The sequence below is a fragment of the Streptomyces sp. NPDC040432 genome, assembly GCF_055595445.1.
In genome coordinates this window covers 57,672-113,874 of the sequence record NZ_JBVIVP010000006.1, presented here as the reverse complement: position 1 = coordinate 113,874, position 56,203 = coordinate 57,672, and the positions used below count along the sequence as shown (strand labels likewise).

Sequence of the window (56,203 nt, the reverse complement as noted above, 5' to 3'; positions counted from 1 at the left end):
CGTCGTAGGCCTCCGCCGCGTGCAGCGGGGCCGGGCCGCCGTGCCGGGCCCGGTAGGCGTTGTCGAAGGCCCGGGCCGCGGGAGCCGAGGCGGGATCCACCGCGGTGGAGACGACCAGCCAGCCCTCCGCGCTCCCGGCCGCCTCCGCGAGGAACAGCGGGTCGTGCACCGCCCGGGTGCCGATGACCCTGCCCCGGTGGCCGGTTGCGGCCAGGGCGCGGGCGAGGCGGGCAGCGCCGACGGGTCCGCCCCCGTAGAGGACCGCCCCGGCCCCGGCGGCGTCGCGGGCGACTGCCGTGTGGTCCGCGTCCGCCGCCACCGTCGCCGGGGTCACGGGGCGCTTGCCCGCGCGCAGGGCCTCGCTGAGGGCGCGGGTGGTCTGCCAGCCGTACGGGGTGCCGTCGTCCACGATCATCGTCGTGCCGCGGTCGCGCGCGGTCAGGTACTCCACGACGGGTCTCATCTGGTAGGCGTCGTTGGGGCGCAGGCAGGTGAAGACGCGGTTGATGCGTGTGGTGTCCCCGTCGGAGGCGCTGAGGAGGGGCAGGCCCGCCCGGTCGTACCGGGTGAGCGCGGCGGCGACGGCCGGGCCCGCGGTGGCCGCGAGCACGGCCACCACCGAGGTGTCGGCGGCGAAGCGCTCGGCCGCCGCGGCGGCGGGACCGGCGGCGCCCTGGTCGTCGGCCTCGGACAGCCGGTAGGCGAAGGGGAGTTCGGTACGGGCGGTGAGTTCCTCCACCGCCAGCCGGGCGCCGTCCCGCTGGGCCTCGCCGACGGCCCGGCCCGGGCCGGTCAGGTCCGCCTGGAGCCCGATGGTGAGGGTGGGCCGCTCGGGGCGGGGCTCGGGCTCCTGGGGCGGATCCGGTCGCCGTGCGAACCAGGCGGCCGTGCCCCCGCCGCCCGTCAGGGTCAGGGCGGCCGCGGCGAGGACGGTCCGGCGGCGCGGGGAGGGGCCCGCCGTGGCGGCTCCGGTCGGGGCCGCGTCGACGGGTGCCGCCGTCGGTGCGTCCGCAAGGGCGCCGGTGCCGGGCACCGGCGTCGTCCGCCGGGTCGGTTCGATGTCGGGGAGTTGCAGCATCCGCGCCGAGCGTTCCGCGATCAGCTGGAGCAGCGGCGCGGGCAGCCAGGGGCCGGGCGCGTCCCCGGTCATGGCCAGGCGCAGTTCCTCGGCCGTCGGGCGGTCGGCCGGGGCCTTGGCGAGGCAGGCCGCGATGAGGGGCAGCAGGTCGTGGGGGATCCCGGTGGTGTCGGCGGTGTCGTGGACGGTGCGGAAGAGCATGGCCTCGACGGGGCCCGATCCGAACGGTCGGCGCCCGGTGGCCGCGTACGCCAACACGCAGCCCAGCGCGAAGATGTCGCTCGGCGGACCGATGTGGCCTCCCTGGGCCTGCTCCGGGGACAGGAAGCCCGGGGAGCCGATGACCACGTCGGTGGCGGTCAGCACGGTGTCGTCCAGGGCCCGGGCGATGCCGAAGTCGATGAGGCGGGGTCCGTCGGTGGCGAGCAGGACGTTCGCCGGCTTGACGTCGCGGTGCACCAGGCCGGCGCCGTGCACGGCGCCGAGGGCCTCCGCCAGCCGTGCCCCGAGGAGGCGCACGCTGTCGGGCGGCAGTCCACCGGCCCGGGCGACGGCGTCGCTGAGCGGCGGTCCGGGCACGAACTCCGTGGCGAGCCACGGCGCGGGGGCCTCCGTGTCGGCGTCGACGACCGGCACGGCCCAAGGGCTGCGCACCCGGCGGGCGATGGCCACCTCCCGGCGGAAGCGCACCCGGAAGGCGGGGTCGTCGGCGTACTCGGCGCGGACGAGTTTGACGGCGGCGAGGGCTCCGCCCGCGGAGCGGCCGAGCAGGACGACGCCCATGCCGCCCGCGCCCAGACGACCGAGGATGCGGTAGCCGCCGATCCGGGCGGGATCGGTGGCGTGCAGGGGCTGCATCAGCGGTCGCTCCCGACCCGTGCGTCGGCTCGGAGGGTCACTTCAGCTCCAGTTCGATCCGGTACAGGGCCTTCGCCCCGCCCTCGGCGGCCAGCATCAGCAGGTCGCGGGTCTCGTACCCCTGCGCCCCCTTGACGGAGAGGGCCATCACGACGCTCCCGATCCGGGACTTGGTCCACACGTAGCCCTGGGGTGCGCCGGGGCCGCCCGCTTCGGCCGAGAGGTACTTCCCGGACTCGAACATCGAGGCGTCGGCGTTCAGGACCGACTCCTTCGGCTGGTGCATGGACATCAGGCCGCGCAGGAACTGCCCGCCGCCCAGGTCCTGGTCGGGGCAGCGGAAGCTCTGCTGCACCGTGTCCTGCATGTCGCGGTCGGCGGCGGCCACGTCGCTGTGCACGGTGAGCGTCACCGAGCCGAGTACCCGGCCCTTGCCGTCCTTGGCCGGCATGTCGATCCGCCGGGTGTAGCTGTCGAGCACGTCGGCGGGCATCGGTCCGCGCGACCAGGCGCAGTCGGCCGACAGGACCGGCCGGTCCCCGCCGCCCTCGTACGGATCGTGCCGGACCAGGCCGGCCGACCAGGAGTCCGGGTCCAGCGCGGCGGCCCGGGTGAACCGGCGCGCCTCCTCGGCGGTGCGCGGGACGCGCGCCGGGTCGGGCGTGAAGGTGTAGGCCGTCGGTAGCGTCCCGGGGGCCGTGGACCCCGAGGGGACCGGCACGGGCGTCCCGGCGGGAGGACCGCCCGCGGTCGTCGCGGAGGGCGTGGCCGGGGCGGCCGTCCCGGAGGGTCCGGGCCCCGGTTCCGTCCCGCCGGCTCCCTTGCCGCACCCCGTCAGGAGCAGGGACGCCACGAGCGCCCCGCCCAGCACCCCTGTTCCCGACAACGTCCTCGCTCGACGCATGACCCGCCCCCTGAACTCCCGTCGGTTCCCCCGCTGCGCACACCGTAGCCGGCGCGGGCGGTCGGCCGCCTGAGTACGTGAGCCCAATCACCTGAGTAGGAGGCGCGGTTGTCGCCGCCGGGAACGACGGTCCAGGCTGCGGGCGGGGCCGGAGGGCGCCGGATCCGCCCCCCGACCCCCGAACTCGGTCGCATATTGGGCATATCGGGCTAAAGGGCGGTGCGTCGGCCGGGTCCGGCGGCGTCACCTCGCCATAGTCGTCCCTGGCAGCCGCCTGGTTGCCGCCCCGCGCCGCGCGACGCGGCCGGGCGGAAGTCTTCGTAGAGGAGCGGCTCATGCTGAAGCCCACCAGGACCATCCTCGCTCTCGCCACCGGAAGCCTGGTGCTCGGTCTGGTCGGTGCGGGCCTCGCCGTCGCCGACGACGGTCCGTCCTTCGACCAGCCCTCGCAGGGGGACATGTACGACGACGTCCAGACCGGCGGCCCGGTCGTCTACCCCAAGCCGCGCAACGCCCTGGGCAAGGTCGTCTCCCGCGGCGCGCTGAAGGTCCGCAGCAAGCCGAGCACGCGCGGGTACGAGCTGGGCAAGGTGTACCCGAACCAGAAGCTGGCGATCGAGTGCAAGCAGCGCGGTGAGCGCGTCGACGGCAACGACCTCTGGTACCGCCTCGACCGCAAGGACCGCGAGGAGGACATGAACGGCAACGAGCCGGTCGCCCGCGAGGACTCCGACGGCGGGCGCGGCGACGAGCGCCGCATGGACCACAAGGACCGCAGGGAGGCCTGGGTCTCCGCCCGTTACGTCGACAACATCACGCCCGTGAAGTGGTGCCGCTGACCGTCCCGGTCACTCCTGCGGGCGTACGCTGCGGGGGCCCCGGCACTCGGCTCCGTACGCCCGCACCCGCTCGCGCAGTTCCCGGTCCGCCGTGACCACGACGCAGCCGCGGCCCGCGCGGGCCGCGGCCAGTTCGACGATCCGGTCGTCGCCGCTCCCCGGCGCCTCGTCGACCCGAACGCCGGGCACGGACGCGACGCCCCGGGCGGCGCCCTCGACGACGAGGATGATCTCCTCCCCGGCGTCCCGCAGCGCGAGCCGGTCGCGCAGCCGCTCGGCGGCCGCGCGCCGGTCCCGCCACCAGCCGTCGGGGACGGACCCCACCACGTTCGCGGCGTCCACGATGAGGACCGTCACGGCGTCACCCCTCAGAAGTCGCCGTAGTTGACCTGCCAGGTCGGCAGGCCCATCCGCCGCCAGACCGCGACCACGCGGTCCCGGTCGTCGAGCGAGACGCGCACGGCGAAGCGGTCGCGCACGTGCGCGTCGAAGAGCTCCGCCTTGACCACGTCGTCACGGCGCGTGTCCCCGGCGGCCCGCATCCACAGCTCGTCGTAGGGCACCCGGTGGGCCCTCAGCCAGGACTCCGTCTGCGGACGGTGTTCCTCACCGCGCCCCGACAGCAGCACGATGGTGTCGCCGTCGGCACGCCGGAAGGCGTCGAGCGCGTGCCGCACGGACTCGTTGAGCAGGTCGAGCTCACAGCGCGAGAAGTCGTACGGTCCCCGGTTTCCGATCAGGGCCAGGGTCCCGTCGATGTCGCACATGACGGCCGGGGGCAGTGCCGGGTCGGGGACGTACGGCCGCACCGCCGGCAGGGCCGCGCCGCCGGATCCGCCGTTCATCCATTCCGCCGTGAGCCGCCAGCCGCCCTTGCGGGCCTTCTGGTGCTTGTCCGCGAGGATCCGGATGATCTCCTCGCCGACCTGGCGCTCCCGGGCCGCGTCGCGGCGCAGGCACTCCTCCAGGGGCACGTCGGTGAAGTCGTGCACGACGAAGGTGGCGAGGCCGCCGACCGCCGCCTTGAGCCGCTTCGGGATGTTCTTCGTCAGGTGGGTGTTGTCGACGACCACGTCGAACCCGCCGTCGACGGCGGCGCGGACGGCCGCGTCCTGCACCTCCAGGACGGTCTGCTCGTGCGCGAAGGACCGGCCCCGCTCGGGGTCCGGCAGGTCGAGCATGGCCCGCAGGTCGTCCAGGTTGACGCGGCGCATCCGCCCGCCCGACCGCGCCTGCAGGGCGCGGGCGGCGGTCGTCTTGCCGGAGGCGGGCAGACCCGTCATGACGTGCACGACGGGCAGCACGGCGTCACCGTCCGCCGGGGCGTCCGCCGCTTCCCGCGGAGCGGCCCCGCGCGGAGCGGAGTTCCGCACGACGGGGGCCGCCCGTCGGGCCGCGGCCGGCGCGTCGGCACGGGAGGGGTCCCCGGGCACGGGGCGGGGCGTCCGCGCGGGCCCCTCCGCGTCCTCCTCGTCGGTGGTGTGGGCGTCGGCCACGTCGGGCCGTACGTGGCGCCAACTGGTGAGTTCGGTGGAGCGGCCGTCGAGCCGCGTGAACATCGCCGGTCGGACGTCCCGGTTCGGCAGTTCCTTGACGGCGCGGGCGAAGGCTCCCCGGTCTGCGGTGAGGTGCGCGAGGCTCGCGTAGGCCTCGTCGATGGCCCGCTCGTGGTCCGCGGCCTGCTGCTCCAGGCGGACGATCACCTCGCGGACCCACGCGTCGAACTCGTCGGGCACCTGCTCCAGCAGGGCGTCCAGCGGCTTGCCGCCCGAGGCCTCGATGTCGGCGACGGTGCAGTTGAGGCCTTGCGCGAGCAGCTTGACGGGAACCCCGGCGAACCGCTGGATGCCGTGGCCGCGCCAGATGTCGCGTTCGTTGACACCGGTGAGGACGTGGTGGAGGCGCACGTACTCGGAGAGCTTGGCCTTGGCGCGCACGCCGGACGCGAAGCGCAGGACGAAGCCCTCCGCGTCGGTGCCGGTGGCGGGCGCGCCGCCGGGCATGGTGTTGGACTCCGTCAGCGCCATCAGTTCGGCGAGGGGCATGGCGGGCCACACCTTGACGACGGAGCCGACGCTCTCCCAGTCGGCGGCGGCCTCGGTGAGCGGGACCTCGGTGCCGTCCGGGCCGAAGGCGGCGAGGAGGACGAGGTCCCGGCGGTCCCCGTAGTTCACGACGATGCGGTTCTGCGGGTACAGGATCTCGGCGAGGTAGGTGACGCCGGGGCGCAGCGCGGTGGTGTCCTTGTCGTCGAGGCGCCGCTGGGCCCAGGTGGCCTGGGCACTGACGAAGGACCCCTTGGAGGCGACCCGCCAGCGGCCCGCGTAGTGGAAGACCACGGCGAGGCTGCCGTCGACCTTGTCGTACACCTCGAACGGCTCGTCCGGGAGGGCGGGCGCGTACGGCATGCCCGCCTCGTGCTCGCCGACGTTGAAGAACTTCGGCAGCGGCAGGGCGACGACCGCGCCGGTGCTGTCGTCCGCCACGAGTCCGCGGCAGCGCGTGGTGACCTGGTTCCAGACGCCTTCGTACTGGGCCGACCTGGTGTAGGTGTAGATCGACAGCGGCAGCTCGGGATGCGGCTTGCGGGTGACGTACCCGGCGGCGATCGACTCGGCCAGTGCCTGCGCGGGCACCAGGTCATGCAGAGTCAGGTGGTCCTGGCTCATGGGTTCCTCCCGGTTCGAGATGGCTCATTCTCGCCTGCGGGAGGGAGTGCCCGGTAGTCAATTATGCCTGGTGGGGGCGGCGCCCAGGCGGTTGATGTCACGGGGGCGCAGGATGCGGCCGGGGGCCTCGGCACCGGCCGCGACGGCGATCATGGCACGGCCGAGGTCGTCGGTGGTGGTGACGAGGTCCGGCGCGATCCGCCGGAGCACCACGATGAGTGGTGCGGTGACCGCGTAGAGGGTCCGGTGGAGCCGGGTCTTCGAGGGCACCCCGCGCACGGGTTGGACGATCCCGGGGCGGAACACGCGGGCGCGGAAGGGGAGTTCCAGGAGGTCGTTCTCGGTCCGGCCCTTGACCCGGGCCAACATGGAACGCCCCCGGCCGGTGCTGTCGGTGCCCTCCCCCGAGACGTGGACGAAGGTGAGCCGGGGGTTGGCGGCGGCGAGCGGCCGGGCCACGGCGAGCGTGAGGTCGTGGGTAACGCGGCGGTAGGCCTCATCCTCCATGCCGACGGAGGAGACGCCAAGGCAGAAGAAGCAGGCGTCGTAACCGGGGAGCTCGGCGGCGAGGTCCGACAGGTCGGACGGGTCGGGCCGGACGACCTCACGCAGCTTGGGTGGCTCACGCCGAGCGGGGTTCGCCCGATGGCCAGGACGCGGGTGACGGCGTCGTCGCGCAGGCATGCGCGCAGCACGCCCGCCCGATCGTTCCGGTTCAACCGAGGAGGATGACGTTCACGCGGGGAGCCTACGGCCCGTCAGTAGGTGATGCAGAGTTCGTTGCCCTCCGGATCGGCGAGGGTGGTCCAGCGGAAGGGGCCCTGGTTGCCCTCGTGGAGGTGGGTCGCGCCCATGGCGAGGAGTCGCTCGACGACGCCCTTCGGGTCGTCCTCCCCGATGCGGACGTCTAGGTGGACGCGGTTCTTCACGGTCTTGGGCTCCGGTACCCGCTGGAACAGGACGCGCGGCGCGTGTTCGGGTCCCTCGGGGTGGCGGATCGCGGCTCCGACCTTCCAGACCAGCGTGCCGCGGTGGGTCGTCGTGTCCTCGTCGGTCGCGTGTCCGGCCGCGATCACGCCGCGGATGAACTGTTCGTCGCTGGGCTCCACTTCCCAGCCGAGGGCCTCGGCCCACCAGTCGGCGAGCGGGTGGGGGTCCGTGGAGTCGATCGTCACCTGGAACGTGTACGCCATGCCGGGACCCTAACCGAGCGTGTCCGCGGCCCGCCACCGGAAGCGGGCCCTGCCCGGCCCGCCCGGCGACGCCCGGGCCCCCGGACGTCGGGCCCACCCACCGCGGCGCCCGCCGCGGTCACGGGCCCGGTACGGCGGGACCCGGACCGGAGGGGGTTCGGCCGCCCCGCCGGGACAGGAGGAAGGCGGTGCAGGTGAGGACGCAGGCTCCGACAGCGATCCAGAGCAATGCCTCTCCCAGCGGTCGCAGCCAACCGGGGCCGGTCGCGGCCGCGGTGGACAGGCAGGCCGTGGCGGTCATGCCGAGGGGGAAGACGGTCGACCAGCGGCGGATGTCGTAGCGCGGGCGGGGGCTGCGCACTTCGGCGGCGAGGAGGACGGCGTACCAGGCGAGCGAGACGGCGAGGCAGACCAGGGTGAGCGTGCGCAGGGCGGTGTGCGCGGCGCCGGTCCAGAGGGGGGAGGCGGTGAGCTTCGCGCCCGCCAGGGCCGTGATGGACAGGGCCCCGCCGGCCACCCAGTGGTCGCCCGCGCCGCCGGTGACCTCCCGGAGGTCGAAGCGCGGCAGGGCCAGTGCGTAGAGCAGCAGCCCGAGGCAGAAGCAGGCCAGTGCCGCCCGGGCGAGCCAGTCGACGCGCCGGCCGTCGGCCAGGGTGGCGGCGAGCACGGCGAGCCCCTGGGTGGCGACGCAGGCGAGGAAGGCGGCGCCGGGCATCCGTCGGTGCCAGTGGCGGACGACGGCGCCGAGGAGTCCTGGCCACAGGACGGCGGCGAGCACGAGGAGGGCGGTGGCCGTGGTCTGCGCCGCCGGCCGGTCGAGCTGCGCGACGCGGGTGCCGAGCACGGTGGTGGCGGCCACGGCGGTGAGGGCGGAGGGGGTGTGGGTCTCGGCCCTGAACCGGCCGCGGTCGGCGACGAGCAGGCCGACGAAGTCGGCGGCCAGCACGAGCCACAGCGCGGCGGCGACGGCGAGCGCGCCGAGGGAGATCCAGGTGCGGCCGACGAGGTCCAGGCCGACCGAGAGGATCCCGGTGGCCATGACGACGCCCCCGGCGGCGGGCGTGAGCGCGGCCCACCGGCCCCCGAGGCGTTCGACGCTCATGTTCACCGGCTTTCGGTCGTCCACCGGCTTCCGACGCGATCCGGCTCGGCTCGCGAGGGGTGCGGAAGGCCCGGTCGGGCGCGCCCCCATGACACCTCAACGGGGCGGCGGGCGCCGAGTCGGCGCGCCGTGTCCTCACATGACGCCGCGGGTACGGAACTGGACGCTGATCCGGGGTCCGACGGCGCGTGACGTCTTGGGGACGGCGTGCTCCATGGTCCGCTGGCAGGAGCCGCCCATGACGACGAGGTCACCGTGGCCCAGGGGCAGCCGGAGCAGGGTGGCGCCCCCTTCGCGGGGGCGCAGCACGAGGTCGCGGGGGTCGCCGACGGAGAGGATCGCGACCATGGTGTCCTCCGTCGCGGAGCGGCCGGTGCGGTCCCCGTGCCAGGCGACGCTGTCGCGGCCGTCGCGGTAGAGGCACAGTCCGGCGGTGACGAAGGGTTCGTGCAGTTCGGTGGCGTAGTGCCGGTCGAGTGCCGTGCGGGCGTCGGTCAGGGCGGGGTGGGGCAGTTCCGCGCCGGCCCCGTAGAAGGCGAGCAGCCGGGGCACGGCCACCTCGCGGTCGTACATCTGCCGGCGTTCGGCGCGCCACGGGACCTCGGCGGCGAGGGTCTCGAAGAGGGTGTCGGCCCCGGTCAGCCAACCGGGGAGGTGGTCCACCCAGGCCCCGGCGCCGAGGTGGGTGCGCCGTACCGCGGTGAGCGGGCCGAGCCGGATCTCGTCGGTCTGGTCGAAGAGGGAGCCCTGGAGCGCGTGCATGGGTTCCACGATACCCCCGGATCCGAACACCTGCTCGAATACGGGTCGGCCCTCGAAGCCGGCCGGAGTGCCGACGCCATGGCCCTGTGCCACGCTGATTCGGGGGATCACCCGTCCAGGCTGCTCGTCCGGCTCTGCCATCCGAGGAGACCCACATGGCCAGTGACGCCACCCGACCCCAAGCGGGGAGCGCGTACCCGAGCCCCACGCACGCGCACACGTCCGGGACCACCGTCCTCGCCGCCGCCCTGATGATCTTCGGCGGGGCCATGGCGATCTTCGAGGGGATCGCCGCCATCGCGCGCGACGGCCTGTTCCTGATGACCCGCCATTACGTGTTCCAGTTCAGCCTCGCGGGCTGGGGCTGGATCCACCTGATCCTCGGCGTCATTCTCATCCTCGCCGGCTGCGCGGTGCTCAGCGGTGCCCTGTGGGCGCGCTATTTCGGCGTGGCCATCGCGGGTCTGGGCGCCATCGCCAACTTCATCTGGCTGCCGTACTACCCCCTGTGGGCGCTGGTGCTGATCGCCGTCAACCTCTTCATCATCTGGGCCCTGTGCACGGGCATGCACCGCGAGGCGGATGCCCACCCGGTGCGCTGAACGCGACGGACGAAGCCGTGCGGCGCCCCACCCGGGCACACCCCGTGCGTCGAAATCCGGGTGCGGCGCCGCACGGGGACCCGCTACCGTCGGACCCATGAACGTCACCGGCCGAAACACCACCGCGACCGCGCGAGCGACCAGCTCGCCGGCCGCCGCCTGACGTTCCCCTCCCCGGCGACCGGACACGGTCCGCCGGTGGTTCCCGCGACGCCCCGCCGTCCGCGATCCCGCGACTTCCCGGTTCCCGTCGTCCGGTGCCTCCACGCCCCACGCGAAGGAGCCACCCCATGCAGACCGAGCACGTCGTCCGCACGTTCGTCGAATACTTCCAGGAGCGCGGCCACCGCCGCATCACGGGCTCGACGCTGCTGCCGCCGCCCGGCGATCCGGTGCTGTTCACCACCTCGGGCATGCATCCGCTCACCCCCCACCTGGAAGGACGCCCCCACCCCCTGGGCAGGCGGCTGGTGAACACCCAACGCTGCCTGCGCACCACGGACCTGGACGAGGTCGGCGACACCACCCACCTGACGGTCTTCGAAATGCTCGGCACCTGGTCGCTGGGCGACTACGAGGGCCCGCAGAGCCTCGATTGGGGATACGGGCTGCTCACCGAGGGGCTGGGCGTCGATCCGGGGCGGTTGCACGCCACGGTCTTCGGCGGCGACGACCGGACCGGCGTGGACCTCTCCTCCCTGGAGCTGTGGCAGGGCCTCGGGGTCCCGGTGGAACTCACCGTCGAGGACAACTGGTGGTCGAACGGGCCGACCGGCCCGTGCGGACCCGACTCGGAGATCTTCCTGTGGACGGGCGACGACCCGCCCCGCTCCACCCCCACCCGGGACGACCGCTGGGTGGAGGTGTGGAACCACGTGATGATGCGCCATCGCCGGCTCGACGACGGTTCGCTCGTGCCGTTGCCGCAGCGGAACGTCGACACCGGGCTCGGCCTGGAGCGGCTGGCCGCCCTGCTCCGGGGCCGCACCTCGGTGTTCGACTGCGACGTGTTCGAACCCTGGCGTCGCCTCGTACCGGCCCTGTGGCACCTGGACGAACCCTCGCTGCGGGTGGTGAACGACCACCTGCGCTCGGCCGTGGCCGTCATCGGCGACGGGATCCGCCCGGCCAACACCGGGCAGGGCTACGTGCTGCGCCGGCTCGTACGGCGCGTCCTGACCCTGCTGTGGCGCGACGAACGCTCCCGCGGTCTCGGTGACCTGCCGGACGAACTGCTGCGGCACACCCTGGACCGGTTCCGGCAGGACGTGGACCCGGGCGAGGTCCGCCGGATCCTGCTGGAGGAGGAGCGCCGTTTCGCCCGGCTCCTGGAGCGCGGCCGCCGGGTGCTGTCCCGTCCCCGGTTCCGGGGCCCGCTGGTGGAGGACGACTTCCACCACCTCCACGACACCCACGGTCTCCCGCGCGACCTGGTGCTGAGCCTGCGCCCCGAGTGACGGGACCGCCCCCGGCCGCCCGCCCCGCCGAGGGGCGGGGCGGGCGGGGTCAGGCGATCCCGTACCGCGCCTCGATGCCCGCGATCAACAGCCGCAGGCTCTCCTCGAAGCCCGCCCCGTAGTCCTGGAAGAGTTCGGCGCCCGCAGCGGCGGCGAGGGGGAAGTCGGCCAGGCGCGCCGCGCGTTCGTCGATGTCGTAGCCCTCCCTGCGTTCGCCCGGGGTCGGCTCGACGCCCTGCTCCTCCGTGACGAAGCCGAGGGTGAAGAAGTAGGCCGTGGACGTGGCCCGTACGGCCTGCGAGAGGCTGAACCCGGCGTCGACGAAGGCCCTGAGGTTCTCCTCCATGCGCACGGCGTGCTCGGTGCCGGTGAACCGCGAGCCGCTGTAGACCTTCGCGCCGTCCCGGTAGCCGAGCAGGGCCTCGCGCAGGCCCGCACTCGTCGCCGTGAGCCGTTGCTGCCACGTGGCGTCCGGCGCGAGCGGCTCGGCCGCGGCCATCCGGCGGTACATCTCCGTGGCCATCCCGTCGAGCAGTTCCTGCTTGTTCTTGAAGTGCCAGTAGAGGGCGGGCGCTTGGACGTCCAGCTCCTTCGCGATCGCGCGCAGGGTCAGTCCGTCGAGGCCGACCTCGTTCAACAGCCGCAGCGCCGTGTCGACGGCCTGCTTCTTGTCCAGCTTGGGGGTTCTCCTGGTTGCCACGCTTGACAGCTTAACACCGTTAAGTGCAAGCTGCGGGGGCAGCCACTTAACAGCGTTAAGGAGATTCCCGTGCACCAGGACACCGATGTGCTCGTCGTCGGCGCCGGCCCAACCGGCCTCACCCTCGCCGTCGAACTCGCCCGGCGCGGGGTCCGCGCCCTCGTCGTGGAACGGGCCGATCGCCTGTTCCCCGGCTCGCGGGGCAAGGGCCTCCAGCCCCGCACCCTGGAAGTGCTCGACGACCTGGGACTGCACGACGAGATCCGGGCCGCAGGCGCCCCGTACCCGGTCGGCATGATCTGGCAGGACGGGGCCCGACAGGGCGAGTACGTGATGTTCGACGCGGCCGAACCGGACGAGGGCTCGCCGTACGCCACGCCCTGGATGGTGCCGCAGTGGCGGACGCAGGAGATCCTGCACGCCCGCCTGCGCGAGCTGGACGGCACCGTCTCGTTCGGCCGGGACCTGGTGGGCCTCGCCCAGGACGCGGACGGGGTGACGGCCGCCTTCGCCTGCGGCGGGACGGTCCGCGCCCGGTACGTCGTCGCCGCGGACGGCGGCCGGTCCACGGTGCGGCGTTCCCTGGGCATCGGCATGACCGGGGAGACCGTCGAACCCGGGGCGATGCTGGTGGCGGACGCCCGCATCAGCGGCCTGGACCGCGACAACTGGCACGTCTTCCCGCCCACCCCCGACGGCGGGTACCTCTCCATCTGCCCGCTGGCCGGCACGGAGGACTTCCAGGTCGTGGCGAAGTTCCCCGAGGGCGAGCCCGATCTCTCCCTCGAAGGCATCCGCACGATCGTCGCCGCCCGTTCGCACCTCTCGCCCGCCGACGTGACGGAGGTGCGGTGGGCCTCCGACTTCAGGCCGCGGGCCGCCGTGGCCGACCGGTTCCGCTCCGGCCGCGTCTTCCTCGCCGGCGACGCCGCCCACGTCCACTCCCCCGCGGGCGGCCAGGGTCTCAACACCAGCGTCCAGGACGCGTACAACCTCGGCTGGAAACTGGCCGCCGTCCTGCGGGACGGCGCCCCCGAGACCCTGCTCGACACCTACGAGGAGGAACGCCTGCCCGTCGCCGCCGACATGCTCGGCCTGTCGACCCGGGTCCACCGCGGCGAGACCCGGCGCGGCAAGGCCACCACCCAACTCGGCCTCGGCTACCGGGATTCGTCACTCGCGGTCGAGACGCGCACCGACCCGCCCGGGGACGCCCTGCGCGCGGGCGACCGCGCGCCGGACGGCCGGCGCGCCGGCGTGCACCTGTTCACCGAATTCCGGGGCACGCACTGGACCCTGCTGAGCGTCGGCCCGGACACCGTCGGCGCCGGAACCGACCTCGGGACGTCCTGCGACGTCCACACCGTGCGGATCCCCTCGTACGACGCCTACGGGGACGGGGTCTTCCTGATCCGTCCCGACGGCTACGTCGGCTGGGCCGGCGACACCGGGGCGGGCGCGGCGGCGTACGCCGCCCGGTTCGGTCTGTAGGGACGGGCGCGGCAGGGGGGGTTGGCCCGGGGCCCCCGGGAGAGGATCATGAGCGCGCCGGGCCCCGGGGCCCCGTGCACACCCGTCAGCCCGCCGCCGCCCCCGCGCGGTGGCGGCGAGTCCAGGAGGTACGTGTGTCCGTCGCTTCGAGTTGTGCGTCCGGCAGCGTGGAGGTCCCCCTGCTGGACGAGACGATCGGGGACGACCTCGACCGAACGGTGAGCAGGTTCCCCGACCGCGACGCCCTCGTCGACGTCGCCGCCGGCCGCACGTGGACGTACGCGGAACTGGCGGCCGACGTGGACGCCCTCGCCCTCGGGCTGCTCGACCTGGGCATCGTCAAGGGCGACCGCGTCGGGATCTGGTCCCCCAACCGTGCCGAGTGGACGCTGACGCAGTACGCCACCGCGAAGATCGGGGCGATCCTCGTCACCGTCAACCCCGCCTATCGGGCGCACGAGTTGGAGTACGTGGTGGACCGGTCCGGGATGCGGCTCCTGGTCGCGGCGGACCGTTTCAAGTCCTCCGACTACGCGGCGATGATCGAGGAGGTCCGGCCGCGCTGCGCCGGGCTGGAGTTCGTCGCCCTGCTGGACGGCCCCTTGTGGGCCTCGCTGTTCGCCCGGGGACGGGCGGCCGACCGGGCCGCACTGGTCCGGGCTCAGCGCGCCCTCGCCCCGGACGAGCCGATCAACATCCAGTACACCTCGGGGACCACCGGCTTCCCGAAGGGCGCCACCCTCTCGCACCGCAACATCCTCAACAACGGCTTCTTCGTCGGGGAATCCTGCGGTTACACCGAGCACGACCGGGTGTGCGTCCCGGTCCCCTTCTACCACTGCTTCGGCATGGTCATGGGCAACCTCGCCTGCACCAGCCACGGGGCGGCGATGGTGATCCCCGCGCCCGCCTTCGACCCGGTGGCGACCCTGGCGGCCGTCGAGGCGCAGCGGTGCACCTCCCTCTACGGGGTGCCGACCATGTTCATCGCCGAACTGGCCGCCCCGGGCTTCGAGGAGTACGACCTGTCGAGCCTGCGGACCGGGATCATGGCCGGTTCGCCCTGCCCGGTCGAGGTGATGAACGAGGTCATCGAACGGATGGGCATGACCGAGGTGTCGATCTGCTACGGAATGACGGAGACCTCCCCGGTCTCCACGCAGACCCGCGCGGACGATCCGGTGGAACGCCGGGTCTCCACCGTGGGCCGGGTCGGCCCGCACCTGGAGGTCAAGGTGATCGATCCGGACACCGGCCGGATCGTGCCGCGCGGTACCCCGGGCGAGCTGTGCACGCGGGGCTACTCGGTCATGCTCGGGTACTGGGGGGAGCCGGAGAAGACCGCCGAGGCCGTCGACGCGGAGGGCTGGATGCACACGGGTGACCTGGCGGTCATGGACGGGGACGGGTACCTCGCCATCACCGGCCGGATCAAGGACATGGTGATCCGGGGCGGCGAGAACCTGTACCCGCGCGAGATCGAGGAGTTCCTCCACTCGCACCCGGACGTACTGGACGTCCAGGTGATCGGCGTGCCCGACGCGAAGTACGGGGAGGAGCTGATGGCGTGGGTGCGGATGCGCGAGGGCGCCGAGCCGCTGACCGCGGAGGCCGTCCGCGCGTACTGCCACGGACGGCTCGCCCACTTCAAGATCCCGCGCTACGTGCACGTCGTGGACGAGTTCCCGATGACCGTCACCGGGAAGATCCGCAAGGTCGAGATGCGCGCGGTGGCGGCCCGGCTGCTCGACGAGCGGTAGGGGCGGGAACCACGGCCCGTCGACCGTCGCCCCGCGGCCGGTCGTGGAGGCCGGCCCCCCACGGGCCCGCGGGAACGGTCATGACAGGCTGGGGCCATGCAGTTGCGCGATGTGATCGAGTCCCGGCTCCTCCGGCTCGTCGACGACGGCCGGGACGGCCGCACGGGACTCGATCGGCCCGTGCACCGCACGGTGACCATCGACCTGCCGGACCCGCGCAGGTTCGTCTCCCCCGGCGACCTCGTGCTGACCGGATTGACGTGGCTGCGCCGGGATCCGCAGCGGCCCGACGCCTTCGTGCGGATCCTCGTGGAGGCCGGGGCGGCGGCGCTCGGCGCGGGTGAGGCCGAGTTCGGGCACGTGCCCGTCGCGTTGGAGGAGGCCTGTACCCGGCACGGCCTGCCGTTGCTCGCGATCGGCGTGGACGTCTCCTTCACCTCGGTCGCCGAGTTCGTCGCACGCCGTCAGGCCGGGGCGCGGGTCGGGAACCTGGCGGCGCTGGTGGATCGACACCGGCGGCTGACCGCGACGGGACGCACGGGCGGCGGGGCCGAAGCCCTCCTGGAGTTGCTGCTGTCCGAACTCGACCTGCGCGCGCACGTCCTGTCGCCCACCGGCCGGCTGGTCGCCGGCACCCGCCCGGCCCTGACCGAGGAGACCGCGACGGCCCTCGCCGGCCGGTTCCTGGCCGCCGAGCGGGCCGGACGGCGGGCGCCCCACCGCACGAAGGTCCGTACCGTGCCCTACTCGCTGTTCCCCGTGCGGTCGGGTCCGTCGGCCGCGGCCGCGCCGACCGACTGGCTGGTGGCCGTGGAGGCCGACAGCGGCGACTGGCCCGGCGAGCACATCGACCTCGTGGAGCGGCTGGCGGCCCTGATGGCGGTGGAACGCGCCGGCCGGCACGCCGACCGCGCCCCCGGGCAGCGGGCCGCGGGCCGCCTCCTCGGCCCGCTGGAGTCCGCCGAGGGCGGCGCGGCGGCGACGGAGGCCGCGGCCCGCCTGGCCGCGACCCTGACCGGGGCCAACGGCTCCGTCGAGGGGCCCCGTTGGCAACCGGTGGCGGCGCGGTTGGACACCCCGGCGGGCGCGGCGCCCGTGCGGGATCTGCTGGAGGAGGTGCTGTTGCACCCGCGCTGCCTCGGCCCCGACGCCGCGTGCCGGATCGCGGTGACCGGCGCCGGGGACTCCTGCGAGGCGGTGGCGTTCGTCCTCCTGGCACGGGGCGAGGAACTGACCTCCGCAGCCGTGCGGCAGGTGGCGGGCGGGGCGTTGCCGCTCGGCCTGCGGGACGGGGAGAGGCTGAGCATCGGGCTCGGTGACCCGGTGCGGGACCCTGCCGACCTGCGACACGCCCTGGCGGAGGCCCGCCACGCGCGCCGGGTGGCGGCCGCGCCGGACGCGGCGGGGACGGAGCCGGTGTCATCCGTCGGCGTGTGCGGCCCCGCCGACATGGCCTCCCACGTGATGTCCCTGCTACCGCTGATCCCGGCGGAGGCGCGGCGGGCGTTCAGCCGCCGGCTGCTGTCCCCGCTGTACGAGTACGACCGCCGCCACCACAGCGACCTGGTCCCCACGCTCCGGGCCTTCCTCGACCACGACGGGTCCTGGGCCCGCTGCGGGGAGGCGCTGCACCTGCACGTGAACTCGTTGCGCTACCGGATCAGCCGGATCGAGTCGCTGACGGGACGCAACCTGACCCGGCTGGAGGACAAGATGGACTTCGTCGCGGCGCTGCGCATGCACTGAGTCCGGCGGCCCCGGGGGCGGTGCCCCGGGGCCGCGGGCTCAGGCGCGCCCGGCCGGGTCCTGGTCCTGGACCGGCCGCCGGTCCGGCACCGTTTCCGGGGACTTCGCGAGGGAGGGCGCCACGGACGGCGGGGGCTGGGCCGGCGGCGTGCGCAGGCCGGTGATCCAGATGCCCAGGGGCTGGGTGTAGCGGGCGGTGAGCGGCCCGATGACCACGAGGATCAGGACGTAGGCGGTGGCGAGCGGTCCCAGCGCGGGTTCGATCCCCGCGGTGACGGCGAGTCCCGCGATGACGATGGAGAACTCGCCGCGGGCGACGAGCGTGCCCCCGGCCCGCCACCGCCCGTTGACTCCGACCCCGGCCCTCTTGGCGGCCCAGTAGCCGGTGGCGATCTTCGTGAGGGCGGTCACCACGGCGAGCGCGAGCGCCGGCAGCAGCACGGGCGGGATGCTGGCGGGATCGGTGTGCAGGCCGAAGAAGACGAAGAACACGGCGGCGAAGAGGTCGCGGAGCGGGCTGAGCAGGGTGTGCGTGCCCTCGGCCACCTCACCGGAGAGGGCGATGCCGACGAGGAAGGCACCGACGGCGGCGGAGACCTGGAGCTGCTGGGCGACGCCCGCGACCAGCAGGGTCAGGCCGAGGACGACGAGCAGGAGCTTCTCCGGGTCGTCGCTGGAGACGAAGCGGGAGATGACCCGGCCGTAGCGGACCGCGACGAACAGGACGGCTCCCGCGACGCCGAGGGCGATCGCCAGGGTGAGGCTTCCGGCGGCGAGGCCGACGCCCGCGAGGAGGGCGGTGACGATCGGCAGGTAGACCGCCATCGCCAGGTCCTCCAGGACCAGGATGCTGAGGATGACCGGCGTCTCGCGGTTGCCGAGTCGGCCCAGGTCCCCCATCACCTTGGCGATGACCCCGGAGGACGAGATCCAGGTGACCCCCGCCAGCACGACGGCGGCGACCGGTCCCCACCCCATCAGGAGCGCGGCCACGGCGCCGGGGACGGCGTTGAGGGTGAAGTCGACGAGGCCCGCGGGGTACTGGGTCTTGAGGTTCGACACCAGATCGCTGGCGGTGTACTCAAGGCCGAGCATGAGCAGGAGCAGGATGACGCCGATCTCGGCGCCGATGGCGACGAACTCCTCGCTCGCGCCGAGGGGCAGGAGTCCACCGGTCCCGAAGGCGAGGCCCGCGAGCAGGTAGAGGGGTATCGGGGAGAAGTGGAAGCGGCCCGCGAGCCTGCCGAGCAGGCCCAGGCCGAGGATGATCGCACCGAATTCGATCAGGAAGACTGCGGAATGCACGTGCGGATCACTCCCGTCCGAGTATCGAGGCGGCCGCGTCGACGCCCTCGCGGGTGCCGATCACGATGAGGGTGTCGCCGCCGGCGAGGCGGAAGTCGGGCGCGGGCGAGGGTCGGGCCTCGGCGCGGCGCAGGACGGCCACCACGGACACGCCCGTCTCGGTGCGCATCCGGGTCTCGCCGAGCACGCGGCCGTTCCAGTGCGAGTGCGCCGACAGTTCGATGCGTTCGGCGACCAGGCCCAGGTCGGTGGTGTGCAGCAGGTTGGGGCTGTGGTGCGCCGGCATCAGCGCGTCGATGAGGGACGTGGTCTCCGCCCCCGTCAGGTGCAGGGACTGCGCGCACGCGTCGGGGTCGTCGGCCCGGTACACGTTGACCGTCCGGGTTCCGTCCCGGTGCGCGATCACCGACAGGTGTCGGTGTTCCCGGGTGGTGAGGTCGTACTGCACGCCGATGCCGGGCAGCGGTGTCGTGCTCATCCGTGGAGCAGGCACAGCCCGTCCCCCTCAATCTCGTTCTTTGCGATGGTGGTGCGGCGCACGGCGTGTTCAGGCAGGTGATCCGGCGCGGCAAGACCATATGTTGCCACCTGCGAACGAGCCGGGGATATGGGTGTCATGACGGATGGACACGGGCCCCCGTGGCGGGAAGGATGGGACGGGGGCCTGTGGCACGAAGGGAGCCGTCGTGACGCGCTGGACCGTCGCCCATGACGCGGGCAGGCCCGAGGGTCGCGCGTGCGGACACCTGGACACCGCGGGCGAGGGCGAACCGCCCGCGCTGGGCGCGGGGTGCGCGCGGTGCCGGGAGGCCGGACTGCCGTGGGTGCACCTGCGGCTGTGCCTGACCTGTGGTCACGTCGGCTGCTGCGACAGCTCCTCCGGGAAGCACGCCGCTTCCCACGCCGCCGCGTCCGGTCATCCGCTGGCCCGTTCGGCCGAGGAGGGCGAGGCGTGGGCCTGGTGCTACGAGGACGAGCTGTTCCTCGTCCCGGCGGCCGGGGACGAACCGGCCTGAGACGACTCAGGCGCGCACGGCCCCCAGGACCTCGCGGGCGGCGCGGGCGCCCGAGGCCAGCGCGCCCTGGAGCGAGCCGGTCGCCCGGTGGTCCCCGCACAGGTGGAGGCCGTCGGCGACGCGGGTGGGCCGGCTGAGGGGCCACGGCGGGAGCATGACGGGCAGTGCTCCCGCCACCGTGACGGCGGCGACCGGCTCCCACGCGTCGGCGTCCGTCCCGTAGGCCTCGCTCAGCGCGGCCCGCAGCTCCGCCGGGGCCTCGGTCCCGCCGCTGCCGAGGACCGACGTGGACACCAGGGCGCGGCCGTCGCTCGCGTAGGACGGGGCCACCTCGGTCAGCACGCAGCTGTTCAGGAACCTCCGCCGGGCGTCGAGCAGCAGGGTCGGTTCCCTCAGCGGGGACGTGGCGCAGGCGTGGTAGTACGTGGTGACCGTGCGGGTCCCGGCGACCGGGAACCCGGGGATCAGGCCGGCCGCCGTGGCCGGCTCGGTGGCGACGACGACGGTGTCGGCCTCGCGGGAGGAGCCGTCGGCGAGGACCACTCCCCCTTCGGAGACGGTGGCGACGGGGGTGCCGAGCTCCAGACGGCCGGCCGGGACGGCCTCGGCGAGCTGCCGCAGAACCGCACCGATGCCTTCGGCGGGCAGGGCCTGGGTGCCGCGCAGGAAGCTGCGCCAGGTCATCCGGAACACCCGGCTGGAGGTTTCCAGTCGGTCTTCGAGGAACACGCCGGCCAGGAAGGGCCCGAGCACCTCGTCGACCAGGGAGCCGGGCACACCCGAGGAGCGCAGGGCGTCCCGCGTGTCGGTCTCCGGCAGCCGCTTGAGGACCCTGGCCGGCATCAGCAGGCCGGTCGCGCCCAGTGCGCCCGCGGCGGCGGCGCCCGCCGGGGACAGCCCGGCGTCGCGCAGCATGCCGAGGGCCTCGCCGGGGCGCCGGGTGGGATCCGTGAAGCGGACGGGACCCCGGTCGGTGTGGACCAGCACGCCGGGGGTGAACGGGCGCAGCCGCAGCGCACGGAGGTCGAGGCGGCGCTTCACCTGGGGGTAGGAGGTGTTGAACACCTGGAAGCCGCGGTCCAACCGGAATCCGCCCCGAACGTCGGTCCGCATGCGGCCGCCCACCTGGTCGGAGGCCTCCAGCAGGGTCACCTCGACCCCGGCGCGGGCGAGGTCCGCCGCGCAGGCGAGTCCCGCCGCTCCGGCGCCGACCACGATGACGGAGTGCTTTCCTCCACGGGTGCCGCGCATGGGCCGCCGTCCTTTCCGGTACCTACGGATCCTGTCCCCACGGATCCTGCCGTCATCGCTTGCTTCGGTACGGGACCGACGGGCGGATGCACGCGTCGGACGCCCGCCCGGCGGGCACCGGACGCGGGGCCTCAGCGGGCGGTGGCGGGCATGGGTCCCAGTCCCAGGAACGCGAGGGCCGCGGCGGTGGCGGTCCGGTGCCAGGTGCGGGCGTCGCGGAGCATGGCGTGGTTCCCGTGGGGCATGGCGATGCCGCCGGCCCGTATGCCGCAGGCGCGGGCGCGGCGCAGGAACTCCCAGGAGTCCTCGGCGCGGGTGACCCGGTCCTGTTCGTCGTGGAGCAGGACGATCGGGGTGTCCTGGAGGTGGACCACCGGTTCGCCGGGCGGGCACCAGGGCGCCAGCCCGACGACGCCCCGGACGTGGGGTTCGTCGGCGACCCGGAGCGCGGCCCGGGCCCCCATGGAGTGCCCGATCAGCACGACGGGTACGGGCCCGGCGGCTCGGCGCAGTTCCCGCAGGGCCCGCCGGGCGTCCCGGACGGGGTCGGCGCGGTCACCGTTCCAGCCCCGGTGGAGGTAGCGGACGTCGGCCACCAGGACCCGGTCCGCGGGGGTGGCGCGCAGCACGGCGGCGGCGAACGGGCGCATCCGCAGCCGGGGCAGGCCGGCTCTCGGGGGCGGCGCCAGCCCTTCCGCCCGGCCGCCGTGGAGCAGCAGGACGGCGCAGGCGGGCCGCGCCGGTGCCCGTCGGACGCGCAGGGAGCCCGGGATTCCGGCGGGGCGACGACGCGCGGCGTCGGCGGGGGCGCCGGTCTCCCGGGACGGCCCGGCGGGGTGGCCGCTCACCGGGCTCACCGATCCCCTTCGACGAGGAGCAGCTGGCGGACGTCCAGGTAGCGGGAGCGGAACCCGGCCTCGGAGTAGGCGAGGTACAGCTCCCACATGCGGCGGAAGGTGACGTCGAACCCGAGGTCGGCGACCTCGTCGGCACGGGAGGTGAACCGTTCCCGCCACAGGCGCAGCGTCTCCGCGTAGTGGTCGCCGTAGCCCTCGTCGGAGACGATGCCGAGGCCCGCGCGGGCGGCGTGTTCCTCGATGGCGCGCCGGGAGGGGATCAGTCCACCGGGGAAGACGTACTTGCTGATCCACGTGTGGGTGCGGTCCGTGAGGAGCATTCGGGAGTGCGGCATGGTGATGGACTGGAGGGCGATCCGGCCGCCCGGGGCGAGCGCGTCGCGCAGGGAGCGGAAGTAGACCGGCCAGTAGTCGGCGCCCACGGCCTCGATCATCTCCACGCTGACGACGGAGTCGTAGGTGCCCCGCGCCTCGCGGTAGTCCTGCAACCGCACGCTGACCCGGTCCGACATGCCGGCCTCGGCGATCCGCCGGACGGCCAGGTCCCGTTGCTCGGCGGAGAGGGTGAGCGTCACGACCTCGGCGCCGCGGGCGGCGGCGCGCAGCGAGAGTTCGCCCCAGCCCGTGCCGATCTCCAGGACCCGTCGGTCCGGGCCGACGCCGGCCAGGTCGAGAAGCCGGTCGATCTTCCGGTGCTGCGCGGCCTCCAGGGTCTCGGGGCGGGCGGGGAAGGCGGTGAAGACGGCCGAGGAATAGGTCATCGACGGGTCGAGGAAGAGCTCGAAGAGCTCGTTCGACAGGTCGTAGTGGTGCTGGATGTTCTCCCGGGCGCCTTCCGGGGTGCCCCGCTGCGCGTCCGGCCTGCGCTGCACCCACGCGGCACGCAACCGGCGCAGCGGGGCGGGGACGAGTTCGTCCACGTGGGCGGCGAGGACGGTCAGGACGCCGGGCAGGTCGTCGGCGTCCCACTCTCCGGCCATGTACGACTCGCCGAAGCCGATGAGGCCGTCGGCGGCGATCCGACGGAAGAACGCGTCGGGGTCGTGGACGGTGAGCTCGGGCCCGTGGCCCGCCGGCGCCTGCTCGCCGAGGCGCACGCGCAGCGGGAGGCGGGCGAAGGCGCGCCGCAGGAGGCCGCGCGCGATGGTGGTGTGACCGGTGGGGGGTTCCGGGGAGCGCACCACGTCGGGCCAGGACCGGGGGTCGGCCGGTATCCGCCGGTGGGGAACGGACTGGTCCTCACGCGTGGCACGGGGCGTCGAGAGGGTCACGGGTGAAGCCTTCCGGTCGCTGTGTTCCGCGACCGGGCCGCGCTGTGTCGTGCCGCCCGGCAGCGGCCTGTCTCCCTGTGCTTCGCCGCCGGCGCCGATTCGGATGGGTCGGGTTTCACACGAAGGGGCGTCCTTCGGCCGGCCGGCGACGCGGGTTGTGGCTGTACGGCCGTTTCGCACCCTTCCCGCACCTCGCGCCGGAACTCGCCGGAAGCTCTTCCCGCTCGGCCGAAATGCCCTCGGACCTGGGATGACTCCCTCGACCGCGACTCCGGACGGCGGGTCGTCGCGCGAAGCCGCGGGCCGCGTGTCGAAATGGGGGGCACGGCTCCGACGTCCCCCGTGAGAGGCCACCGCGGAGGCGGCCCGCGATCAGGAGGAGTGACACCCCATGAAGTACATGCTGATGGTCCTCGGCAACCAGGCCGACTACGACGCCATGGGCGGCAAGGGCAGCGCCGGCAATCCGGCCTGGTCGGAGGCGGACGTCAAGGCGATGTTCGACCACATGAACGCGCTCAACGACGACCTCGCCGAGTCGGGCGAGTGGGTCGACGGCCAGGGACTCACCGAGCCCCGCAGGACCCGGCTGGTGAGCGCCGGCGCGGACGGTTCACCGGTCGTGTCGGACGGTCCGTACGGGGAGACGAAGGAGGTGCTCGCCGGCTACTGGATCGTCGACGTCGCCGATTTCGCGCGGGCCGCCGAGATCGCCGCGCGCGCCTACGCCTGCCCCGTTCCCGAGGGCGCGCCGAACTACCCGGTCGTCGTCCGGCCGGTCGACGAGGGCGCCGGGACCGAGATGTGAGGACGGACCCCGTTCCCGAGGATCTGTTGCGCCGACTGGCGCCGCAGGTCCTCGGGGCGCTCGTGCGCCGCTACGGCCACTTCGACCTCGCCGAGGACGCCGTGCAGGAGGCCCTGTTGGCCGCCGCCCGGCAGTGGCCGGAGGAAGGGCCGCCAGACAATCCGCGCGGCTGGCTGATCAGGGTCGGCTCCCGCCGCCTGACGGACCTGCTGCGGGGCGAGGAGGCGCGCAGGCGCCGGGAGGAGTCGGCCGCCGCGCTGACGCCGCGCGACGAGTTCGTCGCCCCTCCGCCGGGCGAGGGCCGGGCCCCGGCCGAGGACGACACGCTGAAGCTGTTGTTCCTGTGCTGCCGCGCCGACCTGGGTCCGGCGGCCCGGATCGCGCTGACGCTGCGCGCCGTGGGCGGTCTGACCACCGCCGAGATCGGGCGGGCCCTCCTGGTCCCGGAAGCCACGGTCGGGCAGCGGATCAGCCGGGCGAAGCGGCGGATCCGGTCGTCGGGGGCCCCCTTCGGCATGCCGGACGAGAACGACCGCGCCGAACGGCTCGGGGACGTCCTCCAGGTGCTCTACCTGATCTTCAACGAGGGCTACACCGCCACCTCCGGCCGCGAGCTGCGCCGCGCCGGGCTCGCCGCCGAGGCGATCCGTCTCACCCGGGCCGTCCACGCCCTGCTGCCCGACGACGGGGAGGTGGCCGGGCTGCTCGCCCTGATGCTCCTCACCGACGCCCGCCGGGACGCCCGTACGACGCCCGACGGCAGCCTCGTCCCGCTCGCCGAGCAGGACCGCGGCCGGTGGGACGCCTCGGCCATCGCCGAGGGAGTCGCCCTGGTCGGCGAGGCCCTGACCCGTGCGCCGCTGGGTCCGTACCAGCTGCGCGCCGCCATCGCGGCCGTGCACGACGAGGCCCGTGGCGACGAGGACACCGACTGGACGGACATCCTCGGTCTGTACGAGGTCCTGATCCGTCTGGTTCCCGGCCCGGCGGAGCGGCTGGGCCACGTGGTCGCCGTGTCCATGGTGCACGGACCGGAGCGTGCCCTCGCCCTGCTCGCCGACCTGGAACGGGACGAGCACCTCGTGGGCCACCACCGGCCGGAAGCCGTGCGGGCCCACCTGTTGGAGCGGGCGGGCGACCCGGTCGCGGCCCGCGCCGCCTACGCGAGGGCCGCCGGGCTGACCCTGAGCCTCCCCGAGCGGCGCTACCTGCGCTCGCGGGCGGCCCGGCTCGGCGAGCGGCCCGGCGGGGACGGCACCGACCGGACGGGGCCGTCCGCATGACGGACGCGGGCGTCGATTGTCGGACCTCCCCCCTACTCTTGATCACATGAGCCCGACCCCTGACCCCACGACACCCGGTCGTCCCCTCTCCGCCATCAACGCGGACATCCGTTGCCTGTTCGCCCGTGCCGAGGGGCGTCTTCGTGACGACGAGCGGGTGCGCCACGCGGCGCTGCTGGAGGAGTGGGCCTCGGCGATACGGGCGTCGGTGGTCGCGGCGGCCTGAGCCGGGGCCGCCGGGCGGTGGGCGGCAGGCGGCCGATCGGGTGAAGATGCGGAACCTGCCGCAGGTCCGGGCGTTGATCAGAGCGCTCACCACCGTGCACTCGTGCAACAGAAGGACCATGATGATCAAGAAGATGATGGCCACCGCCGCCGCCACCGCATCCATCGTCGGCGCGGGCGCCGCCCTTGCCGCTCCGGCCATGGCCATCGGCAACGACAACGGGATCAACACCGTCAACGGCAACGGTGCCTCCCAGGTCTACGGCAACCAGAAGACCCACGGCGACATGAGCCCGCAGCTCGGCCTGGTCCAGGGCACGCTGAACAAGCCCTGCATCGGCCTGCCGGCCAAGATCAACGCGCAGTCGCTCGTCGCCGCGCTGAACATCGGCGTCCAGGACATCAACGTCCTGTCCAACCCGCAGAACCAGCAGTGCACCGAGAACTCCACCCAGGCCAAGGGCGACGAGCCGCTCTCCCACATCCTGGACAACATCCCGGTCCTCTCGGGCAACGTGTCCGCCAACAGCTGACCCGGTCCCCTCTTCGAGCCGGGGCCTCCGACGCCTGCGCGAGTGCCCACGGGGCCCCGGCTTGCACCACCCCCGGATCCACGGATCCGGACCCCTCACGTGGGCACCACCCTTCACGTTCAAGAGCCTCCCGCCCCGTTGGGCGGGAGGCTCTTGAACGTTTCCGGGGCCCGGAGCCCCACGGGCGCGCCGGCGCACGGCCGACGCTATCCGCCGTCCGCCCGGGATCCCTCCCCGCGGAACCCGTCGCCGGGCCTCCCGTCCGTGTCGGGCGGGTACCGGTGGGGAACCGTCCGACCCGACGCGAGCTGATCCACCACCTCGGCGAGTTCCAGGCACGCCTGCTCGATCCGCAGGCGGATGGTGTTCTGCTCGGTGACGAGCGCCGACAGCAGCAGCGAGGTGAGGGCCGCGCTCCCGTTGAGCGCCTGGAGGTTGACCATGCCCTCGACGAAGGTGTGGTCGGCGAACGGGCCGACGCGGGCGATGGCCGCGGCGTTGGCCATGACCGACACGAGCAGCGTCACGGGCGCGCTCCCGGCGAGCTGGAAACGAAGGGCCGCCCAGATGAGCAGCGGGAAGACGAGGAACAGCAGGGCCAGGCTGCTCCTGGTCGCGAGGACCGTGATGGCGACGGCCCCGATCGCCAGGGCCGCGGCCTCGGCCCACCGGTAGGGGTCCTGCGACACGTGGACCCTGTGCACGACCAACAGCAGCGGCGTCAGGACGAGCACGCCCATCGCGTCGCCGGCCCACCAGGTCCACCAGACCGTCCAGAACCCGCTGTCCGGCAGGCTGTGGGTGAAGACCAGCAGCCAGGCGCCGACGGTGGCGCTGATCAGCATCGGCGCCAACCCCCCGAGGAAGACCAGGGCCACCCCGTCGCGGAGCCGGTCGAGGTCCCTGCGGAATCCGACCCGGCGGAGCATCAGGGCCGCGCACACGGGGGCGAGGGTGTTGCCCGCGACGATCACGAGTCCGGTCGGGTCCTCCGAGCCGAGCGACCGGATGACGATGAACGCGCCGAGCGCGATGCCGGGCCAGACCCGGAGCCCCAGCCAGAGCAGGCAGGCGAGGGCGATGCCGGTGGGCGGCCACAGCGGGGTGACGACCGCTCCCTCGATCACCACTTGCTGGAGCAGTCCGATCCGTGCGCCCGCGAAATAGGCGGCGGCGACGGCGAGGGCCCGGACCACGGCCAGGAACGGACGTCGGAAGCCCTCGGTGCGCATCACTGCATCAGACAACAGTCCGGCCCCGGCGGCGGGGCGTGACACGCGTCAGGGGTCGCGGCTGTCACCCGGTCCGGCGCCGGAGGCGTCGTGACGCAGGACCAGGACGGCGGCGTCGTCCTCGTGGCCCGTCGAATCGGCGACCTTCATCACCTCGGCGGCCAACTCACCCGGTTCCGCGCCGGCGGCGGCCCGCGCGGCGGCGGCCACCCGTGCCAGGCCCGCCTCCATCGGGAACGACGGTCCTTCCACGACCCCGTCGGTGACCAGGACGTACGAGCCAGCCGTGGTCAGCCGGCGCCGGGTCACGGGGTACTCGGCGCCGGGCAGCATGCCGAGCGGGGTGCCGCCGGCGTCCTCCACGACTCCGGACAGGCCGTCGACGGTGGCCCACACTCCGGGGACGTGGCCGGCGCGGGCCGTCTGGATCTCCCAGGTGACGGGGTCGAACCGGAGGAAGGTACAGGTCGCGAAGAGGTCGCAGTCCACCGAGAGCAGCAGGTCATTGGCCCGGCTGAGCACCTCGCCCGGATCGGCGGCGGCCGCGGCCACCGCGCGGACGGCGATGCGGACCTGCCCCATGAAGGCGGCCGCCTCCACGTCGTGGCCCTCCACGTCGCCGATGGAGAAGCCGAGGGCTCCCCCGGGGAGCGCGAAGCCGTCGTACCAGTCACCGCCGATGCTCAGGCCGTGGCGGGCGGGCGTGTACCGGGCGGCTGTGCGCAGTCCGGGGACGGTCGGGAGGGAAGCGGGGAGGATCTCCCGCTGGAGGGCCTCGGCCAGTTCCACCCGGGCCTGCTGGAGCTCGGCGCCTTCCCGGGCCTGGGCCGTCAGCCTTCCGAGCCTCGTCAGCAAATCGTCGGCGGTCGCCGACCGCGGGGACCGATGGGAGGCCATGGACCCTCCGGGGTACGTCCGCCTTCAGGGTTCTGACGCGAGACAGCCCTCATCATATTTCGGCCACCCGCTGATCACATCCGCGCCCGTCCGGTGCCGGCGTTTGCGGTTCGGGATCCGGGCCACACGAGGGGTACGTGTTCCCGTCCGACCCGAGGGAGTGATCAGCTGTGCCGGAGAACGAGAAGCACCGGGCCAAGGCCGAGCAGGCCGTGGGCAGGCTCAAGGAGGCGGCGGGTCGCGCGGTGGGCGACGACCGGATGGCCGCCGAGGGCCGCGGCGAGCGGACGAAGGGTGACGTCCGTCAGGCGAAGGAGAAGATGAAGGACATCTTCCGGCACCGAAAGCACTGACCCGTTCCGTGATCATCGGACCCCCGGGGTGGGGCCGGGCACCGGCCCGGCCCCACCCCGGGGGTCCTCCGGTGTGCCGAGCCGGTGTGCGGCCCGCCGCTCGTGGGCCAGTACGTAGCCCAGGGCGATGCCGACGGTGACGACGACGAAGAACCCGATCAGCCAGGACAGCACGACGAAGACGAGGCCCAGCCCGCCGAACTGCTCCAGGCTTCGGTCGACGGCGCGCGGCATGTAGTACCGCGACCCGAGCGTGACGGCCTGCGCCCCCGCGGCGACGAGGACCGCGCCGGGCAGCAGCGGCAACCACGGCACCCGGGCGCCGAGCAGCAGGTGCTGGGTCCACCACCACAGCAGCGTGCCGCTGATCAGGGAGACGAACGCGCCGACGACCCGGCCGGCGCCGAACGCGTCCTGGACCGGTCCTTGGAAGAGCAGTGCGGTCATCCACACGCCCAGCCAGGCGACCCATCGCCAGGCGGCGAGCCGTGCTCCGGCCTTCGGCAGGTGCCAGGACCGTTCGCAGGTCGTCTGGAGGGCGCGGCTGCAGGCGGTGGCGGACAACAGGGTCACGAACACGCCCATGGCGCCGCTGCCGGCGACGACTGCCGTGTCGCCGGCGGCGTACACCGCGCGGACCTGGTCGAGGGCCGCGTCGGTCATGCCCAGGGTGGTGCTGATCGTCCTGATGAGCTCCTGGCGCATCCACTCGGGGGCGAGCGCGCCGACCACGAAGAGCGCGGGGATCGCCCCGAGGAAGGCCTGTGCGGCCAAACGGGTGGCGCAGTCGAGTACGTGGATCCGTGCGAGCTGTTCCAGGACCCGGCCGAGGAACGGCACGTACGTGCGCATCCAGCCCGGCACGGCGAAGCGACGCGGCGAGAGGCGCGTTCCGGGCACGGTGACGGCTCCTTCCGGGGGAACGCGCGCCCTTGGCCTGCGGTCGCGCGCCCACGAGCAGGATGCGGGATCGGGCACGGCGCGGCATTTCGTGGCCGCGTTTTCCCGCGGGGAAGCGGCGCCGGAGGGCCCTCGAAGGCCGGCCACCACCAGACATATCACCATATGTTCGCGAATCCGTTACAGAACCGATACATCTGTACCCATGTCCGGACCTGAATTTCGGGCGGCTTCGGAGAAAACTGTCCGCCGTTGCGACCCGGGAATCACATCCGAGAAAGCAGGACCTTCACAGGTATCCGACCGACCTCAAGTCCACCCGAATGCGGAGGTATCACGATGTCCGTCTGCAGGAATGACTCCCATAAAGCCCGAGAGGCTCTCCGAGTTATCCGTCGCACCGCCGGATTCCGTCCCCCTCGCCTTTTTCTGCTTCTCTGCCTGCTGACCGCGGGCACGCTGGCCGGCCCGGTATCACCGGCGGAAGCGGCCACGCCGTACGGCGCCAAAGCAGTGGCCGTGGCGGCCTCGAAGGAAGGTTCCCCTTATGCGCGCGGCGCCATGGGACCGAAAAGGTTCGACTGCTCGGGACTGACGCTGTATTCGTTCCGTAAAGTCGGGAAACAGCTCCCCCGCACCGCCGATCAGCAGTACGAGCACACTTCCCACGTATCCCGCGACAAACGCGCATTGGGTGATCTTGTGTTCTTCCCGCAGGGCTCGACCATGGAACACGTGGGCATTTACGCCGGCCACGACAAGATCTGGCACGCCCCCCGCCCGGGCACCCGCGTGAGGCTGGAACGCATTTGGAGCAATAACGTTCGCTACGGTCGGGCCGGTTGACGGAAGGACGACACACGGAGGCCCCGGCCCCTCCCGGAGCCGCCCGGACGGGGCGGACGGGAGGAACCGGGGCCGGGGGAATCAGTCGTTGTAGCAGACGTTCCCGAGAGCCGGGTTCAGGAGACCGACCACGTTCACGCTGTTGCCGCAGACGTTGATCGGCACGTGGACCGGAACCTGGATCAGGTTGCCCGACAGAACGCCCGGCGAGCCGAAGGCGAACCCCTCGGCGTTGGCGTCGGCCGACGCCGCGGACGCGCCGCCCATGACCGCCAGGCCGACCGCCAGGGCAAGACCCGCACTCTTCCACACTCGCATCACGCGTACTTCTCCTCGCAACTGCCGCAGCGACGCGCCTGCGCGCCGCACGGCCCCGGGTCGAGGCCGTCCCCCTCTCTTCGGCAGCATCGGGTGCCGACCACCGCCCCGCGAGGGCGCTTTCCCCCTAAGGAGTGCCACCGGGGCCCCTGATCGGCCGTATCGCGCCCGCCCGGGTTCGATCAGCCGTTCAGGCCCTTCATGAGCTCGGGCGCGTAGCGGTCGCCCGAGGCCACACCCAGCGGGGCCACCGCGTCGATGCGGGCGAGCTCCTCGTCGGAGAGCTCCACCGCGGTGGCGGCGACGTTCTCCTCCAGGTAGCGGCGGCGCTTGGTGCCCGGGATCGGAACCGCGCCCCGGCGCAGCGTCCAGGCGAGGGCGAGCTGGGAGGGGGTGACGCCCTTCTCGGCGGCGAGGATGCGGAGCAGGTCGACTACGGCGAGGTTCCGGTCGAAGTTCTCGCCCTGGAACCGGGGGTCCGTGCGGCGGAAGTCGTCGGCCGCGAAGTCGTCGGGGGTGGTGATGGCGCCGGAGAGGAAGCCGCGTCCGAGCGGTGAGTAGGCGACGAGGCCGATCCCGAGTTCGTCGAGGACGGCGCGGACGCCGTCCTGCTCGATGCCGCGCTCGAAGAGGCTGTACTCCGTCTGCACGGCGGCCAGCGGGTGCACGGCGTGCGCCCGTCGGATGGTGGCGGGCGCGGCCTCGCACAGGCCGATGTGGCGCACCTTGCCGGCCGCGACGAGCTCCGCCATGGCGCCGACGCTCTCCTCCACGGGGACCTGCGGGTCGATGCGGTGGAGGTAGTGGAGGTCGATGTGGTCGGTGCCCAGGTGGCGCAGCGACCGGTCCGCGGACCGGCGGATGTACTCCGGGGTGGCGTTGTGGCCGCGGAAGTCACCCTCGTCGGTGAACTCGATGCCCGTCTTCGTGGCGACGACGGCGGACTCGCGGCGGCCGGCTAGGGCCCTGCCGAGCAGCTGCTCGTTACGGAAGGGGCCGTAGCCCTCCGCGGTGTCCAGCAGGGTCACGCCCAGTTCCAGGGCCCGGTCGATGGTGGCGAGCGACTCGGCGTCGTCGGTCGCGCCGTAGTGGGCGCTCATCCCCATCAGGCCGAGTCCCTCGGCGCCGACCTTCAGGCCCTGGCCGCCCAGTGCGCGCATGTCCATGGTGATTCTCCTCGGGGTGCCCGGTGCCGTCCGGTGGTGTCCGGTCGGCCGGTGGGTGAAAACGAAAGTAACTAACTGGATAGGTAGAGCATGCACGCAGAGAACGCCGCATGTCAATAACTGGATAGTTACTTGCTAGGCTGCCGGTATGGCACGGGACTCCAGCGCAACCAAGGCACGGCTGCTCGACGCGGCCTTCTCCGAGTTCGCGACGCACGGCATCGCCGGGGCGCGGGTGGACCGGATCGCCGAGGCGGCCCAGGCGAACAAGCGGCTCATCTACGTCTACTTCGGCAACAAGGAGCAGCTCTTCGACGTCGTGCTCCAGCGCGCGCTGGAGGCGGGCTCGGAGTCCGTCCCCTTCGATGCGGAGGACCTGCCGGGATACGCGGGGGCGGTCTTCGACCACCTGGTCGAGCGGCCCGACCTGATGCGCCTGGTGTTGTGGAAACAGTTGGAGCGGCCGGGCTCCACGCCCGCGGAGGCCGAGTCCTACACCGCCAAGATCGGTGTGGTGGAGCGGGCCCAGCGGGCCGGGTACGTCGATCCGGCGATCGACCCCGTCGACCTCCTCGTGCTGGTCATGGGCCTGTCCCAGGCCTGGTTCGGCGCGCTGGGCGGACCGGCGGCCGGGGGCACGGACACGGGGTGGCCCCCGGAGCGCCTGGCCCGCCACCGCGAAGCCGTGGTGGAGTCCGTACGACGCATGACGACGCCGCCCGGGGGCCCGGTCGACTGAGGGCCCGGCACCCCGGCGGGCCGGGGTGCCGGGCGGTCGTCACGGGGTGTCCTCCAACGGGGACGGCCGGCCGGCGTCCGGTTCGGGGCCGGTGCCGGGACCGATGCGGAGCTCGAAGTCGCCGTCGTACTCCTCGTGACCGGCGACCACCGCCTGCGCGACGGCCTCCTCGCCCATCTCGCCCCGGACGATCAGCGGGTCCCTGCGCAGGTCGCGCATGAGGGCCACGCACATGCCGATCATCACCACGGTGAAGGGGGCCGCCACGAGGATCGTCAGGTTCTGCAGTCCGGCGAGCGCGTCCCCCTTGCCGTTGCCGATGAGCAGCATGACGGCCGCGACGGCACCGGTGACCACGCCCCAGAAGACGACGACGAGCCGGGACGGCTCGAACGTGCCCTTCTGCGAGAGCGTGCCCATCACGATGGAGGCGGCGTCCGCACCCGACACGAAGAAGATGCCGACGAGGACCATCACCAACAGGCTCATCACGGTCGGGATGGGGAACTGCTGGAGCAAGCCGAACAGTTGACCCTCGGGCGTGCTCTCGCCACCGAGCCGGCCGCCTTCCTGGAGCTTCATCGCCGTCCCGCCGAAGATGGCGAACCACACCAGGCTGACGGTGCTCGGGACGAGGATGACCCCGCCGATGAACTGACGGATCGTGCGGCCGCGGCTGATGCGGGCGATGAACATGCCGACGAACGGAGTCCAGGAGATCCACCAAGCCCAGTAGAAGACCGTCCAACTGCCCAGCCAGGTGGCGACCTCGCCGGCCCCGGTGGCCTCGGTGCGGCCGATGAGCTGCGGCAGGTCGCCCAGGTAGGCGCCCAGCGAGGTGGGGAGCAGGTCGAGCACGATGATCGTCGGACCTGCGACGAACACGAAGACGGCCAGCACGAGGGCGAGGACCATGTTGATGTTCGACAGCCACTGGATGCCGCGCTCGACGCCGGAGACGGCGGAGGCCACGAAGGCGACGGTGAGCACGGCGATGACGCCGACGAGGAGCCCGGTGCTGACCTTGTCCATCCACCCCAGTTCCCGGAACCCGCTGCCGATCTGCAGGGCGCCCAGGCCCAGTGAGGCGGCGGAGCCGAAGAGGGTGGCGAAGATGGCCAGGATGTCGATCACGCGGCCCGGCGCGCCGTGGGCGTGCCGTTCGCCGATGAGGGGCTCGAAGACGGCGCTGATCGTCTGGCGGCGTCCGCGCCGGAAGGTGCTGTAGGCGATGGCGAGGCCGACGACGGCGTAGATCGCCCAGGGGTGGAGCGTCCAGTGGAAGAGGGTGGTCGCCATCGCCGTCTGCATGCGTTCGGCGGAGTCGACGGGGTGGGTGCCGGGCGGGGGCTTGTCGTAGTGGGCCAGCGGCTCGCTCACGCCGTAGAACATCAGCCCGATGCCCATGCCGGCGCTGAACATCATCGCGACCCAGGACACCGTGCGGAACTCGGGCGCCTCGCCCTCGCGGCCGAGGCTGATCCGGCCGTAGCGGCTGATGGCCAGCCACAGCGCGAACACGACGAAACCGCTGGCGGCGAGCATGAAGGCCCAGCCGCCGTTGTGGATCAGCCCCTTCAGCAGGCTGCTCGACACGCTTTCCAGCGAGTCGGTGGCCAGCGCGCCCCAGAGCACGAAGGCGAGCGTCAGGACCGCCGTGACGCCGAAGACCACCGTGTCCGTACGGGAACGGGGGGCGGCCGGTGGCTCTTTCGACAACGAGGTCCCCTTTCACGCGTGACCTCGTTCGCCGCGGCCACGCAGGAACGTTTGCGTGGATACCTGACCTATCACGCTTCTCGGTGAGAACCGGGCTCATCCCCACCACCGGCGGGCACGCCGCCCGACGGTTGGCCCAGTCGGGGGCGGTTTCGGCGCGGCCGTCGCGATGTCCGGGGCGGTGCGACGGACGCGGTTCACTCTCGGACGGGACGTGAACCACGGCTGGGCGGAGGTCCACGCATGCCCGGTGCTCCGCGCGGCGGACCGACCCTCTACCTGGTGGGGGCCCTCGCCGGGTGCGTCGTCGGACTGGTCGGCGGGAGCTTCCGCTGGTGCCTGGAGCGGGCCGACGAGCTGCGCGGCTCGCTGCTGGACGCCTCGCAGCAGCTCGGCGTCGCCCGACCGCTGGTGCCGGTCGCCCTCGCGGCGGTGGGCGCCGCCGTCGCCTGCGCGATCGCCCGGCGGGTTCCGGCCGCCGCCGGGAGCGGCATCCAGGACGTCGAGGCCGTGTGGCGCGGGGAACGGGAGCCGCCCCGCCTGCTGCCGCTCCTGCCGGCCAAGTTCGTGGGCGGCGTGATCGCCATGGGCTCGGGCCTCCTCCTCGGCAGGGAGGGGCCGACGGTGCACATGGGGGCCGCGATCGGCACCGAGGCGGGGCGCCGTGCGCGGATGAGCGGGCGGGACGTCACCCTGCTGCACACCTCACTGGCCGGGGCCGGGCTCGCGGTGGCGTTCACCGCCCCGCTCGGCGGAGTGGTGTTCGTCCTGGAGGAGGTGACGAGGAAGGTCGGGGCCCGCCTGGTCCTGCTCACCCTCATCGGTACCGCCACCGCCGTCGGCTGCGCGCAACTGATGCTGGGCGACCGGCCCGTCTTCGCGATGCCCGACCCGGCGGCGCCTCCCTTGGGGCTGCTGCCGGTCTTCCTGCTGCTGGGCGCGGCCACCGGCGTGCTGGGGGTCGGGTACAGCCGACTGGTGGTCGGCGCCCTGTCCTTCTGCGACGGCGTCACCCGGATCGGGCCCGTGGCACGGGCTGCCGTCATCGGGGCCGTCGTGGGCCTGCTGCTGGGTGTCGACCCGTCGCTCGGCGGCGGCGGGGAGCAGCTCAGCGGGCTGCTGGTGAACGGCGAGGTGCCGGTGGTCACCGTGCTGGCGGGGTACCTGGTGGTGCGCTTCGTGGCCGGGCCGCTCAGCTACGCGGCCGGCGCGCCGGGTGGCCTGTTCGCCCCGCTGCTGGCGCTCGGCGCCCTGTGGGGAGCCCTCGTACAGGGTCTCGCGGCTCCCGTGCTGCCGGGCGGGACGGGAGCGGCGGCGTTCGCGGCCGTCGGGATGGCGGCGCTGTTCGCCGCGGTGGTGCGCGCGCCCCTGACCGGTGTGGTGCTCGTGGTCGAGATGACGGGGGCGACCTCGCTGCTCGTTCCGCTGCTCGCGGCGTGTTTCGCCGCGACGCTGGCCGCCGACCGGTTGGGGAGCGCACCGGTCTACGACACCCTGCGGCTGCGCATGACGCGGTCCTCCTGACGCCGCTGCGGCCGTCCCGGGACGGAACCCACCACAGGGATCCGATGTGACAGGTTTCGAGGCAATTGCCCGTTACGTTGATCCGGTGACCGCCCCCGCACCGTCCGCCGCTCCCCCGCCGACCTCCCCCGCCCGGGCCCTGCTCCCGCTGGTCCTGCCCGCCCTCGTGGTCGGCGTGGGCTCCAGCCTGCTGCTGACCGGCGTGAGCGAGCTGGCCGACCTGCTGAAGAACGTCCTGTGGGAGACCCTCCCGGACGCGATCGGGGTGGGCCGCTGGTCCATCGGGTGGATGCTGGCCGTCCTGACGGCGACCGGCCTGGCGGTCGGGCTCGTCGTGTGGAAGTTCCCCGGCCACGCGGGGCCGGATCCGGCGACCACCGGGTTGGTCGATCCCCCGCTGCCGCCCGCGGTGATCCCCGGCCTGCTGCTGGCGACCGCGCTGGCGCTGGCCGGCGGGGTCAGCCTCGGCCCGGAGAACCCGATCACCGCGGCCAACATCGCCCTCGCCTTCTGGCTGGGCCGCAAGTACATGCCGGCGGGCACCCCGCAGCTGTGGGTGGGGCTGGGCGCCGCGGGAACGGTCGGAGCGCTGTTCGGAACCCCGGTGGCGGCCGTACTGGTCCTCACGGAGTCGATGGTGTCGGGGCCGCGGCAACCGCCGGCGGTGCCGGGCGGGAAGCCGCCCACGTTGTGGGACCAGCTCTTCGCCCCGCTGATCGCCGCCGGCGCGGGTGCGCTGACCAGCAGATTGACCGAGGCTCCCGTCTTCGGGCTGCCCTTGCCGCCGTTCAACAGTCCGGGCTGGGAGGACCTCCTCGGGGCGCTGCTGATCTCCTCGGTCGCCGCCGTCATCGCGATGGCGGCCGTCTACGCGTTCCCGTACGTCCACCGCGTCTTCCACCTGCTGCCGCACCCCGTGCTCTCGCTCACCCTGGGCGGCGTGGCGCTGGGCCTGCTCGCGGCGATCGGAGGGCGGCTGACCCTGTTCAAGGGGCTGGAGGAGATGGGCGAGCTGGCCGCCGACCCGGCCGCGTACTCCGTCGGTGCGCTGATCCTGATGACCGTGGTGAAGCTGGCGGCCGTCCTGGTGGCCAGCGGGTCGGGCTTCCGCGGCGGCCGGATCTTCCCGTCCGTCTTCACGGGGGCGGCGCTCGGATTCGCGGTCACCGGCCTCGTCCCGTCGGTACAGCCGGCGGTAGCGGTGACCTGCGCGGTGCTCGGCGTACTGCTGGCCGTCACCCGGCAGGGCTGGGTGAGCCTGTTCACCGCCGCGATCCTGGCCCCGGACCCGGGACTGCTGCCGCTCCTGTGCGTGGCACTGCTGCCCGCATGGCTGCTGGTCAGCGGGCGCCCGCAGATGCAGCTCACGGAGGCAGGCGCACCGCTGCGCTGACCCGGCGCGCCTCCGCCCCGGCCGGGACCGCCGCCCGCCGCTCCGTCCCGGACCGCGCCCGGCCGCCGCACATCCGGCTGCCACCGCCGGCACCCGCCCCACCCCGACCCGCCCCACCGATCGCCGAGAGTGACACCCGTCACTTCGAGTGACGGTTGGGACATGACCGGCGGTGCTCGGGGCAAGCGAGGTACTTGCCAGCTCACCGCGGGTCCGCCGCGGTGGCACAAGCGGAGGTACAGCGCGTCGTGTCGGAGCGAAAGACCATCTACACAGCCGGGACATGGCGGTCCGCGGCCTCGGGAGCGACCAGGGAGATTCTGGATCCGGCGGACGGATCCGTACTCGCCGTCGTGGCCGAGGGCGGAGCCGCCGATGTCGACTCCGCGGTGAGCGCGGCCCGCGACGCCTTCGACCTGGGCCCGTGGCGCACCGTGCCGGCCCGCGAGCGGGCGGCGCTGCTGCACCGCACGGCGGACCTGCTGCTGCGCGACCGCGACCGCATCGGTCTCATGGAGAGCCTCGACGCGGGCAAGACCCTCGAAGAGGGCCGCGCGGACGTGGACTGCGTCATCGACGCGTTCCGCTACTTCGCCGGCCTCGTCGCCGGGGAGGACGCGGGCCGGGTCGTGGACGCCGGTGACCCCGACATCCACAGCGTCGTCGTCCATGAGCCGGTCGGGGTCTGCGCCCTGATCACTCCGTGGAACTACCCGCTCCTCCAGGCGAGTTGGAAGATAGCCCCGGCGCTGGCCGCGGGCAACAGCTTCGTCATCAAGCCGAGCGAGATCACCCCGCTGACCACGGTGGCCCTGATGGAGCTCCTCGCGGAGGCCGGACTTCCCGACGGGGTGGCCAACCTGGTCACCGGGGCGGGCGACCCGGTGGGCGCGCGCATGTCCGCCCATCCCGACGTCGACCTGGTGTCGTTCACCGGCGGTCTCGTCAGCGGTACGAAGGTCATGCGCGCGGCGGCCGAAACGGTCAAGAAGGTCGCCCTCGAACTCGGCGGCAAGAACCCCAACGTCGTCTTCGCCGACGCCTGCGCCACCGACGAGGGCTTCGACACCGCCGTCGACCAGGCCCTGAACGCCGCGTTCATCCACAGCGGCCAGGTCTGCTCGGCCGGCTCGCGCCTCATCGTCGAGGAGTCGGTGCACGAGCGCTTCGTCGCCGAGCTCGCCCGCCGCGCGGATCGCATCCGCATCGGCCGCGGCACCGACCCGGACATCGAGTGCGGCCCCCTCGTCTCGGCCACGCAGCGGGAGCGCACCGAGTCCCACGTCGCGGACGCGCTCGCCGAGGGCGCCGTGCTGCGCGCCGGCGGCGCACGCCCCGACGGCCCCGGCTTCTTCTACCGGCCCACCGTCCTCGACCGATGCCACCGCCGGATGCGGGTCGTGCGCGAGGAGGTGTTCGGCCCGGTGCTGACCGTGGAGACGTTCCGGAGCGAGGAGGAGGCCGTCGCCCTCGCCAACGACACCGAGTACGGGCTCGCCGGCGGCGTCTGGACGTCCGACGCGGGCCGCGCCCGCCGGGTCGCCGGCCGCATGCGGCACGGCACCGTCTGGATCAACGACTTCCACCCGTACCTCCCGCAGGCCGAATGGGGCGGCTTCGGGAAGTCCGGCACCGGGCGCGAGCTCGGACCGTCCGGCCTGGCCGAGTACCGCGAGTCCAAGCACGTGTACCAGAACCTCGCCCCGCGCCCCGTGCGCTGGTTCGCGGGTTGAGGAGGCAGGAGAAGCCATGAGCACCACCACCCCCCACCATCAGGATCGGCCGGCGTCCGACGGCGCCCCGACCGTGACGGAGTACGACTACGTCATCGTCGGCGGCGGCACCGCCGGTTCCGTGATCGCCTCCCGGCTGACCGAGGACCCGGACGTCACCGTCGCCGTCATCGAGGGCGGGCCGAGCGACGTCGACCGCCCCGACGTGCTCACGCTGCGCCGCTGGATGGGCCTGCTCGGCGGCGAGCTCGACTACGACTACCCCACCACCGAGCAGCCGCGCGGCAACTCGCACATCCGGCACAGCCGGGCCCGCGTCCTCGGCGGCTGTTCCTCGCACAACACCCTCATCGCCTTCAAGCCGCTCCCGTCCGACTGGGACGAGTGGTCCGAGGCGGGCGCGGAGGGCTGGCACGCCGCTGCCATGGACCCGTACTTCGACCGGCTCCTCAACAACGTCGTGCCGGTCGCCGAGGCGGACCGCAACGCCATCGCCCGCGACTTCGTGGACGCGGCCCAGGAGGCCCTGGGCGTGCCGGTCGTCGAGGGGTTCAACCGCAAGCCGTTCCACGAGGGCGCCGGGTTCTTCGACCTCGCCTACCACCCGGAGACCAACAAGCGGTCCTCGGCCTCGGTGGCGTACCTCCACCCGGTCATGGACGAGCGGCCCAACCTGCGCATCCTGCTGGAGACCTGGGCGTACCGCCTGGAGCTGGACGGGACGCGGGTGCGCGGCGTCCACGTCCGTTCGGCGGACGGCGGGCGGTCGCTGGTGACCGCCCGGCGCGAGGTGGTCGTCTGCGCGGGCGCCGTCGACACGCCCCGGCTGCTGCTGCACTCGGGCATAGGCCCCCGCGAGGACCTCCAGGCCCTCGGGATCCCCCCGGTCCACGACCTGCCCGGCGTCGGCGAGAACCTCCTCGACCACCCGGAGTCGGTGATCGTGTGGGAGACGGACGGTCCGATACCCGAGAACTCCGCGATGGACAGCGACGCGGGTCTGTTCGTGAGACGCGACCCCGACTCCCCCGGTCCCGACCTGATGTTCCACTTCTACCAGGTCCCGTTCACCGACAACCCGGAGCGGCTGGGCTACGAACGCCCCGCGCACGGCGTCTCGTTGACGCCCAACATCCCCAAGCCCCGCAGCCGCGGCCGTCTCTACCTGACGAGCGCGGACCCCGAGGTCAAGCCGGCCCTCGACTTCCGCTACTTCACGGACGAGGACGACTACGACGGCCGGACCCTGGTGGACGGCATCAAGCTGGCCCGCCGGATCGCCGCGACCGAGCCGCTGGCCGGCTGGCTGCGCCGCGAGGTGTGCCCGGGACCGGAGATCACCGACGACGAGGCGCTGAGCGCCTACGCCCGCTCGGTCGCGCACACCGTCTACCACCCGGCCGGCACCTGCCGGATGGGCGCCGCGGACGACGAGGAGGCGGTGGTGGGGCCGGACCTGAAGGTCCGGGGCCTCGACGGCATCCGCATCGCCGACGCCTCCGTCTTTCCGACGATGCCCGCGGTCAACCCGATGATCGGAGTACTCATGGTCGGCGAAAAAGCTGCCGAGCTGCTGGGCGGTGAGGTCCTGTGACCACCACCGGCCCCGGCAGTACCAACGGTTCCGGCATCATCGCCGGTTCCGACATCGCCGCCCCGCCCGGCGCCGCGACCGCGCCCGAGGGCGCCGGCGCTCCCGTGTTCGGCGTACGGGGATTGTGGAAGGTGTTCGGGCCCGACCGGAAGGCGGCCCGGGTCCCCGGCTCCGAGGACGCCGCGCTGTCCCCCGCGGAACTGCGCGAGCGGACCGGCTGCACCGCCGCCGTCCGCGACGTCACCTTCGACGTCCGCAAGGGCGAGGTGTTCGTCGTCATGGGCCTGTCCGGCTCGGGCAAGTCCACTCTCGTACGCTGTCTGACCCGGCTGATCGAGCCCACGGCGGGATCGCTCTCCATCGACGGCGAGGACGTACTCGCCATGGACACGGGCCGGTTGCGCGAACTGCGCCGTCACCGGGCCGCCATGGTCTTCCAGCACTTCGGGCTGCTGCCCCACCGCACCGTCCTCGACAACGTCGCCTACGGCCTGGAGATCCAGGGCATGAGCCGCGCGGAGCGGCGTACCCGGGCGGCCGAGATGGTGGCCAAGGTCGGGCTCGAAGGCCTGGAGTCCCGCCGACCCGGCCAGTTGTCCGGAGGTCAGCAGCAGCGCGTCGGTCTCGCCCGCGCGTTGGCCGCCGACCCCGAGGTGCTCCTCTTCGACGAACCGTTCAGCGCACTCGACCCGCTGATCCGGCGCGAGATGCAGGAGGAGGTGGCCCGGCTCCACCACGAGGAGGGCCGCACCATGGTCTTCATCACCCACGACCTGGCGGAGGCGCTGCGCCTGGGCGACCGGATCGCGCTGATGCGCGACGGCCGGATCGTGCAGCTCGGCACGCCGGAGGAGATCGTGGGATCGCCCGCCGACGACTACGTACGGGACTTCGTCCGCGACGTGCCGCGCGAGCAGGTGCTCACCGTGCGCGGTGCGATGCGCCCCGCCGCGCCCGGCGAGGACGCCCAGGGGGTCGCGCTGGCTCCCACGACCACGGTCGCCGAGGCCATCGAGGCCGTCGCCCGCAGCGGCGCACCGGCGCGGGTCGTCGACCGGGGCCGGTGCCTGGGAGTCGTCGACGACGCCGCACTGCTCGCGGTGGTGGCCGGCCTGCCGGCCCCGGCCGGACGGGGGGTGGCGGCATGACGCGCCGACCCCGTCGCACCGACACGGACACCGACACCGGGAGGTGGTGCGGATGACCACGACGACCAGACCCGTACGTGAACCCGGCCGCCGGGACCGCGCCGCCGGTCCGGGGAAGCCGGACGGGAACCGGGGCCCCGCCCGACCCGGCTCCGCCGTCTTCCCCGGCAGCCGCCTCAGGGCGATGCTCCACCACCGCGCCGGCCGCAGGGTCCTGCCCCTCGCAGTCGCCGCGCTGGTGCTGATCCCCCTCGCCATGGCCTTCCCCGGCTCCGGCAGCTGGCCCGCGGCGCTGTCCGTGGACCTTTCCGGGCCGCTGGGCCGGGCCGGCGACTGGATCGTCGACCACCGCGACGGCCACCCGCTCTTCCTCTACTTCTTCGGACACATCAGCAACGCCGTCGTCATCTCCGTGCGCGCGGTGTACGTCGTCCTGCTCGCCGCGGGCTGGACCGGCGTCACCGCGCTGGCCGGACTCGTCGCCCTGCGGCTGGCGGGCGTACGGCTCGCCCTGACCTGTGTGGCGGCCTTCGCCGCCTGCGGGCTCCTGGGCATGTGGGTACCGACGATGCAGACCCTCGCGCTGATGGTCGTCGCCGTGTCGGTGTCCGTGGTCGTCGGCGCCGTGCTCGGCCTCGCCGCCGGGCTGTCCTCGCGCGCCGACCGACTGCTGCGGCCGGTCCTGGACACCATGCAGGTGCTGCCCGCCTTCGCGTACCTGCTGCCGATGGTGCTGGTCTTCGGCATCGGCGTGCCCGCCGCGGTCCTGGCGACCGTCGTGTACGCGGCCCCGCCGATGGCCCGGCTCACCGCCCTGGGCCTGCGCGGGGCGGACGCCGGGGTGCTGGAGGCCTCGACCTCGCTCGGCGCGACCGGACGCCAGCGGCTGCTGACCGCGCGGCTCCCACTCGCCCGCGGACAGCTCCTGCTCGGCGTCAACCAGGCCATCATGATGGCCCTTTCGATGGCCGTCATCGCCTCGGTGATCGGTGCGGGCGGTCTCGGTGACCGCGTCTACCAGGCGCTCGCCTCGGTCGACGTCGGCGCCGCGCTCGCCGCCGGCATCCCCATCGTGCTGCTCGCCGTGGTCCTCGACCGCACCGCCGACGCGGCGGGCCGCCGCCTGGGCGGCACTCCGGTCCCCCCGGAGGACCAGCCCCTGCTGCGCAGGGTGTTCGCGGGCTGGTACGGACGCCTGCTCACCGTGCTCACCGCCGTCGCCGCCGCCGTGGTGGGTCACATGGCGGGAACGACGCTGTGGCCCGGGTCCTGGACCGTGCCGATCGCGGAGCCCGTCAACCGCGCGGTCGCCTGGATGACCGACCACCTCTACTCCGGGGTGCCCGTGGTCGGCGGCACCGCCGACTGGGCGGCCCGCTTCACCGGCTGGATCCTCGACCCGCTGCGCGGTGGCCTGCAGGCCGCCCCCTGGTGGGCGCTGCTGCTGCTGACCGGGGCGATCGGTGTCCTCGTCGGCACTTGGCGGACCGCGCTGACCGCGGTCCTCGCGCTCGCCGCGATCGGTGTCCTCGGGGTGTGGGAGCCCTCCCTCGACACCCTGTCCCAGGTGCTGGCGGCCGTCGCCGTCACCCTCGTGCTCGGTTTCGCGATCGCCATCGGCGCCGCCCGCAGTGCTCGTGCGCAGCGGCTGCTGCGGCCGGTGCTCGACGTCTGCCAGACCATGCCGCAGTTCGTCTACCTGATCCCGGTCGTCGCGCTGTTCGGCGTCGGTCGGGCGCCGGCCGCGGCCGCCGCCGTCGTGTACGCGCTGCCCGCCGTCGTCCGCATCACCACCCAGGGTCTGGTCGACGTGAACCCCGCCGCCGTGGAGTCCGCCCGCTCGCTGGGCGCGACCGGTTCGCAGCAGTTGTGGCAGGTCCGGCTGCCGTTGGCCCGGCCCGCGTTGCTGCTGGCGGTCAACCAGGCGGTGGTCCTCGTACTCGCCGTGGTCATCATCGGTGGCCTGGTGGGTGGTGGCGCGCTCGGCTACGACGTCGTCCTCGGCCTCGCCCAGGGCGACCTGGCGACCGGTCTGGTCGCCGGCGCGGCGATCGTCTGCCTCGGTCTGATGCTCGACCGCGTCACCCAGCCCGCGAAGGAGGCCTGACATGAACGAGATCGACCACACGGGCCGCTCCGGCCTCCGGGGCCGCCGCGGCCGCCGGGCCGCCGCCGCGTTCGCCGCGGGAACGGCCCTCGCCGTGCTCACCGGCTGCGGCGCGGCCGACATGACCCGTCAGGCCTCCCCCTACGCGGCCGCCCAGGGCGCCAGGACGGTCACCCTGTCCGTGCAGTCGTGGGTCGGGGCGCAGGCGAACACCGCCGTCGCCTCGTACCTGCTCGAACACGAGCTGGGCTACCGCGTGGACACCGTCCAGGTCGACGAGGTCCCGGCGTGGGACGCGCTCAGCCAGGGCCGGGTCGACGCGATCCTGGAGGACTGGGGCCACCCCGAGCAGGAGAAGCGGTACGTCGAGGACAAGAAGACCATCACCCCGGGCGGTGACCTCGGCGTCACCGGCCACATCGGCTGGTTCGTGCCGACGTACTTCGCCGAGGAACATCCGGACGTCACCGACTGGAAGAACCTCGACAAGTACGCCGACCAGCTCCGGACGCCCGAGAGCCGTGGCAAGGGGCAGCTGATGGACGGCTCGCCCTCGTACGTCACGAACGACAAGGCGTTGGTGAAGAACCTCGGGCTGGACTTCGAGGTGGTCTTCGCCGGCTCCGAGGCCGCTCAGATCACCCAGATCAAGCAGTTCGCGAAGGAGCGCAAGCCCTTCCTCACCTACTGGTACAAGCCGCAGTGGCTGTTCGAGCGGGTCCCGATGACGGAGGTGAAACTGCCCGAGTACAAGGAGGGCTGCGACGCCGACCCGGAGAAGGTCGCCTGCGCCTACCCGCACACCCCGCTGCAGAAGTACCTGAACACGCGGTTCGCGGAGCGGGGCGGCGAGGCCGCCTCGTTCCTGAAGAAGTTCCGCTGGTCGGTCGAGGAGCAGAACGAGGTGTCGCTGATGATCGCCGAGGAGAAGATGGCTCCGGCCGAGGCGGCGAAGAAGTGGGTGGAGCGCAACGAGGACACCTGGCGGGCGTGGGTGAACTGAGGGGAACGAGCCGGACGGGGGACGCCCGGATCCGGGGGTGTGCGGGGCCCGATAGCGGGTAGGCGCAGCACGTGATCACCTCCGTGACCGCTCCGGACGTGCCCACCACCCGGATGAAGCATCAAGAGAAATCGGAGGGCAACATGATCGTCATCGGCCTCATTCTGCTCATCATCGGCTTCGTCACCGGCATCAGCATCCTGTGGACCATCGGCGTGATCCTCCTCGTCGTCGGCGCGATCCTGTGGATCATCGGCTCCCTCGGCCACGCCGTCGGTGGACGCAAGCACTACTGGTAGGGACCGGGGCATCGGTCACGACTAGTCCTCCGTAGGTGTGCGGCGGCCCGCGCCGGGTGCGGGCCGCCGCACACCTGTGCCCGCCTCCTCGGGCTAGCCGATGCCGGCGAGCTGCCGGGCGAGGACGTCGGGAGCCGGGAAGGTCGCCCCCACCGCGCCGACGCGCTTCCAGTGGAGACGGCCGTCGGGGGCGACGATGAACACCGATCGGCGCAGTCCGATCAGCGGGGCGTCGATGCCGAAGGCGCGGGCCACGGTGCGCCCCTCGTCCGCGAGCAGGGGAATGCGCAGGTCGCGCTCGCGGGCGAAGCTCTCGTGGCTGTCGACTCCCTGGGGGCTGATGCCCCAGACCGTCGCTCCGGACTTCCGGAGCTCGTCGAGGCCGTCGGAGTAGGAACACAGCTGTCTCGTGCAGACGGGGGTGTTGTCGCCGGGGTAGAAGGCGAGGACCACGGGCTTGCCGCGCTGGTCGGCCAGTGCGTAGTCGGAGCGTTCGAACCGGTCCTGGAGCAGGACCCCTCCGGGCAGGGAGAAGTCGCCCACGATGTCCCCCACTGCGGGAGTACGGCCCATGGTGGTGGTTCCTTCCGTAGTCGGTGAGTCGGTGAGTCGGTGACGCCTCGCGCCGGTCGGTGACACGGCGCGTCGGCAGTCATTGTGCGCCCCGTCCCGACCGTTCGGTACGGCGCCCCGGGCGTGCGGGGAGCCGGGGGTGCGTCGGGGCGCGTCGACTGGCCGGTTCTTGACTGTTTCCTCCCGACTGGGGCGGGTAGGCGAGGTTTCGACCGAGACACCGTGTTCGTCGACTCCGCCGCCCCGATCGGGCGGACGCACCGTCGGCGACATCGCGAAGTGGAGATTCCCAGTGGCCATCGTGAAGAGCTCCCTCAAGGACGCCGACCTGAAGATCGTGGGCGACGCCCTGCAAGGCGCCCTGGTGGACCTCGTCGACCTCTCCCTCGTCGCCAAGCAGGTGCACTGGAACGTCGTGGGCCCGCGGTTCCGTTCGGTCCACCTCCAGCTCGACGAGGTCGTCACCTCCGCCCGCACCCACTCCGACGTCGTCGCCGAGCGCGCCTCCGCCCTCGGGGTCTCCCCCGACGGCCGGGCCGCGACGGTGGCGTCGACCAGCGCGATCGCCGGGGTGAAGGAGGGCTGGGTGAAGGACGTCGACGCCGTGAAGGTCCTCGTGGACGGTCTGGGCGCGGTCATCACCCGCATGCGCGAGCGCATCAAGGCGACGGGCGACGCCGACCCGGTCACCGAGGACATCCTGATCGGCCTGACGGGCGACCTCGAAAAGCACCACTGGATGTTCCAGGCCGAGAGCGCCTGAGCAGGTCGGGGGCAGCCCACGAGGCCTCCGGAAGCAGCGCCGCCCCGCCCGTCCGCTGACGGTCGGGGCGGCGGCATGTCGGACGCGCCCGTTCGGGGCGGCCGGGGCTGGTCGGAGCGCTCCGGGTAGGGGTGCACCATCCGGCCGAAGCGGCTCGTCAGGGACGCGTACAGGTGAGTGTGGAGGATGAGCGCGTGCCGGCCTTCGTCGACCTCGCGCGTCGGGGCGATCCGAACCATCGGGAACAGGGCGGCCTCGGCGACGAACTTGAGGGCCTCGGTGACGAGACGGCCGGCCATCTCGGGTTCCATGCCCTCGTTGTTGTCGAGGACGGTGGCGCGGACGTCGTTGAACCGGGCGTCCGGGAGGAGCTCCGAGCGGACGGCGGGACCGGGTTGCCGGGGCAGGCGGAGCAGGGTGGTACGGGCGGAGTGGACATGCGCCCCCGCGCTCATGCCCGGACCTACCGCTCGGCAGCACGTCGACCCCGTGCTCATCGACTACTTCCAGCAGCAGTTGGAGTGGCACGACCTGGCCGACATGTTCCTCGGCCCGCACGACCTGATCGGCTCCGTGTCCGCCCAGTACCAACTCATCGACGAGCTCGTTCGGTCCGCGCAGGGCGAGACTCGCCGCGGCCTCCTCCGCGTCGGAGCCGCCTGCGCCGCCCTCGTCGGCCGGCTCCACCAAGACGCGGGGGACCTCGGCGCCGCCGCATTCCGGCGCGGGATCACGCAGGAAATAGCAGCCAGGTCACGAGACCCGCACCTCATCGGCCACAGCCTCGTGAACCTTGCCCACGTGCGCACCGACCTCGGCGACGGACACGGCGTCATCGACCTGTGCGAAGCTGCCCTCGACGACGACCGCCTGTTTCCGAAAGTGCGCATCATGGCGATGCAGCAGCAGGCTCACGGCGCCGGCCTCATCGGCGACCGCACCGCCGTCGACCAGCTCATCGACACCGCAAGTGGCCTGCTCTCCCGGGTTGACGATGACCTGCCCCGGGGTAACGCCCGCCGCCGTACGCCGGGCTACTTGGAGGTGCAGCGAGCCACTTGCCACGGACGCCTCCGTCTCGGCCGCGAAGCCGCATCCTTGTGGTCGCAAGTCCTGGCCGAAGTACCTGCGACCGCCCGCCGCGACCGCGGGGTCCACCTGGCCCGGCACGCCATCGCAGCGGCCGGTGCCAGGGAACCGGAGCAGGCACTGGAGATCGCGCGGGAAGCGGCGGAGATCGCAGCCGCGACCCGCTCCGCCCGAATGGTCCGGGAACCGGCCACCCTGGAGCGGGTCATGCGCCCGTGGCAGGATGCGCCCGTAGGCCGGGACCTTGCCGAGCTCCTGGCGCCCGTGACCGAGGGGGTATGACATGGGTGAGCCGACGCCGATGACACACGAGGAGATCGCCGAGCATTTGGCCGCCCTGCCCGGTTGGGTGCAGGAAGGCGACGCGATCACCCGAACGTACGCGATCCGCTACCACGCCGCGGTGGCTGCGATCGTGACGATCGCCGACCGGTCACGGAGGATTCAGCATCACGCCGATCTCGACCTCCGTATCGATCACCTGCGTGCCTCGATCACCACGCACGACGCGGGGAACCGGCTGACGCGTTCGGACTTCGACTTGGCGCACCGGATCGACGCCATCGTGGCCGCGCACCAGGAACTCCCTCTGGACTGATCCCGCACGCACGAGAGCGCCCCCGCCCGCCGTGGAGGCGGGAGGGGGCCGTGGAGTTGGGTGCCGGGGGTCAGTCCTTCACCGCGCCGCCGAGGCCCGAGACCAGGCGGCGTTGGACCAGGACGAAGAAGATCAGGACCGGCAGGGTCATGACCGTCGAGCCGGCCATGATGCCGCCCCAGTCGTTCTCGTCCGGCTTGAAGAACACCAGCAGGGCCATGGGGAGGGTCGACTGGGAGGTGTCGCTGATGATGAACGACTTCGCGAAGAGGAAGTCGTTCCAGGTGGAGATGAAGGAGAACACGCTCGTCGCCACGAGTCCCGGGAAGACCAGCGGGAAGAGGATCTGCCAGAGGAAGCGGGTGCGGCTCGCGCCGTCGATGTACGCCGCCTCCTCCAGCGCCTCGGGGACCGCCTTCACGAAGCCGCGCAGCATCCAGATCGCGAACGGCAGGGAGAACGCGATGTGGGGCAGGATCAGCGACCAGAGGGTGTTGAGCTGTCCCGTGTCCCGCATCAGGAAGAAGAGCGGGATCGTCAGGGCCTCGATCGGCACCATCTGCGCGACCAGGAACATGATGAGCAGCGTCGTGCGGAAGCGGAATCGGAAACGGGTGACGGCGGTCGCCGCGAGGAAGGCGATCAGCGCGGAGGCGAGGACCACCGAGCCGGCGACGAACAGGCTGTTCGCGAAGTAGCGGCCGAACTCCTGCTGTTCGAAGACGCGGCGGAAGGAGTCCAGGGACGGGGCGAGGGTCCACGGGCGGGCCTCGGTCGACTGGATCTCCCCCGCCGGCTTGAGGGCGGAGAGCACCATCCAGTAGAGCGGGAACGCGACGACCACGGCGACGGTCAGCGCGGACGCCTCGGCCGCGAGTCGCCAGGGGCGGCGGATCCCGAACCGGGACGTCCGCGACGGTCGGGCGGCCGGGCGCGTGGGGAGCGTGCCGGTGGGGCTCACAGTTCTTCTCCCTGCCGTCGCATGAGGCGTAGGTAGACGAGGGTGACGACCAGCAGGATCAGCAGCATGACCACGCCGATCGCCGATCCCAGGCTGTACTGGGAGGACGCGAAGGCCTTCTGGTAGGCGTAGACGTTGAGGACGAGGTTCTGGCCCGCGATGCCGCCACCGGCGGTCATCACGTAGATCTGGGTGAAGACCTTGAAGTCCCAGATGATCGACTGGATGGTGACGACGATCAGGATGGGTCGCAGCATCGGCGCGATGACGGAGCGCCAGGTCCGCCACTGGGAGGCGCCGTCCAGCGAGGCCGCCTCCAGCACCTCGGTAGGGATCGCCCTGATGCCCGCGTACACGGTGACCATGACGAACGGGAACGAGCACCAGACGACTTCGAGGAGGACGAGGGCGAAGGCGCTGAAGCGGCCGTACGTCCAGGAGAAGTCCCCTAGGCCGAGCAACCGGTTGACCGGGCCGTGGTCCGGGTCGAAGAGGAAGACCCAGACGGTGGACCCGGTGACGGCCGGGGTGGCCCACGCGCCGAGCGCCGCCAGCATGAGGGCGAGCCTGGGGAGCGCCCGGATCCGGGTCAGCAGCACGGCGAGCGTGCAGCCGACGGCGAGGGTGGTGACCACGCACGCGGCGGCGAAGACGACGGTCGCGAGCAGGACCTGCCAGAACTGCGGGTCGGCGAAGAGGGTCCGGTAATTGCCGAGGCCCTTGAACGTGGTGGGTTCGCCGCCGCTGACCTGGGCCTGGGTGTATTCGAGGAAGGAGATCAGGCCGAGTTGGTAGATCGGGTAGACCAGCAGCGCGGCCAGGACGAGCAGGGCGGGGGTGAGGTAGAGCCAGGGTGTCCAACGGCTGCCCCGGCGCCCGCCGCCGCGGGTGTGCGGCGGGCGGGGTGCGGGGTGCCGGGCGGTCTTGGGCGATGCTTCGGGCGGCGCGAGGGCCGTGGCTTCGTGCGTCATGTCGTCGGGGCCGGTCAGCCGGCGCTGGAGAAGGCCGCGTCCATCTTCTTCGCCGCGTCCCCGGCGGCGGCGGGTACGTCCTTCTTGCCGCTGACGATCTCCTGGAACATCGTCGGCAGGACGGTCGAGGCGTCGATCTGGCCCCAGCCCGGGGAGGCCGGCACGAACCTGGTGCCCGCCGCGAGGGTCCGCACGAACGGTTCGACGAACGGGTCCTTCTTCGCCACCTCGGCGCGGACGTCGGTGTAGGTGGGCAGGAAGCCCATGGCGTCGAAGAGTTGCCGCTGGGTGTCCTTGCCCGCGAACCGCTTCATCAGGTCGACGGCGAGCGTGCGGTGGGAACTGCTCTTGAGGACACCGATGTTGTTGCCGCCGGCGAAGGCCGGGGCGATCTCGCCCTCCTTGACCCCGGGCAGCGGGACGACGGCGTACTTCCCCTTCACCGCGCCCGCCTCCACGGCCTGGTGGCTGAAGTCGCCGCCGATGGCCATGGCCGCGTTGCCGGAGGCGAAGGCGGTGACGGTGGCGTTGCCGCCCATGGCGGCGCACTTGGCGGCAGGGCAGTTGTCGTCGCCGAAGAGGGAGGTGTACGTCTCGATGCCCTTGCGGGCGGCGTCGCCGTTGATGGTCGACCTGAACGTGCCGCCGCTCTCCTCGGCGAGTTCGCCGCCGTTGGCCCAGATGAAGGGCATCGCGCCGTAGGTGTAGGCGCCGCCGACGGCCAGACCGTACAGCTCGGGCCGGGCCTTGCGGATCTGCTTGGCCGTGGCGACCAGTTCGTCCTGGGTCTTCGGCGGCGCCAGTCCCAGTTCCGTGAAGACGTCGGTGCGGTAGTACAGGGCGCGCACGCCGACGAAGAGCGGCGCGCCGTACACCTTGCCGCCGACGGTGACCGACCTGGCGGCCGTGCCGTCGGTTTCCTTCGCCTCCGGCCAGGCGGCGAACTCCGCGCTGATGTCGGCGAGTCCACCGTCCTTGACGTAGCCGGCGGTGTCGGTGTTGCCGTACTCGATCAGGTCGGGGGCGCTCTTGGGGTCGTTGAAAGCGGCCTTGATGCGCTGGGCCCGGGTCTCGACCGGGATGTACTCGACCTCGACCTTCACGCCGGCGTGCTGCCCGGTGAAAGCGGCGACGGCTCCGTCGACGACCTTCCTCTTCGGTTCGTTGTTGACCTCCTGGAAGAGCCAGACGCGCAGGGTTCCCGACTTCTCGTCCTTCGACGAGGTGGCGCCGGAGGTCTGGGGCGCGCAGCCGGTGGACGTCAGGGCGGTCAGTCCGGTCAGGACGAGCGCGGCGAAGGGTACGGCTATGCGGGAGCGGAGCTTCATGGGCGGTCCCCGGGAGAGAGTGCGAACGCGTTGCACAGGGCGCAACGCCTGTTTCGTAGTGCACAACTTGGAGGAGGCTAGAACGACTCAAACGCCGGGGACAAGTGGTCTCCACCACTCTGTAACCGGACGAAGCATCCCGCGCAACGCGACAGGGCGGATGACACGGCCTCGCCCGCCCCCGGAGGGGGTCCGGTTGGGGCGAAGGATCAGGGGCGCCGGGCGGCCGGACGACGTGCCGCACGGCGGTCGGCGCGGCGGCGCGCGCGGTCGCCGCTCCCGAAGGCGACGACGGTCAGGGCCAGGAGGGTCAGGGCCGTCGCCACCGCGTACGTGATCCGCGTGCCGGTGACGATGGACGCGGGGCCGGCCGTCGTGATGTCGGCGGTCGCCGAGGCGAAGGCGAACACGGCGCCCATGACGGACGCCCCGGTGATGAGGCCCAGGTTGCGGGACAGGTTGAGCACCCCGGACACCACTCCCCTGCGGTCCGCGGGGATCCCGGCCATGACGGCGGTGTTGTTGGCCGTCTGGAAGACCGCGTAGCCGGCCGTGACCGCCACGAGGGGGATCACGTATCCGAACGCCCCGGCGCCTGCCGACGGCGTGGCCAGGGCGGCGGTCCCGAGCGTCATCGCCGCGAGACCGGCGGCGGTCGTACGGTGCGCGCCGAAGCGGTCCGCGAGGCGACCGGCGGGCACGCCGGTCAGCGCGGCGACGACCGGCCCGCAGGCCATGACGAGTCCGGCGAGGGCTCCGGGGAGCCCGAGCCCGCGCGTCAGGTGGAAGGGCCCGACGACGAGGGTCGTCATCATCACCGTCGAGACGAGGGCGCTCGTGACGAGGCCCGGGCCCAACACCGGATCCCGGAACGCGGACGGTCGGATCAGCGGGGACGCGGCCCGGGCCTCCACGCGTACGAACAGGGCCGCGCCGCAGGCGGCGGCCACCAGCAGGGCGGCGTTCACCGCGTCGAAGCCGCCGCGGCCGAGCGTCACGGCGAGGGCGTACGCCCCGAGAGTCAGGGCGAGCAGCAGCGTGCCGAGGTGGTCGAAGCCCACCGGGGCGGCTGCGGATCGGGGCGGGTCACCGGGGAGGTGACGGCGCACCAGGTGGAGGGCCGACAGGCCGGGCGGCACCCCGACGAGGAAGAGGGCCTGCCAGCCGACCGAGGAGACGAGCAGGCCACCCAGGGAGGGGCCGAGGGCGGTACCGATCGCGGAGGTGGTCCCGAGGAGGCCCATGGCGCGGCCGACCCGTTCCTTCGGCACCGTCCCGGTGACGAGGGCCATGGCGAGGGCCGTCATGACGGCGGCTCCCAGGCCCTGCGCCGCGCGGGCGGCGATCAGCAGCCCCAGGGTGGGTGCGGCGGCGCACAGCAGCGAGGAGGCCGTGAAGAGGAGGATCCCGCCGAGCAGCAGGCGCCGGCGGCCGATGAGGTCGCCCAGCCGGCCGGCGCCGACGATGAGGGTGGTGAGGGCGAGGAGGTAGGCCAGGACGATCCATTGGACCGCCTGGAAGGCGGCGTCGAAGGCCTCGGCCATGGCCGGAAGGCCGACGTGGGCGATGCTGGTGCCGAGGGAGGCCGGCAGGACCGAGAGGGACAGGCCGGCCAGGGCCCACCGGGTCGAGGGGGTGGGCGTGCGCGCCCCTCGGGCGGCGGCGCGGACCGGGTCCGGTGCGGAACGTCTGTGCGGGTTCATGCGCGGAGCGTGTGCGCGCGAGCACCGGTCCGGCAAACCTTGTTGCCGGTTCCGGGACGCACGGATACGGGTGCGGACGGATACGGGTGCGGACGGATACGGGTGCGGACGGACGCCGACACGCAAGGACGCGAGCGGGTCACGAGGTCACGAGGACGTGTGCGCACCGGCGCGGGACGGTGGACGGCGGGCCGGGCGGTTCCGGGACGGCGGAACCGCCCCGGACGGCTCCGGGGAGGGCGGGGTACGGCGCGTGGGGCTCAGGCGCAGGCCGGGCAGAGCCCCCGGTACGTGACCTCGACGCCGGCCACGGTGAAGCCGAACCGATCCCCGTCCGGGAGACCGGCGAGGGGATCACCGGCCGGGTGGACGTCACGGATCAGGCCGCAGCCGGTGCAGACCAGGTGCTGGTGCGGGTGGTGCGCGTTCGGGTCGTAGCGCTTCGCGCGGCCGTCGGTGGAGACCTCCGCGACCTCGCCGAGGGAAACCAACTCCCCGAGGGCGTTGTAGACCGTCGCCCGGGAGATCTCCGGCAGCTTCCGCACGGCGCGGGCGTGCACCTCGTCGGCCGTGAGGTGGACGTGATCACCGTCGAGGACTTCCGCGACCACGCGCCGTTGGGCGGTCATCCTCCAACCACGCCCTCGCAGTCGCTCCAGCAGGTCACTCATGGCATCACCCTGTTCGGTCGGGCGGAGGGTTCCCCTGGACCACCGGCGGAGGACGGGAACCCGTGGCACGGAGCTTGGTGTTCTTCTTGACTTGGATTGCGTCCATCGTAGGATCGGATTCATTGACAGCCAAGGGGCAGGACGACTCCAGCGCGGCAGGAGAGGCCACACCCGAGGGCCCGACCGGGGCCCCGCGCCCTGCGCCCCGACTGTTCCACATGCATGCAGTTCCTGAGCACCGTGATCCGGTCCGGAAGGATTCCCATGTCTGAGAACCATGACGCAATCGTCGTAGACGCGAAGGACGGGGGCGGTGGGGGCTGTCCGGTCGCGCACGAGCGCGCCGCGCACCCGACGCAGGGCGGCGGCAACCGACAATGGTGGCCCGAACGCCTCAACCTGAAGATCCTCGCCAAGAACCCGGCCGTGGCGAACCCGCTCGGCGAGGGGTTCGACTACGCCGAGGCGTTCAAGACCCTCGACCTGCCGGCCGTCAAGCAGGACATCGCCGAGGTACTGACGACCTCGCAGGACTGGTGGCCCGCCGACTTCGGCCACTACGGACCCTTCATGATCCGAATGGCCTGGCACAGCGCGGGCACCTACCGGATCAGTGACGGGCGCGGCGGCGCCGGCGCCGGTCAGCAGCGCTTCGCACCGCTGAACAGCTGGCCGGACAACGGGAACCTGGACAAGGCCCGCCGCCTGCTGTGGCCCGTCAAGAAGAAGTACGGCCAGAGCCTCTCCTGGGCCGACCTCATGATCCTGACCGGCAACGTCGCGCTGGAGCAGATGGGCTTCGAGACCTTCGGCTTCGCCGGCGGCCGGGCCGACGTCTGGGAGCCCGACGAGGACGTCTACTGGGGTCCGGAGACCACCTGGCTCGACGACGAGCGCTACACCGGCGACCGTGAGCTGGAAAACCCGCTCGGTGCGGTCCAGATGGGCCTCATCTACGTCAACCCGGAAGGCCCGAACGGCACCCCCGACCCGATCGCCGCGGCCCGCGACATCCGTGAGACGTTCCGTCGGATGGCGATGAACGACGAGGAGACGGTCGCCCTGGTCGCGGGCGGTCACACCTTCGGCAAGACGCACGGCGCGGGCCCGGCGGAGAGCGTCGGCGACGACCCCGAGGCCGCGCCGATGGAGCAGCAGGGCTTCGGCTGGAAGAACTCGTACGGCACCGGCAAGGGTGGCGACGCGATCACCAGTGGCCTTGAGGGCATCTGGACGGACACCCCGATCACCTGGGACAACAGCTTCTTCGACATCCTCTTCGGCTACGAGTGGGAGCTGTTCAAGAGCCCGGCGGGCGCCCACCAGTGGCGTCCCAAGGACGGGGCCGGCGCGGGCACCGTGCCCGACGCCCACGATCCGTCGAAGACCCACGCGCCGACGATGCTGACCACGGACCTCTCGCTGCGCTTCGACCCGGCCTACGAGCAGATCTCACGCCGCTTCCACGAGAACCCGGCGGAGTTCGCGGACGCCTTCGCCCGCGCCTGGTACAAGCTCACCCACCGCGACATGGGACCGCTCGTGCGCTACCTCGGCCCCGAGGTCCCGACCGAGACGCTGCTGTGGCAGGACCCCCTCCCGGCGCTGACGCACGAGCTCGTCGACGCCGACGACGTCGCCGCCCTCAAGGCGCGGATCCTGGGTTCGGACCTGTCGGTGTCCCAACTCGTTTCCGTCGCGTGGGCCTCGGCGGCGTCGTTCCGCGGCAGTGACAAGCGCGGCGGCGCCAACGGCGCGCGCGTGCGGCTCCAGCCGCAGAGCGGATGGGAGGCCAACGACCCGGACCAGCTGGCGACGGTGCTGCGCACCCTGACGTCGATCCAGGAGGAGTTCAACTCCGCCGCCTCCGGGAACAAGCGGGTCTCGGTCGCCGACCTGATCGTCCTCGCGGGCGCGGCCGCCGTGGAGCAGGCCGCCAAGGACGCCGGCGTCGCCGTCGAGGTCCCGTTCGTACCGGGCCGGGTGGACGCCTCCCAGGAGCAGACCGACGTCGAGTCGTTCGCGGCGATGGAACCCGCCGCCGACGGTTTCCGCAACTACCTCGGCAAGGGCAACCGGCTGCCGGCCGAGTACCTGCTGATCGACCGGGCCAACCTGCTGAACCTGAGCGCCCCCGAGATGACGGTCCTCGTCGGTGGTCTGCGCGTCCTCGGTGCGAACCACCAGCAGTCGCGGCACGGGGTCCTCACCACGACGCCCGGGACCCTGACGAACGACTTCTTCGTCAACCTGCTCGACCTGGGTACGACGTGGACGGCCACGGCCGGCGACGGCAACTCCTTCGAGGGGCGTGACGCGGCCACGGGCGAGGTCCGGTGGACCGGCACTCGCGCCGACCTCGTGTTCGGCTCGAACTCCGAGCTGCGCGCGCTCGCGGAGGTCTACGCGAGCGACGACGCGAAGGCGAAGTTCGTGAAGGACTTCGTGGCGGCCTGGGACAAGGTCATGAACCTCGACCGGTTCGACCTCGGCTGACGGTGACGTCCGGGCCGGCCGGTCTTCCCCGGCCGGCCCGGACCGCCCCTGTCCGCACCTCGGTCAGAACTTGACCTTGGTGGTCGAGAAGGTGACGGGCTGCGCCGGGTCGGCGTAGCACTGGAAGGGGTCCCACTCGTTCGTGTCGGGCTGCAGGCGGTCCCAACCGAACGCGGTGTCGGTGAAGCCGGAGCCGCCGGCACGAGGCGCGACGGATGCCGGCCGCGGCCGAGGTGGTCCGGGAGCTGGAGCGTTCGGTGCACGTGCACCGGGCCGCCGCGGCGGCGGCCGGTTCGGTCTGACGTCGCACGGCCGGCGCCGCGGCGGGGTACCGCCGTGGCGCCGGGGAAGGGCGCGGGCCCGAGCGGG

52 protein-coding genes (1 of these 52 running past the window's edge) are annotated in these 56,203 nt (G+C 72.8%); 26 read left to right on the top strand and 26 right to left on the bottom strand.

Features of this window, described 5'->3' with window-relative positions:
• Both ACZ58N_RS15760 and ACZ58N_RS15755 read right to left on the bottom strand, forming a co-directional pair.
• Positions 1-1,936, bottom strand: partial view of a bifunctional serine/threonine-protein kinase/ABC transporter substrate-binding protein gene (locus tag ACZ58N_RS15760; RefSeq protein ID WP_471159409.1) — the 5' portion only. The gene continues 227 nt to the left of window position 1, outside the view; 1,936 of the gene's 2,163 nt are visible here — the first part of the coding sequence; its start codon is at positions 1,934-1,936; its stop codon lies beyond the left edge, outside the window.
• Between the two features lie 37 nt (positions 1,937-1,973).
• Complete coding sequence (locus ACZ58N_RS15755) at positions 1,974-2,840, bottom strand: hypothetical protein (RefSeq protein WP_471159408.1); 867 nt, start codon at positions 2,838-2,840, stop codon at positions 1,974-1,976.
• Positions 2,841-3,175: 335 nt separating this feature from the next.
• Between ACZ58N_RS15755 and ACZ58N_RS15750 the strand changes: the two genes are divergently transcribed.
• On the top strand, positions 3,176-3,679 hold the full coding sequence (locus ACZ58N_RS15750) for a hypothetical protein (RefSeq protein ID WP_471159407.1): 504 nt from the start codon (positions 3,176-3,178) through the stop codon (positions 3,677-3,679).
• Positions 3,680-3,688: 9 nt separating this feature from the next.
• Here the strand turns inward: ACZ58N_RS15750 and ACZ58N_RS15745 are convergent, their stop codons facing one another.
• From ACZ58N_RS15745 to ACZ58N_RS15720, 6 genes are all read right to left on the bottom strand, one after another.
• Positions 3,689-4,036 carry an NYN domain-containing protein gene (locus tag ACZ58N_RS15745; protein ID WP_471159405.1) on the bottom strand — a complete coding sequence of 116 codons (348 nt, stop codon included), beginning with the start codon at positions 4,034-4,036 and terminating at the stop codon, positions 3,689-3,691.
• 11 nt (positions 4,037-4,047) lie between these two features.
• Positions 4,048-6,348 carry a phosphatase domain-containing protein gene (locus tag ACZ58N_RS15740; RefSeq protein ID WP_471159403.1) on the bottom strand — a complete coding sequence of 767 codons (2,301 nt, stop codon included), beginning with the start codon at positions 6,346-6,348 and terminating at the stop codon, positions 4,048-4,050.
• 57 nt (positions 6,349-6,405) lie between these two features.
• On the bottom strand, positions 6,406-7,032 hold the full coding sequence (locus tag ACZ58N_RS15735; RefSeq protein WP_471159401.1) for a Rossmann-fold NAD(P)-binding domain-containing protein: 627 nt from the start codon (positions 7,030-7,032) through the stop codon (positions 6,406-6,408).
• 74 nt (positions 7,033-7,106) lie between these two features.
• Positions 7,107-7,541, bottom strand: a complete 435-nt coding sequence (locus ACZ58N_RS15730; RefSeq protein ID WP_471159399.1) for a VOC family protein — start codon at positions 7,539-7,541, stop codon at positions 7,107-7,109.
• A 118-nt stretch (positions 7,542-7,659) separates the two neighbouring features.
• Complete coding sequence (locus ACZ58N_RS15725) at positions 7,660-8,643, bottom strand: tellurite resistance/C4-dicarboxylate transporter family protein (protein WP_471159397.1); 984 nt, start codon at positions 8,641-8,643, stop codon at positions 7,660-7,662.
• 135 nt (positions 8,644-8,778) lie between these two features.
• A complete protein-coding gene (locus tag ACZ58N_RS15720) occupies positions 8,779-9,405 on the bottom strand; it encodes an alpha-ketoglutarate-dependent dioxygenase AlkB (RefSeq protein WP_471159395.1) in 627 nt (208 codons plus the stop codon).
• Between the two features lie 155 nt (positions 9,406-9,560).
• Between ACZ58N_RS15720 and ACZ58N_RS15715 the strand changes: the two genes are divergently transcribed.
• Complete coding sequence (locus tag ACZ58N_RS15715; RefSeq protein ID WP_471159393.1) at positions 9,561-10,007, top strand: DUF7144 family membrane protein; 447 nt, start codon at positions 9,561-9,563, stop codon at positions 10,005-10,007.
• A gap of 290 nt (positions 10,008-10,297) precedes the next feature.
• Positions 10,298-11,464: an alanine--tRNA ligase-related protein gene (locus tag ACZ58N_RS15710; RefSeq protein WP_471159391.1), complete on the top strand. Its 1,167-nt coding sequence runs from the start codon at positions 10,298-10,300 to the stop codon at positions 11,462-11,464.
• 49 nt (positions 11,465-11,513) lie between these two features.
• Here ACZ58N_RS15710 and ACZ58N_RS15705 read toward each other — a convergent pair whose 3' ends face one another.
• The gene (locus ACZ58N_RS15705) at positions 11,514-12,164 is read right to left on the bottom strand and encodes a TetR/AcrR family transcriptional regulator C-terminal domain-containing protein (protein ID WP_471159389.1); all 651 of its coding nucleotides are present in this window, start codon (positions 12,162-12,164) and stop codon (positions 11,514-11,516) included.
• Between the two features lie 69 nt (positions 12,165-12,233).
• On the opposite strand from ACZ58N_RS15705, the gene ACZ58N_RS15700 reads away from it, so the two are divergent.
• The 3 genes from ACZ58N_RS15700 (at position 12,234) to ACZ58N_RS15690 (ending at position 17,161) form a co-directional block, all read left to right on the top strand.
• Complete coding sequence (locus ACZ58N_RS15700) at positions 12,234-13,655, top strand: FAD-dependent oxidoreductase (RefSeq protein ID WP_471159387.1); 1,422 nt, start codon at positions 12,234-12,236, stop codon at positions 13,653-13,655.
• A gap of 134 nt (positions 13,656-13,789) precedes the next feature.
• Positions 13,790-15,415, top strand: a complete 1,626-nt coding sequence (locus ACZ58N_RS15695; RefSeq protein WP_471159385.1) for an AMP-binding protein — start codon at positions 13,790-13,792, stop codon at positions 15,413-15,415.
• 96 nt (positions 15,416-15,511) lie between these two features.
• Positions 15,512-17,161, top strand: a complete 1,650-nt coding sequence (locus ACZ58N_RS15690) for a helix-turn-helix domain-containing protein (RefSeq protein ID WP_471159383.1) — start codon at positions 15,512-15,514, stop codon at positions 17,159-17,161.
• Positions 17,162-17,200: 39 nt separating this feature from the next.
• Here the strand turns inward: ACZ58N_RS15690 and ACZ58N_RS15685 are convergent, their stop codons facing one another.
• Together ACZ58N_RS15685 and ACZ58N_RS15680 are read right to left on the bottom strand one after the other, a co-directional pair.
• Positions 17,201-18,466 carry a cation:proton antiporter gene (locus ACZ58N_RS15685; RefSeq protein WP_471159381.1) on the bottom strand — a complete coding sequence of 422 codons (1,266 nt, stop codon included), beginning with the start codon at positions 18,464-18,466 and terminating at the stop codon, positions 17,201-17,203.
• Positions 18,467-18,473: 7 nt separating this feature from the next.
• A complete protein-coding gene (locus ACZ58N_RS15680; protein WP_468226427.1) occupies positions 18,474-18,959 on the bottom strand; it encodes a cation:proton antiporter regulatory subunit in 486 nt (161 codons plus the stop codon).
• 253 nt (positions 18,960-19,212) lie between these two features.
• Between ACZ58N_RS15680 and ACZ58N_RS15675 the strand changes: the two genes are divergently transcribed.
• Positions 19,213-19,482, top strand: a complete 270-nt coding sequence (locus tag ACZ58N_RS15675) for a UBP-type zinc finger domain-containing protein (protein WP_471160118.1) — start codon at positions 19,213-19,215, stop codon at positions 19,480-19,482.
• Between the two features lie 6 nt (positions 19,483-19,488).
• Here ACZ58N_RS15675 and ACZ58N_RS15670 read toward each other — a convergent pair whose 3' ends face one another.
• The 3 genes from ACZ58N_RS15670 to ACZ58N_RS15660 form a co-directional block, all read right to left on the bottom strand.
• Positions 19,489-20,733, bottom strand: a complete 1,245-nt coding sequence (locus ACZ58N_RS15670; RefSeq protein ID WP_471159379.1) for an NAD(P)/FAD-dependent oxidoreductase — start codon at positions 20,731-20,733, stop codon at positions 19,489-19,491.
• Between the two features lie 131 nt (positions 20,734-20,864).
• Entirely contained in the window at positions 20,865-21,581 is a 717-nt protein-coding gene (locus tag ACZ58N_RS15665; RefSeq protein ID WP_471159377.1) for an alpha/beta fold hydrolase, read from the bottom strand.
• 5 nt (positions 21,582-21,586) lie between these two features.
• Entirely contained in the window at positions 21,587-22,861 is a 1,275-nt protein-coding gene (locus tag ACZ58N_RS15660; RefSeq protein WP_471159375.1) for a class I SAM-dependent methyltransferase, read from the bottom strand.
• Positions 22,862-23,252: 391 nt separating this feature from the next.
• Between ACZ58N_RS15660 and ACZ58N_RS15655 the strand changes: the two genes are divergently transcribed.
• The 4 genes from ACZ58N_RS15655 to ACZ58N_RS15640 all read left to right on the top strand — a co-directional run bounded on the left by ACZ58N_RS15655 (position 23,253) and on the right by ACZ58N_RS15640 (position 25,710).
• Complete coding sequence (locus tag ACZ58N_RS15655) at positions 23,253-23,669, top strand: YciI family protein (RefSeq protein WP_471159373.1); 417 nt, start codon at positions 23,253-23,255, stop codon at positions 23,667-23,669.
• The gene (locus ACZ58N_RS15650; RefSeq protein WP_471159371.1) at positions 23,666-24,952 is read left to right on the top strand and encodes an RNA polymerase sigma factor; all 1,287 of its coding nucleotides are present in this window, start codon (positions 23,666-23,668) and stop codon (positions 24,950-24,952) included. The genes ACZ58N_RS15655 and ACZ58N_RS15650 overlap by 4 nt, the downstream gene beginning before the upstream one ends.
• A gap of 46 nt (positions 24,953-24,998) precedes the next feature.
• A complete protein-coding gene (locus ACZ58N_RS15645; RefSeq protein WP_471159369.1) occupies positions 24,999-25,178 on the top strand; it encodes a hypothetical protein in 180 nt (59 codons plus the stop codon).
• 121 nt (positions 25,179-25,299) lie between these two features.
• Positions 25,300-25,710 (top strand): rodlin, encoded by a 411-nt coding sequence (locus tag ACZ58N_RS15640; protein WP_471160115.1) that lies wholly within the window; start codon positions 25,300-25,302, stop codon positions 25,708-25,710.
• A 206-nt stretch (positions 25,711-25,916) separates the two neighbouring features.
• Here the strand turns inward: ACZ58N_RS15640 and ACZ58N_RS15635 are convergent, their stop codons facing one another.
• Positions 25,917-26,945 (bottom strand): MASE1 domain-containing protein, encoded by a 1,029-nt coding sequence (locus tag ACZ58N_RS15635; protein WP_471160112.1) that lies wholly within the window; start codon positions 26,943-26,945, stop codon positions 25,917-25,919.
• A gap of 45 nt (positions 26,946-26,990) precedes the next feature.
• Complete coding sequence (locus ACZ58N_RS15630) at positions 26,991-27,839, bottom strand: PP2C family protein-serine/threonine phosphatase (RefSeq protein ID WP_471159367.1); 849 nt, start codon at positions 27,837-27,839, stop codon at positions 26,991-26,993.
• Between the two features lie 170 nt (positions 27,840-28,009).
• Here ACZ58N_RS15630 and ACZ58N_RS15625 point away from each other — a divergent pair, with 170 nt between their 5' ends.
• On the top strand, positions 28,010-28,192 hold the full coding sequence (locus ACZ58N_RS15625) for a CsbD family protein (RefSeq protein ID WP_471159365.1): 183 nt from the start codon (positions 28,010-28,012) through the stop codon (positions 28,190-28,192).
• Positions 28,193-28,204: 12 nt separating this feature from the next.
• On the opposite strand, the gene ACZ58N_RS15620 is transcribed toward ACZ58N_RS15625, so the two are convergent.
• The gene (locus ACZ58N_RS15620; protein ID WP_471159363.1) at positions 28,205-29,092 is read right to left on the bottom strand and encodes a YhjD/YihY/BrkB family envelope integrity protein; all 888 of its coding nucleotides are present in this window, start codon (positions 29,090-29,092) and stop codon (positions 28,205-28,207) included.
• Between the two features lie 339 nt (positions 29,093-29,431).
• Between ACZ58N_RS15620 and ACZ58N_RS15615 the strand changes: the two genes are divergently transcribed.
• Complete coding sequence (locus tag ACZ58N_RS15615; RefSeq protein WP_471159360.1) at positions 29,432-29,938, top strand: C40 family peptidase; 507 nt, start codon at positions 29,432-29,434, stop codon at positions 29,936-29,938.
• An 81-nt stretch (positions 29,939-30,019) separates the two neighbouring features.
• Here the strand turns inward: ACZ58N_RS15615 and ACZ58N_RS15610 are convergent, their stop codons facing one another.
• On the bottom strand, positions 30,020-30,256 hold the full coding sequence (locus tag ACZ58N_RS15610) for a chaplin (protein ID WP_471159358.1): 237 nt from the start codon (positions 30,254-30,256) through the stop codon (positions 30,020-30,022).
• Between the two features lie 182 nt (positions 30,257-30,438).
• The gene (locus ACZ58N_RS15605; protein WP_471159356.1) at positions 30,439-31,422 is read right to left on the bottom strand and encodes an aldo/keto reductase; all 984 of its coding nucleotides are present in this window, start codon (positions 31,420-31,422) and stop codon (positions 30,439-30,441) included.
• 148 nt (positions 31,423-31,570) lie between these two features.
• On the opposite strand from ACZ58N_RS15605, the gene ACZ58N_RS15600 reads away from it, so the two are divergent.
• The gene (locus ACZ58N_RS15600; protein WP_471159354.1) at positions 31,571-32,161 is read left to right on the top strand and encodes a TetR/AcrR family transcriptional regulator; all 591 of its coding nucleotides are present in this window, start codon (positions 31,571-31,573) and stop codon (positions 32,159-32,161) included.
• Between the two features lie 39 nt (positions 32,162-32,200).
• Here ACZ58N_RS15600 and ACZ58N_RS15595 read toward each other — a convergent pair whose 3' ends face one another.
• Complete coding sequence (locus ACZ58N_RS15595; RefSeq protein WP_471159352.1) at positions 32,201-33,880, bottom strand: BCCT family transporter; 1,680 nt, start codon at positions 33,878-33,880, stop codon at positions 32,201-32,203.
• A gap of 243 nt (positions 33,881-34,123) precedes the next feature.
• Here ACZ58N_RS15595 and ACZ58N_RS15590 point away from each other — a divergent pair, with 243 nt between their 5' ends.
• From ACZ58N_RS15590 to ACZ58N_RS15555, 8 genes are all read left to right on the top strand, one after another.
• The gene (locus tag ACZ58N_RS15590) at positions 34,124-35,404 is read left to right on the top strand and encodes a chloride channel protein (protein WP_471159350.1); all 1,281 of its coding nucleotides are present in this window, start codon (positions 34,124-34,126) and stop codon (positions 35,402-35,404) included.
• Positions 35,405-35,489: 85 nt separating this feature from the next.
• Positions 35,490-36,797 (top strand): ion channel protein, encoded by a 1,308-nt coding sequence (locus ACZ58N_RS15585; RefSeq protein ID WP_471159348.1) that lies wholly within the window; start codon positions 35,490-35,492, stop codon positions 36,795-36,797.
• 248 nt (positions 36,798-37,045) lie between these two features.
• On the top strand, positions 37,046-38,530 hold the full coding sequence (locus ACZ58N_RS15580) for an aldehyde dehydrogenase family protein (protein ID WP_471159346.1): 1,485 nt from the start codon (positions 37,046-37,048) through the stop codon (positions 38,528-38,530).
• A 16-nt stretch (positions 38,531-38,546) separates the two neighbouring features.
• Positions 38,547-40,124, top strand: a complete 1,578-nt coding sequence (locus ACZ58N_RS15575; RefSeq protein WP_471159344.1) for a GMC family oxidoreductase — start codon at positions 38,547-38,549, stop codon at positions 40,122-40,124.
• A gap of 38 nt (positions 40,125-40,162) precedes the next feature.
• A complete protein-coding gene (locus ACZ58N_RS15570) occupies positions 40,163-41,272 on the top strand; it encodes a quaternary amine ABC transporter ATP-binding protein (protein WP_471160109.1) in 1,110 nt (369 codons plus the stop codon).
• Positions 41,273-41,324: 52 nt separating this feature from the next.
• Complete coding sequence (locus ACZ58N_RS15565; RefSeq protein WP_471159342.1) at positions 41,325-43,379, top strand: ABC transporter permease subunit; 2,055 nt, start codon at positions 41,325-41,327, stop codon at positions 43,377-43,379.
• Between the two features lies 1 nt (position 43,380).
• Positions 43,381-44,382, top strand: coding sequence for an ABC transporter substrate-binding protein (locus ACZ58N_RS15560; protein ID WP_471159340.1), 1,002 nt, complete (start codon positions 43,381-43,383; stop codon positions 44,380-44,382).
• Positions 44,383-44,525: 143 nt separating this feature from the next.
• A complete protein-coding gene (locus ACZ58N_RS15555; RefSeq protein ID WP_471160106.1) occupies positions 44,526-44,681 on the top strand; it encodes a DUF6131 family protein in 156 nt (51 codons plus the stop codon).
• Positions 44,682-44,774: 93 nt separating this feature from the next.
• Here ACZ58N_RS15555 and ACZ58N_RS15550 read toward each other — a convergent pair whose 3' ends face one another.
• Positions 44,775-45,254: a peroxiredoxin gene (locus ACZ58N_RS15550; protein ID WP_471159338.1), complete on the bottom strand. Its 480-nt coding sequence runs from the start codon at positions 45,252-45,254 to the stop codon at positions 44,775-44,777.
• Positions 45,255-45,546: 292 nt separating this feature from the next.
• Between ACZ58N_RS15550 and ACZ58N_RS15545 the strand changes: the two genes are divergently transcribed.
• The 3 genes from ACZ58N_RS15545 (at position 45,547) to ACZ58N_RS15535 (ending at position 47,704) form a co-directional block, all read left to right on the top strand.
• On the top strand, positions 45,547-46,017 hold the full coding sequence (locus tag ACZ58N_RS15545) for a Dps family protein (RefSeq protein WP_471159336.1): 471 nt from the start codon (positions 45,547-45,549) through the stop codon (positions 46,015-46,017).
• A gap of 453 nt (positions 46,018-46,470) precedes the next feature.
• Entirely contained in the window at positions 46,471-47,388 is a 918-nt protein-coding gene (locus ACZ58N_RS15540) for a Twin-arginine translocation pathway signal (protein WP_471159334.1), read from the top strand.
• Between the two features lies 1 nt (position 47,389).
• On the top strand, positions 47,390-47,704 hold the full coding sequence (locus ACZ58N_RS15535; RefSeq protein WP_471159332.1) for a 4a-hydroxytetrahydrobiopterin dehydratase: 315 nt from the start codon (positions 47,390-47,392) through the stop codon (positions 47,702-47,704).
• 70 nt (positions 47,705-47,774) lie between these two features.
• Here ACZ58N_RS15535 and ACZ58N_RS15530 read toward each other — a convergent pair whose 3' ends face one another.
• From ACZ58N_RS15530 to ACZ58N_RS15510, 5 genes are all read right to left on the bottom strand, one after another.
• A complete protein-coding gene (locus ACZ58N_RS15530) occupies positions 47,775-48,599 on the bottom strand; it encodes a carbohydrate ABC transporter permease (protein WP_471160103.1) in 825 nt (274 codons plus the stop codon).
• 62 nt (positions 48,600-48,661) lie between these two features.
• Positions 48,662-49,636: a carbohydrate ABC transporter permease gene (locus tag ACZ58N_RS15525; protein ID WP_471159330.1), complete on the bottom strand. Its 975-nt coding sequence runs from the start codon at positions 49,634-49,636 to the stop codon at positions 48,662-48,664.
• A gap of 14 nt (positions 49,637-49,650) precedes the next feature.
• Positions 49,651-50,964: an extracellular solute-binding protein gene (locus ACZ58N_RS15520; RefSeq protein WP_471159328.1), complete on the bottom strand. Its 1,314-nt coding sequence runs from the start codon at positions 50,962-50,964 to the stop codon at positions 49,651-49,653.
• A gap of 209 nt (positions 50,965-51,173) precedes the next feature.
• On the bottom strand, positions 51,174-52,667 hold the full coding sequence (locus tag ACZ58N_RS15515; RefSeq protein WP_471159326.1) for an MFS transporter: 1,494 nt from the start codon (positions 52,665-52,667) through the stop codon (positions 51,174-51,176).
• Between the two features lie 260 nt (positions 52,668-52,927).
• The gene (locus tag ACZ58N_RS15510) at positions 52,928-53,338 is read right to left on the bottom strand and encodes a Fur family transcriptional regulator (RefSeq protein WP_471159324.1); all 411 of its coding nucleotides are present in this window, start codon (positions 53,336-53,338) and stop codon (positions 52,928-52,930) included.
• Positions 53,339-53,602: 264 nt separating this feature from the next.
• Between ACZ58N_RS15510 and katG the strand changes: the two genes are divergently transcribed.
• Positions 53,603-55,834 carry a catalase/peroxidase HPI gene (katG, locus tag ACZ58N_RS15505; RefSeq protein ID WP_471159322.1) on the top strand — a complete coding sequence of 744 codons (2,232 nt, stop codon included), beginning with the start codon at positions 53,603-53,605 and terminating at the stop codon, positions 55,832-55,834.
• Positions 55,835-56,203 lie beyond the last annotated feature (369 nt).

What these genes read in the sequence shown, in the direction of transcription:
- ACZ58N_RS15535 (WP_471159332.1), top strand. Translation starts at nt 47,390, where the DNA reads ATGGGTGAGCCGACGCCGATGACACACGAGGAGATCGCCGAGCATTTG.
- ACZ58N_RS15750 (WP_471159407.1), top strand. Translation starts at nt 3,176, where the DNA reads ATGCTGAAGCCCACCAGGACCATCCTCGCTCTCGCCACCGGAAGCCTG.
- ACZ58N_RS15605 (WP_471159356.1), bottom strand. Translation starts at nt 31,422, where the DNA reads ATGGACATGCGCGCACTGGGCGGCCAGGGCCTGAAGGTCGGCGCCGAG.
- ACZ58N_RS15755 (WP_471159408.1), bottom strand. Translation starts at nt 2,840, where the DNA reads ATGCGTCGAGCGAGGACGTTGTCGGGAACAGGGGTGCTGGGCGGGGCG.
- ACZ58N_RS15600 (WP_471159354.1), top strand. Translation starts at nt 31,571, where the DNA reads ATGGCACGGGACTCCAGCGCAACCAAGGCACGGCTGCTCGACGCGGCC.
- ACZ58N_RS15690 (WP_471159383.1), top strand. Translation starts at nt 15,512, where the DNA reads ATGCAGTTGCGCGATGTGATCGAGTCCCGGCTCCTCCGGCTCGTCGAC.
- ACZ58N_RS15735 (WP_471159401.1), bottom strand. Translation starts at nt 7,032, where the DNA reads ATGCCTGCGCGACGACGCCGTCACCCGCGTCCTGGCCATCGGGCGAAC.
- ACZ58N_RS15710 (WP_471159391.1), top strand. Translation starts at nt 10,298, where the DNA reads ATGCAGACCGAGCACGTCGTCCGCACGTTCGTCGAATACTTCCAGGAG.
- ACZ58N_RS15560 (WP_471159340.1), top strand. Translation starts at nt 43,381, where the DNA reads ATGAACGAGATCGACCACACGGGCCGCTCCGGCCTCCGGGGCCGCCGC.
- ACZ58N_RS15610 (WP_471159358.1), bottom strand. Translation starts at nt 30,256, where the DNA reads ATGCGAGTGTGGAAGAGTGCGGGTCTTGCCCTGGCGGTCGGCCTGGCG.
- ACZ58N_RS15520 (WP_471159328.1), bottom strand. Translation starts at nt 50,964, where the DNA reads ATGAAGCTCCGCTCCCGCATAGCCGTACCCTTCGCCGCGCTCGTCCTG.
- ACZ58N_RS15590 (WP_471159350.1), top strand. Translation starts at nt 34,124, where the DNA reads ATGCCCGGTGCTCCGCGCGGCGGACCGACCCTCTACCTGGTGGGGGCC.
- ACZ58N_RS15725 (WP_471159397.1), bottom strand. Translation starts at nt 8,643, where the DNA reads ATGAGCGTCGAACGCCTCGGGGGCCGGTGGGCCGCGCTCACGCCCGCC.
- ACZ58N_RS15555 (WP_471160106.1), top strand. Translation starts at nt 44,526, where the DNA reads ATGATCGTCATCGGCCTCATTCTGCTCATCATCGGCTTCGTCACCGGC.
- ACZ58N_RS15540 (WP_471159334.1), top strand. Translation starts at nt 46,471, where the DNA reads ATGCCCGGACCTACCGCTCGGCAGCACGTCGACCCCGTGCTCATCGAC.
- ACZ58N_RS15615 (WP_471159360.1), top strand. Translation starts at nt 29,432, where the DNA reads ATGTCCGTCTGCAGGAATGACTCCCATAAAGCCCGAGAGGCTCTCCGA.
- ACZ58N_RS15630 (WP_471159367.1), bottom strand. Translation starts at nt 27,839, where the DNA reads ATGGCCTCCCATCGGTCCCCGCGGTCGGCGACCGCCGACGATTTGCTG.
- ACZ58N_RS15510 (WP_471159324.1), bottom strand. Translation starts at nt 53,338, where the DNA reads ATGAGTGACCTGCTGGAGCGACTGCGAGGGCGTGGTTGGAGGATGACC.
- ACZ58N_RS15720 (WP_471159395.1), bottom strand. Translation starts at nt 9,405, where the DNA reads ATGCACGCGCTCCAGGGCTCCCTCTTCGACCAGACCGACGAGATCCGG.
- ACZ58N_RS15715 (WP_471159393.1), top strand. Translation starts at nt 9,561, where the DNA reads ATGGCCAGTGACGCCACCCGACCCCAAGCGGGGAGCGCGTACCCGAGC.
- ACZ58N_RS15640 (WP_471160115.1), top strand. Translation starts at nt 25,300, where the DNA reads ATGATCAAGAAGATGATGGCCACCGCCGCCGCCACCGCATCCATCGTC.
- ACZ58N_RS15645 (WP_471159369.1), top strand. Translation starts at nt 24,999, where the DNA reads ATGAGCCCGACCCCTGACCCCACGACACCCGGTCGTCCCCTCTCCGCC.
- ACZ58N_RS15730 (WP_471159399.1), bottom strand. Translation starts at nt 7,541, where the DNA reads ATGGCGTACACGTTCCAGGTGACGATCGACTCCACGGACCCCCACCCG.
- katG (WP_471159322.1), top strand. Translation starts at nt 53,603, where the DNA reads ATGTCTGAGAACCATGACGCAATCGTCGTAGACGCGAAGGACGGGGGC.
- ACZ58N_RS15525 (WP_471159330.1), bottom strand. Translation starts at nt 49,636, where the DNA reads ATGACGCACGAAGCCACGGCCCTCGCGCCGCCCGAAGCATCGCCCAAG.
- ACZ58N_RS15575 (WP_471159344.1), top strand. Translation starts at nt 38,547, where the DNA reads ATGAGCACCACCACCCCCCACCATCAGGATCGGCCGGCGTCCGACGGC.
- ACZ58N_RS15550 (WP_471159338.1), bottom strand. Translation starts at nt 45,254, where the DNA reads ATGGGCCGTACTCCCGCAGTGGGGGACATCGTGGGCGACTTCTCCCTG.
- ACZ58N_RS15565 (WP_471159342.1), top strand. Translation starts at nt 41,325, where the DNA reads ATGACCACGACGACCAGACCCGTACGTGAACCCGGCCGCCGGGACCGC.
- ACZ58N_RS15515 (WP_471159326.1), bottom strand. Translation starts at nt 52,667, where the DNA reads ATGAACCCGCACAGACGTTCCGCACCGGACCCGGTCCGCGCCGCCGCC.
- ACZ58N_RS15670 (WP_471159379.1), bottom strand. Translation starts at nt 20,733, where the DNA reads ATGCGCGGCACCCGTGGAGGAAAGCACTCCGTCATCGTGGTCGGCGCC.
- ACZ58N_RS15655 (WP_471159373.1), top strand. Translation starts at nt 23,253, where the DNA reads ATGAAGTACATGCTGATGGTCCTCGGCAACCAGGCCGACTACGACGCC.
- ACZ58N_RS15740 (WP_471159403.1), bottom strand. Translation starts at nt 6,348, where the DNA reads ATGAGCCAGGACCACCTGACTCTGCATGACCTGGTGCCCGCGCAGGCA.